We start from the raw sequence: 55,331 nt of genomic DNA on the forward strand, positions 1-55,331 counted from the left end.
CGCTGGCGCTGGCGACGCAGCCGGCTGCGTTGCGGCCGGACGTTCCGGCGCCTGAGGCGATGGCGATGCGTCCTCGTCGGAAGCACCACTGCTATCTGACTGTGGGGACGGCGCATCGCCGCCCGGGATACGAACCGACACCGGCGCACGTGCCGAACTGTCCTTCTCGCTCACCAGCTTGGGCGCGGGCTTGGTTTCCGGTTCAGACGCTGAGCCGCCGCTGGCCATAAGCTTGGCCAGTTCAGCGATCAGGTCATCGGATTTTTCTTGTCCATCAGACATCTGCAGTGTGCCCGCCGCCCTGCCCGGCAGCGCCCTCTAAGTGGTCACGGTGACTCGCAACGACCCCCGCCGAGCGTTGTCGGCCACTCTTCACACCAATACGCCCGAATTATGAAAGCTCATCAGGGGCTGACACTCCCAGCAATCCCAAACCATTGGCAAGAACTTGCTGAACTGCATCGACAAGTACGAGACGCGCGATTGTCAGCTTTGTCTGATCCGCGTTAACAAAGCGTAAGGCAACATCCTGGTTACCCTTCGCCCAGAAGCCGTGGAACGCTGCCGCCAACTCATAAAGGTAAAAGGCGATCCGGTGCGGTTCGTGCGCGACAGCGGCCGACGCGACTATCCGCGGCCATTGCGCAGCGGCCCGAATAAGCTCCAGATCAGCCTCGCTGTCGAGCAGCGAAATATCGGCACTAGCCAAGGCACCCGCACTTATTTCGAGCTCAGGCATCTCGGAGGCAACCTTGCGGAACACCGACCAGGTGCGGGCGTGGGCGTACTGGACGTAAAAGACCGGATTATCCCGGGTCTGCTCCTTGACCGCCGCGAAGTCGAAATCCATCGCCGCATCGTTCCGCCGATAGAGCAGCATGAACCGGACGGCATCCTTGCCCACCTCATCGACGACATCCGCCAGCGTCACCATTTCGCCTGAGCGCTTGCTCATCTTGAATGGCTCGCCGTTCCGCATGAGCCGCACGAGCTGGCAAATGCGCACGTCGATCTCGGCCTCGCCCTTCGACACAGCCTTCACCGCAGCCTGCAGCCGCTTGACGTAACCCGAGTGGTCAGCCCCGAGCACATTGATCATGTGCTTGAAGCCACGCAGATATTTGTCGCGGTGATAGGCGATGTCGGCGGCGAAATAGGTGTAGCTGCCATCCGACTTGACCAGCGCCCGGTCGACGTCGTCGCCCCAGTCGGTGGCGCGGAACAGGGTCTGCTCGCGGTCTTCCCAGTCCTCTGGCGTCTTGCCTTTCGGCGGCTCCAGCCGGCCCTGATAGACCATGCCCTGCTCCCGCAGCCATGCGAGCGTGTTCTCGATCTCCTTGCCCTGCCCGTGCAGCGTGCGCTCGGAGAAGAAGACGTCGTGATGGATATTCAGTTTGGCCAGGTCCGCCTTGATCAGCTCCAGCATGGCGGCCAGCACCCGCTCCTTGACCAGGGGCAGCACCTCGGCCTCGGGCTTGTCCTTCAGACTATCGCCGAATTCCGTGGCCAGCGCCTCGCCGACCGGGATCAGATAGTCGCCGGGGTAGAGACCGGGGGGAATCTCGATCGCCTCGCCCAGCGCCTCGCGGTAGCGCAGCAGCGTTGAGCGGGCCAGGGTATCGATCTGGCTACCGGCGTCGTTCAGATAGTATTCGCGGGTCACGTCGAACCCGGCATAGGCCAGCAGCGAAGCCAGCGCGTCGCCGAAAACCGCGCCGCGCGTATGGCCGACATGCATCGGTCCGGTCGGGTTGGCCGAGACATACTCGACATTGACCCGCTCGTTCTTGCCGATGTCCGCCTTGCCGAACGCATCGCCCTGCTCGGCGATCGAGCGCAGCGCCCGGTGCCAGATGCCGTTCGACAGCCGCAGGTTCAAGAACCCCGGCCCCGCCACTTCGGCGGAAAGAACGTCGGCATCGTCTGCGAAATAGGTCGCCAGCGCCGTCGCGACGTCGCGCGGCTTCTGGCCCAGCGGCTTGGCGACCACCATCGCAGCGTTGGTCGACAGATCGCCATGCGCAGCATCTCGCGGCGGCTCGACCACGATACGCTCGAGGACATCCTCGGCAATAGCGGGGAACAACGAGGCGAGTGCGTCGGAGACGCGGGTCTGGAACAGCGCGAAGACGTTCATTTCAATCCTGCGAGGTCTTGGGTCTAAGCCACATGGCCCGGGCCACTCGGGGCGCCGCAGGCCCTAACCCAACTGGCCCCCACCGTCAAACAGCTGAGCATGCTGCTCGAGTGCATAAGGGTCGGTCATGCCAGCAATGAAGTCGGCGACAATGCGGGCCCTGGCCGCGCCATCCACGCTCCTTGCCGCGACGCCCCAGTCGTTCGGCAGCGCGCCGATCGCCTGGTAGTGGTCGAAGAGTTCGGCGACGATGGCCTCGCTGCGCCGCACCGGCGCCATCACCGTTTCATGGCGATAGACCCGGGCGAAAAGGAAACGCTTCAGTTCCCTTTCGTCCCGCGCCACCTGTGGGGAGAAGCGGATCAGCGTTTCTCCGGCGGCCCGCACATCCTCCACCGAGCGCACGCCTGCGGTGGCAATTGCCGCTGCGCTTTCGCTGATTACATCCTCGATGCTCACCGTGATCAGCCGCCGCTGCACCTCATGCGCCTGTCGGCTTTGCGCAATATCGGGCCACCGCTCTTTCACCTCACGCACCAGCGGACCGACCAGCGGCACGTCGAGGAGATCGTCGAGGGCAATAAGCCCGGCCCTCAGGGCGTCGTCGATATCGTGCGCGTTGTAGGCAATGTCGTCGGCAATCGCCGCGACCTGCGCTTCGAGGCTCGCGTGGGTGGAGGCCATCAGGCCGGCCGCAGCGGGGATGTCATCGAGCCCCGCGGGAAGGCCTTCTTCGCGGTATTTTCCGACCGGTTCTCCGGCTGCGTCGATCAACGGACCGTTGTGCTTCAGAATGCCTTCGAGGGCTTCCCAGCTCAGGTTCAGCCCATCGTGCTCCGCATAGCGGTTCTCGAGCCGGGTGACGACGCGGATCGCCTGCATATTGTGGTCGAAGCCGCCCCAGGCACGCATCTTCTCGTTCAACGCACGCTCCCCGGCGTGGCCGAAGGGCGTATGCCCGAGATCATGCGCCAGTGCTACCGCCTCGGCCAGATCCTCGTCGAGCCTCAGCGCCCGCGCAATCGAGCGCGCCATCTGACTCACTTCCAGCGTGTGGGTCAGCCGCGTGCGAAAATGCTGACCTTCGTGCAGCAGGAACACCTGGGTCTTGTACTGCAACCGGCGGAATGCGGTGGAATGGATGATACGGTCCCGGTCCCGCTGGAATTCGGACCGTGTCGGGCTCGATTGTGTAGTGTACAGTCGCCCGCGGCTCGCTGCGGGATCGGACGCATAGCTTGCGCGTTCACTCATCGTTGCGGGGTCGCACCCTTTTCATCGTCACCAGACGATATTAGATAGTGGTGAAGCGCCACGTATTGAGGCGCATCGAAAGGCCGGAAATCATGTCTGAAGCTGCTGTAGCATCCAATAGTGTCAGTTTGACAGACCGGGCGGCCAAACGCATTGGCCGCATTCTCAGCAAGCAGGGCGAAGGCACGGTATTGCGCATCGCGGTGTCCGGTGGTGGCTGCTCGGGCTTCCAGTACGAGTACAATCTGGTCCAGGAGCAGCCCAAGGCCGACGACCTCGTGCTCGCCAAGGACGATGCGACAGTGCTGATCGATTCGCTCAGTCTCGAATTCATGGGCGGCGCGGAAATCGACTATGTCGACGACCTGATCGGACAGAGCTTCCAGATCCGCAATCCCAACGCCGTTGCCGGCTGCGGTTGCGGCACGAGCTTTGCGGTCGCCTGACGTCTGAGCCTTTCGGCGACTTGCCTTAGCCGCCAGCACACAGGTAGCGTCCTCCGCATAATGGGAGGAAGTTCAATGAGTTTGCAGAGCAATCTGGACGCGGCAATTAATGCCGCACTGGTCGATCGCATCGTCGGCTGCGTGGTTCTGGTCAACCAGAATGGCAAGGAAATCTATGCCCGGACGGCCGGATTCGCCGATCGGGAAGCCGGCCGCAAGCTCGAACGCAACGCCATCTGGCGACTGGCCTCGGTCACCAAGCCGGTGGTGGCCACCGCGGCGCTCAGGATGATGGACGAGGGCCTGCTGCAGCTCGATGATCCGGTGACGAAGTACCTGCCCTACTTTACCCCACCGAGCCCGGATGGCGAGGTGCGCCCGATTACCCTCCGCCAGCTGTTCGCGCACAGTTCGGGCCTGTCCTATGACGCGGTGCCGGATGACGTTTCGCCGGGCATGCGCGGCCCCTTCATTTCGCTGGAGGAGAACCTGCGGCGGCTGGCCAAAGCGCCGCTGGTGTTCGCACCGGGCACCGGCTGGGCCTATGGCACCAGCATCGACGTGCTTGGCGGCGTGATCGCTGCCATCAACGGATCCACCCTCGAAGCCGCAGTGAACAAATATGCGGCCGGCCCCCTGGGCATGGTCGACTGGCGCTTCACGCCCACCGACGCCAGCCGCGTCACCGCCAACTACTTCAACGGCGAGCTGCCGACACCCGCCATTGTGCCCCCGGCGCGCATTACCGCGGACAATGATCAGACCACCACATGGGACGTGGACCGGATTTTCCGTGCTGACGCCACGCAGTCGGGCGGCGGTGGCTCCTGCGGCACGGCCGATGACGTGATGAAGATGCTCGAAGTCTACAACGGCAACAGCGGCCATCTGAAACCCGAGACGGTTGCCGAGACGTTCAAGAACCAGATTGGCGACCTGCCACGACGCGAGAGTGACACCGGCAAGCGCTTCTCACTGCTTGGCGCCCTGCTTGACGATCCCGCGGCCGCCAATAACCCCGCCCCGGCCGGTACACTGGACTGGGGTGGTGCTTGGGGCCACAACTGGGTCATCGATCCCACCAACAAGCTGACCATTCTGGTCTGCACCAACGTTGCCCCCGAGGGCGTCAACGGGCCGTTCCGTGATGACATTCTCAGAGCCGTCTACAACTGACCGGGTAACTCGTGATGGATCTGACAGCCCGGCTAGATGCCACGATCGCCAATACTCTGGCCGACAACAGGCTTGTCGGTTGCGTCGTACTGGTCGCCCGCAAAGGTGAAATCATCTATCGCGGCGCCCATGGCCTGGCGGATCGCGAGGCCAATCGCGCCATGACGGAGGACGCCATCTTCCGGCTGTCTTCCGTCACCAAGCCCCTGATCGCGGCGACGATACTGGCGCTGGTGGACGCAGGCAGGATCGGGTTGACCGACCCGGTCACGGACCACCTGCCAGGCTTCCGGCCCCGGCTGGCGGACGGATCTGCACCGCCGATCACCATCCATCACCTGCTGACTCACACCTCGGGGCTGCCGACAACTTCGATCCTCACCGACGCGGAACAGGCGGCGGGGATCAACCGCTGGCGGCTGGGTGACGACGCGATCATGGAACGGCTGAGCGCTCTGCCCCTGCTGTTCGCGCCGGGCACCGGCTGGGCCTATGGTCCCTCTATCGACGTCCTCGGGCATATTGCGGGCCGCCTGGTCGGCGGCCGTCCCGAAGACGCGCTCAAGCGCTACGTCACGGGGCCGCTCGGCATGGCCGACACAGGCTTCGTCCTTGCTGATGACAGCCGCCTGGCGGCTGCCTATGCAGACGGCGTCGATGGGCCGGAGCTGATGGGAGATCCCCACACCATCCCGAACTATTGGGGTGGGACCACAACCTATGACCCTGGTCGGATTTTCGATCCCGAGACTTTTCAGTCCGGCGGTGGTGGCGCGGCCGGAACGGCTGACGACATTCTGTGGCTGCTCGAGGCCCTAAGGAACGGCGACGGTGTGCTGCGCCCGGAGACGGCGGCGCTCGCGATGAAGAACCAGACCCCGCAACTCACCGATGCGAGCGGCCCCGGCTGGCAGTTCAGCTATCTCGGCGCCTGGCTCAAAGACCCGGCGCGCGCCCAGTCTCCCGCAGCGATCGGAACCAACCGCTGGGCCGGCATATATGGCCACAACTGGTTCATCGATCCGGATCGCGAGCTGACCGTCGTGTCGATGAGCAACACCGGCCTCGAAGGCTCGGACGGACAATTCCGCACCGATGTCCGCGATGCCATTTACGCCAGTCTGGACTAATCTGCCGAAGCTGAGGTTTCGCGAAGAAGGAGAACACCCATGGATCTCGTCAGCAGGGTCGACCGCGTCGTCGACGACGCCATCGAGAACGAGCGCATCGTCGGCTCGGTAACGCTGGTCGCCGACCACGGCGAGATTGTCTACGCCAGGGCCGCCGGCTGGTTTGACCGCGAAGCCGAAACGCCCATGCGCCGCGATGCGATCTTTCGCCTGGCGTCCGTTACCAAGCCACTGGTCGCGGCGACTGCACTGGCGATGGTCGACCGCCGCCTGATCGGGCTCGACAATGCCGTCAGCGACCACCTGCCCTATTTCCGGCCCAAGCTGCCGGACGGTAGCGAAGCCCGCATCCTGGTGCGGCACCTGCTCAGCCACACTTCCGGCCTCGGCTACGCATACCGAAATCCGGAGATCACGGTCGGTCTGCAACAGACCGACCTGGATCATGAGGCCAATTTGACGCTGATCGCGGAAGAGCCGCTGCTGTTTGAACCCGGGACCGCGTGGGAATACGGCGCCAGCATCGACGTCCTCGGCGCAATTATCGCCACCATCCATGGCGGGACCCTCGACGACGCGCTGCACCACTATGTCACCGATCCTCTCGAGATGGCCGACACCGGATTTGCAGTTACCGATGAGTCGCGTCTCGCGATCCCCTATGCCGACGGCCCGCCCGGCTTGCGCCGCATGGCCGATCCGGACGTGATCATCGCGCCCGATGGCGGCGAAACACAGTTCGCGCCGTCCCGGATATTCAATGAAAAGGCATTCCAGTCTGGCGGGGCCGGTGCGGTGGGGACGCCCGACGATCTGTTGCACTTCTTTGAGACCATCCGACAGGGCGGCAGCCCGATCTTGCGGCATGAAACGGTCGCCATCGCCGGCCAAAATCAGGTCGGGTCCGTGCCGCTGCGACCGCAGGATGCGGGACAGCGCTTCGGTTTTCTCGGTGCCATCGTGGACGACCCCGAAGCCGCCAATAGTCCGCAGGCAGTGGGCACAATTCGCTGGGGCGGTGTTTATGGCCATGACTGGTCGATCGACCCGGCAAACGGCATCACCATCGTGTCCATGACCAACACGCCTTACGAAGGCTGCATCGGCAACTACCCGAAGCAGATCCGCAACGCGGTTTACGACTATACGCCGCGCGTCTAGGGTCGCGCAGCTTCGGAGTCTGCCATGCGCATAGCCACCTGGAACATCAATGGCATAAAGGCCCGGCTGGGCCTTGTGCTGGCCTGGCTGGAACAGAACCAGCCGGATATCGTCTGTCTTCAGGAAATCAAATCCGTCGACGAAGGCTTTCCGCGCTCGGAGTTCGAGGCGCTGGGCTATAATGTCGAGACCCACGGTCAGAAGAGCTGGAACGGCGTCGCCATCCTGTCGAAACTCCCCTTTGACGAAGTCACCCGCGGCTTGCCCGGCGATGACGGTGACGAGCAGTCCCGGTTGATCGAAGCTGTGTTTTCCGTCGAAACCGGAGTGGTGCGCGTCTGCTGCATCTACCTGCCCAACGGCAACCCTGTGGACAGCGAGAAATTCCCCTACAAATTGGGGTGGATGGACCGGCTGAACGCCTATGTCGAAGCGCGGCTGAAGCTCGAAGAAAATTTCGTGCTGCTGGGCGATTTCAACATCATTCCGGCAGCCATCGACGCCAAGCATCCGGAAAAATGGGTCGGCGACGCCCTGTTCCGACCCGAGAGCCTTGAGCGGTTCCGGACACTCGCCAATCTCGGCATGACCGACGCGCTGCGCACCCTGAATGATGGCCCCGCTTATACATTCTGGGATTTTCAGGCCGGAGCCTGGCGCCGCGACGACGGCATCCGCATCGACCATCTCATGCTTTCCCCCCAGGCAGCGGACCGTCTGCAAAATGTGGTCATCCACAAGGACACGCGCGGCATGGAAAAGCCCAGCGACCACGTGCCCGTGGAAGGCAATTTCGCGTTCTGAAAAACAGATAGCCCCGCTGCCCAGCGTGAACGCCGGTGCATTACAGCATCTGCAGAATTGATGCCGCTAGGGTTGGAGCTCGGCGACGCGCGTCGGCTCGTCTCTCACGAACAGACCTGTAACGGTCGCCGTAGCGGTCTGCATATAGCCGCCGACATCGTCGGCAAGTCCCTGCACATCCTTGGGCAGCAGCAGAACGACAAGCAGGGCGAGTATGATCGGGATACGCATGACACACCAATGAATTTGATGGTCATCAGGTTGCCACCACGCAGCTGAACTGCGCGTGAACGATCTGGATCGATCAGGATCAGGCTTAAGCGACCGTCACCGCGCGCCTAGCGAAAGATGCGCAGCGAGCACTGGAGAGATTAAAGACCACCAAAACGTGAGCCGAGCGAGTCGGCTGCGAGCGTCGCCTGCTGACGCTGCTCGGGCGTCGCGAGGGACACGGCATTGTTCAGCAGTTCGTTGATCCAAACGGCCTCCGGCGTGCCGACCGACCGGCGCGACGCGACCGTCAGCCACATCAGCCCCTCGACCTGATCGGCGCCAACCCCCTGCCCGTTGAACAGCATGTTGCCCAACCGCGCCTGCGCGGCAGCGTGCCCCTTGCGAGCCGCGAGGTTGAGCCAGCGCGCGCTCTGCAACGGGTTGTCGCCCAGTTCCTCGTCGTCGCGATACAGCTGGCCGACCATGTACTGAGCATCCGCGTCGCCGAAGTAAGACGCAGCATGCAGGATCAGCTTGTTGGAATAGTCTTCGTTCTTGGGGATCCCCGCCTCGGGCAGGCCCGTCCGATAATACTCGCCGACCTTGACGAAGGACTGTGCGACAATATCGGCTTCGACGCCGCGCGGCAGCGCGTCGGCATGCTCGTCAGCGATCTGACTGAAATAGCCGAACGCCTTGACCGGGTCCTTCTGGACGCCCTCACCGCTTTCATACATCAGGCCAAGCTGGAACAGCGCCATCGGCTGGCCGGCAAGGGCCGCATCTTCCAGCGCATCCACGAAATCCCGGCTCGAGATACCACCGCCCGCGCCGTCGAGCGAATTGGCCATCGCCAGCGCCGCATCGGCAGCCGTAGCCGGCGCTTCAGACGGGAGAACACCGTTCATTTGCGCCGCGACAGGGGCCGCCATGCCCGCAACTGCGAGCATGGCGAAACACGCGACGGAGATTCGGGACGAAGCCCTAAATGTCCGCATACTGCTCCTTTTCGCCCGAAGCGCCGGGATTGGTCAGCGCGCCATAGCGGGCTGGCCCGACGAGTTGGGCATACTTCCAGATCGCACCAGACCCATACTCGGTCTCGCGTGGCGCCCAGCCGGTCTTGCGCCGGGCAAACTCTTCTTCACTGACATCGACCGAGATCTCGCCGGTCGTGGCATCGAGCGTAATCATGTCGCCGTCCTGAACGAGCGCGATGGGTCCGCAGACCGCCGCCTCCGGGCCGACATGGCCAATGCAGAACCCGCGCGTCGCGCCCGAGAAGCGTCCGTCGGTGATGAGCGCCACCTTGTCGCCCATGCCCTGGCCATAAAGCGCTGCCGTTGTCGACAGCATCTCACGCATGCCCGGGCCACCCTTGGGGCCTTCATAGCGGATGACGAGAACCTCGCCTTCTTTGTACTGGCGCTTGTCGACGCAGGCGAAGCACTCTTCTTCGTTGTCGAAAACGCGCGCCGGACCGACGAACCGCAGGTTCTTGAGGCCGGCAACCTTCACGATGGCCCCGTCAGGCGCCAGATTGCCCTTCAGCGAGACCACGCCGCCGGTCTGCGAGATGGCGTTGTCGGTCGAGCGCACCACATCCTGATGCGTGTTGAACTTCACGTTGGCGAGGTTCTCGGCAACGGTCTTGCCGGTCACGGTCATGCAGTCGCCGTGCAGATAGCCGCCATCGAGCAGCGCCTTCATCACCAGCGGAATGCCACCGGCCTCGAACAGGTCCTTGGCGACATATTTGCCGCCCGGCTTGAGGTCGCCGATATACGGGGTCTTCTTGAAAATCTCGCCGACGTCGAACAGATCGAATTCGATGCCCGCTTCATGCGCCATGGCTGGCAGATGCAGCGCGGCATTGGTCGACCCGCCCGTGGCGGCCACCGTCATCGCGGCATTCTCGAACGCCTTGCGGGTGACGATATCGCGCGGCCGGATGTTCTGGCGCAGCAGGTCCATGACCTGTTCGCCGGCCTTCGCACAGAATGCATCGCGGATCTCGTAAGGCGCCGGCGCACCGCAGCTGTAGGGCAGCGCAAGGCCGATTGCCTCGGCGACCATGGCCATGGTGTTGGCAGTATACTGACCGCCACACGAGCCGGCGGAGGGGCATGCGACCCGCTCCAGCTCGTCGAGCGTCTCGTCGTCCATCTGGCCGACCGAATGCAGTCCGACGGCCTCGAACAGATCCTGCACGACGACGTCGCGGCCGCGGAACCGGCCCGGGAGGATCGAACCGCCATAAATGAAGATCGAGGGCACGTTGAGCCGGATCATCGACATCATCATGCCGGGCAGCGACTTGTCACAGCCGGCCATGGCGACCAGCGCGTCATAGGAATGACCGCGCATCGTCAGCTCGACCGAGTCGGCGATCACGTCACGGCTGGCGAGCGAGGACTTCATGCCCGCATGGCCCATGGCGATGCCATCGGTCACGGTAATGGTGGTGAACTCGCGCGGCGTGCCGTGATTGGCAGCAACGCCCTTCTTCACGGCCTGCGCCTGACGCTGCAGCGAGATATTGCACGGCGCAGCCTCGTTCCAGGCCGTCGCCACGCCGATCAACGGCTGGTGGATCTGCTCGGAGGTCAGTCCCATGGCATACAGGTAGGAGCGGTGCGGTGCCCTCTCCGGTCCCTCGGTCACATGCCGGCTGGGAAGTCGCGATTTGTCGACGTAATTGCTATCCATGATCTCGTCCTGCTCGTCAGGCCGGTACTTCCGGCGCCCCAATAATCAGGGGCCGTTATGGTCGCCGGTCTGGCGCGCTACAAGTCCGGAAGACGCTCGATCAGTTCACCGCAAAGCATCTGCCTCGCGCCGTGAACGCCCGCCGTTGCCCCGTCCTCTTCCTCGTTTGGGGTTACAATGTGGCGAGGTTCCTCAGCAAAACGTTGACGCCTGACTGCAGTCGCGGGATTCAAATTCGCTGTTGCAGAAAAGCGTCACGGAGCTGTGCCGGAGGGGCGCGATGCCCGTCTGCCACGTCCAGACTCGGCTGAGGCGCAAACGAAAACCGGCGGCCCAAAGGACCGCCGGTTATGACACCAGTCGAATATGACCTGGCCTAGCTGAGACGCTCGAGCGCCTCGGCAAGCCTGGCGCGTCGCTCCAGCGCCTCATCCCGGCGCTGCCGCTGCTCGTCGATCACCTCTTCGGGCGCCTTGGAAACGAACTGCGGGTTGTTGAGTTTGCGCTCGATCTTTTCAACGTCGCCGTCGATCTTTGCCATGTCCTTGCCGAGACGTGCCCGTTCGGCATCGAGATCGATCATGCCGCCGAGCGGCAAGGCAAAGATCGCCTCACCAAGAACGATCTGAGCCGATTCACTTGGCACTTCATCGGCATAGTCGACGCTGTCGAGCCGCGCGAGACGCGTCAGCGCCGCTAGATGCGCTTCGACCCGAGTGCCCGTTTCGGCACCTGCACCGACAACCAGCAGCTTCGCCTTGGCGCCTGCCGGCACATTCATTTCCTGACGCACCGAACGGATGCCGGAGACGAGGCTGACGAGCCAGTCGAGCTCGGCCGTCGCCTTCTCATCCACCAGTTCCGCAATATCGGGCCAGCTCGAAATGACCAGTTGCCGATCGCGCGCCGGGCCGGTCTTGCCGGTCTGCTCCCACAGCTCTTCCGTGACGAACGGCATGAACGGGTGCAGCAGCTTGAGAATCTGGTCGAGCACATAGGCTGCTGTCGCCTGGGTCTCTGCCTTGTCGGCGGGCTCGCCCTCGGAGAACACCGGCTTGGCGAGCTCGACATACCAGTCGCAGAACGTGCCCCACACGAAGTCATAGGCGGCGTTGGCAGCTTCGTTGAACCGGTAGTCGGTCAGCGCTGCGGTCACGGCGTCAACGGCCTTGGTCGTGGCACTGACGATCCAGCGATTGACGGCAAGCAGATTGGCCTTGGGCTCATAGCCCTCGACCCGCACGCAGTCGTTCATCTCCAGAAAACGCGCAGCGTTCCAAAGCTTCGTGACGAAGTTCCGATAGCCCTCCACACGGCTCATCGCCAGCCGCAGGTCACGCCCCTGGGCGGCCATGGCGGCAAGTGTGAACCTCGTGGCATCGGCACCGTACTCATCGACCAGGTTCAGTGGGTCGATCACGTTTCCCTTGGTCTTGCTCATCTTCTGGCCGTGCTCGTCACGCACCAGCGCATGGACATAGACCGTGTGGAACGGCTCCTCCTCGAGGAACTCGAGCCCCATCATCATCATCCGGGCAACCCAGAAGAAGATGATGTCGAAGCCGGTGACCAGCACGTCGGTCTGGTAGTAGCGCTTGAGTTCTTCGGTATTCTCGGGCCAACCCAGCGTCGAGAAGGGCCACAGCGCCGACGAGAACCAGGTGTCGAGCACATCTTCGTCACGCTGCAGCGGCACCTTGGAGTCGCTGAGCTCGGCGAAGGGGTCCTTTTCCTTGCGCATCGCCCAGGTCGTCGGATTGCGCCGGTCGCGCTGGGTGGTATCGAAACCCTGATAGGCTTTGACATAGTCGGGCGACGTCATGCCGCCGGTGAACACCTCGATCTTGCGCTTGCCGTAATAGGCCTCGGCCTGAGCGATCGCCTCGGCTTCAGTCGCGGCGACGAACACCTTCGGACCGGCCGAACCGTTGCTGAAATCAGGATCGGTGTTCAGCCGTGGACCGTACCAGGCCGGAATCTGGTGACCCCACCACAGCTGGCGCGAGATGCACCACGGCTTGATGTTCTCCATCCAGGCGAAATAGGTGTTCTCCCAGTTCTGCGGCACGAACTTGGTGCGCCCCGAGCGCACCGACTCCGTGGCCGGCCCGGCCAGCACCTCTGCGTTCACGAACCACTGGTCGGTGAGATAGGGCTCGATCACGACCTGCTTGGTCTTTTCATCGAACGGCACCATGATCTTCTTCTCGTCGATCCAGACGAGGACGCCCATGGCCTCCAGCTCGGTGATCAGGCGCTCGCGCGCTTCGAACCGGTCCAGACCGCGATATTCGGCCGGCACATTGCCGTTCAGCTTTGCCGTGGTGGTGAAGATGTTGATCGGCTTGAGACCGTGCCGCTGGCCGACCTCGAAGTCGTTGAAGTCGTGCGCCGGCGTGATCTTCACTGCACCGGAGCCCAGTTCCGGGTCGGCATAAGCGTCGGCGATGATCGGGATCTTCCGGCCGACGATGGGCAGGATGACATTCTTGCCGATCAGATGCTGATAGCGCTCGTCGTCCGGATGAACCGCCACCGCCAGATCGCCCAGCATGGTCTCGGGGCGGGTCGTCGCGACAGTGATGGTCTCCGTCGATCCCTCGATGGGATAGCGCAGATGCCACATCTTGCCGTTGGTCTCGATATTCTCGACCTCGAGATCCGAGATCGCCGTTTCGAGGCCGGGGTGCCAGTTCACCAGCCGCTTGGCACGATAGATCAGCCCTTTTTCGTAAAGCCCGACGAACACCTTGCGCACGGCCTCGCTGAGGCCGTCGTCCATGGTAAAGCGCTCGCGCGACCAGTCGGCCGATGCACCCAGGCGCTTCAGCTGATTGAGGATGGTGCCCCCGCTCTCGGCTTTCCACTCCCACACCCGGCGCAGGAACTCCTCGCGACCCATTTCACGGCGCGAAGGCTGCTGCTGCTCCATCAGCTTGCGCTCGACGATCATCTGGGTGGCAATGCCGGCGTGGTCCATGCCCGGCTGCCACAGCACATCCTTGCCGCGCATCCGCTCGAAGCGAACCAGGATGTCCTGGATCGTGTTGTTGAGCGCGTGCCCGATATGCAGCGAGCCCGTCACATTCGGCGGCGGGATGACGATGGAGAAGGTTTCGGCGCCCGGCTTGGCGCCAGCGCCTGCCTTGAACGCCCCGGCGTCCAGCCAGGCCTGGTAGATGCGCGCCTCAACGGCAGCCGGTTCGTAGGTCTTCTCAAGCATGCAGGATTCCAACGCCGTAAGCCCGCCTCGAAAGCCGATCGGCGGGCAGGTCTGTAGATATGATCTGGATAAGGTCTAAAGCAAAGGGAGGGGACCCAAGTCAACACAAAGGCTTGCCCGCCCATGTGCCACGCAGAACAGTCCTCCGGGAAACGGGCTCTAGCGGCCGCCGCGGGCGGCTCGCGCGATTTCCTTTTCGACCATGCGTTCGACAACCGTCGGCAGATTCTCGTCGAGCCATTCCTTGAGCATAGGCCGCAGCATTTCACGCATCATCTGCTCGATGGTGACATTGGTGCCGACAGCCGACATGCCGTTGAGCCGGGCGAATGTACTCTGCACCGCCGACTCCGTCGCCGGTTCCAAAAGTTCATCGGCGAGATCTTCGCTCAGCTGCGGATCGGGCATCGGCGCCGCGTCCGCCATCCGGGCAGCCGGTTTTGCCGCCGCCGCGGGTTCTGGCGCCGCCTCCACCTCCGTAGACGGAAACTCGGGCAGATCTTCTTCGCTGTCCTGATCGGCAGCGAAGGCAATATCATCCGGATCGACCAATCCCGCCATACCTGGCGCATCGTCCTGTGCGCCCAGGATTTCATCGAAGCTTGAACCGGAAGCTGCCGCCTCGTCGTCTGCATCTGTCCCGTCATGCAGGATCTGCTCGGCTGAAAGCGCCAAGGCCTCGCTGTCGGCATCGCCTTCAGCCGCCTCTGGCGGCGAGTCGATCGGTTCTTCTTTGGTGGCAGCGGGTGGGCGAGCGGGCGGCCCACCTGCGTCATCATCGGCAATAATCTGCCGGATGGACGACAGAATTTCGTCCATTGATGGCTCTTTGGGCGCAGGCTTGTTCATAGTGGCCTCATCTTACCCGCCATAACGCGGCGACTACTTCACGAGCGGCAAAGACCGAATCGTGTGACCAATGTAATCCAACCCGTCGGGGTTTGTGAAACTGCGCGACGACACAGCGCCGCGCTTGCCCACGATTTTGTAGTTTTTCAAACGCAAACAGGCCCGCGCTGACGCGAAGGGCCTGTCTTGCAGCGATCGCAAAGCGATTTAGTCGTTGATGGCACGCAGTTCGGCCCAGACGTCCTCAACCGAGGCAATATAGCCGTCCGCCGAATGGACCGTCACATCGAGCTGCAGATCCTCTGCCGACAGCCGGCCGGAGGCGGCGAGCAGCGAGAAGGCGGCAATCATCTTGGACGCCCGCGCTGAGATCAGCCCTTCCTGAGCAGTTGTGAGCTCCGCCTGCGCGTTCAGCACATCGAGCGTCGTCTTCTGGCCGACATCGCGCTCCGAAACGGTCCCCTCGACCACGAGCCGGCCGGATTCAACGGCCGACTGCGCCGAGGTGATCTGCGCGGAGGCATTCTGCAGGCTCGACCAGGCTGAGATCACCGACTCACGAATCTGGTCCCGCGCGGACAGCGCGTCCACTTCGCTCTTGATCTGGTTGAGGTTGGCCTTGCGGATATTGGCGCCGAGGGCACCACCGGCATAGATCGGGATCGACAACTGCAAACTGACCGACCCACTCATGCCGCCCTTGGGCTCACCTGCCAAGTTGGTAAAGCATCCAACGCCGCACAATGAACCGATCAGATTCAGCGTAGGGCCGAACGCAGCAGATGCCTGATCGGACCCGGCCTGGGCCGCGCGGATGGCCGCACGCGCCGACAGCAGTGCCGGGTGACTTGTCTCGGCCAGCTCAATGGCGGCATCGATCGAGCTCGGCAGCAACCGCCCGAAGTTGAAATCGCTGGTAAGGTTGGACGGCTTGTGGCCGACCCAGCGCTGAAAGCTCGCCTGACTGGTCTGCAGCGATGCAACAGCAGCCCGGTAGGACGCGACGGCCTGGGCCTGGCGCGCCTTCGCCTGGGACACATCGATACGCGTCCCTTCGCCTAGCCGCAGGCGATCATCCGCAGAATTAACCTGGGCATCAAAGAACCGCATGTTCTCGGCACGCATCTGGACGAGTTGCGTATCCCGGATCACGGCGTAATAGGCCTGCACCACCGACAGCAGCACATTCTGTTCGGAATTGCGCAGCGAGTACTTGCTGACTTCGGTCAGAGCACGCGCCTGCTCAATGGCAGCATCCGTCTGAAAATTGTCGAACAAGGTCTGGTTGTAGCTTGCCCCCAGCTGATAACCGTAGCCCGTAGAAAAATCTTTGCCCTGCTCCGCTGCGAAGCGGCCGCTGATATTCCCGGAAAGACCGATCGTCGGGCGCTGCCCGGCTTTCGCAACGGCAATCCCTTCCGCGGTCGCCTTCACGCTCAACAGAGCCGACATGATATCCGGATTGTTCAGATAGGCGCTGGCAAGCGCCTGCCTCAGCGACTCGGCCTGTGCCGTGGCCGGCACAACGGCAATCGTCAACGCAAGCGCAATGGCTCGCACTGTTCCAGAAAAACGCATCTAGCTACCCCTTAGACAATCACGCAACGTTACGCCCCGTCGAGCACACCCGACAACACACATAAAATGCCTGAACACACCTTACAGTTCGGTAAGCCTGCGACCGTGATTCGGGCGCAACAGTGCGGTCACCAGGGTCATCAGGCGTAACGCTCAGAAAACAAAGGCGTCTGGCGCCTTGGCGCTCTCGAGCGCCGGCATCGACGCATTGAAGGCAACACGCTCGGCGATGTCGTCGCCGGAACGCACGAACAGATGCGCCGACGGCGCGCCGCCCGCAGCCACCACCACGACCAGACGGCCGCCATCTTTCAGCAAGTCGAAAAAGTCATCTGGCGCCGTCGCCACCGCCCCTTCGAACACGATCACATCATATTTGGCGCCATCCTGGGCCTTGGGCAGAACCTCGACATTCGAGACCCCCAGCTCATCGAGTGTTTCGCGCGCCGCGGCAGCAAGTGTTTCATCGCTCTCTAGCGCCGTCACGTCGGCGCCGATGTGCGCCAAGACCGCAGCCGAGTAGCCCGTACCCGTGCCCACATCGAGAATTGTCTCGTCATGTTCAATTTCGGCAAGCTGCACCAGCCGGGCGAACTGCGCCGGCGACGCCATCGAACGCCTGGTGCTGAGCGTATGGGCGACGTCGGCATAAGCGATCATGCGGCGCGCCTCAGGCACGAAGCGTTCGCGCGGAACAGAACCCATTGCCGCCAGAAGCCGCCGATCGGAGACGGCGCTGGTGCGCAGCTGATTGTCCACCATAACCTGTCGCGCAGTGCTGAAATCGACCATGTCATCCATTCCGCCAGAAATCTCTGCCGCTTCCATAGCCCCGCGCGCTGAGCACAGCAAGAAAGGCATTGGTGCGCGAAAGTCGCAGTCAGATGCGACAGCCGCTTGCAGAATGCTCCGCCCTGCCCTAATAACCCGCTCCGGTGAGGCCACGTGGCGGAGTGGTTACGCAGCGGATTGCAAATCCGTGTATTCCGGTTCGATTCCGGACGTGGCCTCCAAACTTCAGTGATGCGGGATTAATGCAGCAACACAGCGTCAACACGGCTGGTGTGGACGCCTTGCAGCCCGTATTTGCCGGCCTGCTGGCCGCTCTGGTGGGTTACGCCAGCACCTTCGCACTCGTCCTCTGGGGGTTGAGCGCCGGTCTTGTTCCGCTGGCCATGCTTCGCTGGCGTGGTACCCGGTGAATCGCGTCGCCGCAGTCATTCTGGCAGGCGGCGCGGCGCGGCGCCTGGACGGCGCTCGCAAAGCCGAAGTCATCGTCGGCGGCAAGCGGCTTATCGATCGCGTCGCCACGGGCCTGCATATGTGCAGCCCCTTGCTGGTATCTGTCGGACCGCGAGGCGCGCAAATTCCGGAAGGTTTCGCCAAGGCACAGGCCGTCCATGATTCCTCTGAGGAGCATGAAGGTCCCCTCGCCGGCCTTGCCGCTGCTGCAGCTTTCCTCGGGGCGCAGACCACGCCACCGGAGCTGCTGGTCAGCGTCGCTGTCGACACGCCCTTTCTTCCACGCGACTACGTGGCCCGGATGGTCGCCGGGCTCGGTGACGCAAGCGCGGCTGTCGCCAAGGCTGATGGGCAGGATTATCCCACCAATGCCATCTGGCGCCTCGCCGCATTGCGGGAGCTGCTGAATGCGCTTGGCAAGGACAGCAAGCTTGGACCGCGCGCCATCGCCACGCGACTCGGCGCTCGTGCCGTCACTTTCGACGCGGGTACCCGCGGCAACCCGTTTGCCAATGTGAACACCCCTGCCGACCTCGCTGCGCTCGAGCTGCGGGCCGACAATTTTCCCGAGGAATAAGGAAAGCCAACTTTCGGGCTTGGCAAACAAAATCAAACCCGCTAAACGGGCGCTGCCTTCCGAGGCGCTCCGTGTTCCGCGATAGCTCAGTTGGTAGAGCAAGCGGCTGTTAACCGCTGGGTCGTAGGTTCGAGTCCTACTCGCGGAGCCAATTCTCCCTATCAGATCATAGTGATAGACAAGCCCCTTCGGGGACTTCTGTTGTCGCAATGTCATGGAGCGAGCCAGTTTTTCTCGCTTCCCCGACGAAAGCGCCAACGGCACATGCAATACGAAAAGTATCCCTCCGCGTAGCACCTGCTGCGCGCGACGAACTGCCACCGTGGCAAGTCACCACGCGGCCATCGACCGCACAAACCCCAGTCGCGCATCGCGGGCGAAGCCGCTATTCTGGCCATCCATTTTTGGAGGCCGCGCCATGGACTTTGGACAGACTGCAGAGCTGCTGGCCCGCTTCCAGTTTGCCTTTACCGTATCGTTCCATTTTATCTTTCCAGCGTTGTCCATCGGCCTGGCGAGTTATCTCGCAGTCCTGAACGCGATGTGGCTGATCCGGCGCGACAGCGCCTATCTGAATCTGTTCGACTATTGGAAGACCATCTTCGCCATCACCTTCGGTATGGGTGTGGTTTCAGGTATCGTGATGAGCTACCAGTTCGGCACCAACTGGGCGGCCTTCTCCGACAAGGTCGGACCGGTGATCGGCCCGCTCATGGGCTACGAAGTGCTCACCGCCTTCTTCCTCGAGGCCGGGTTTCTCGGCATTGCGCTGTTCGGCCGCCGCCGGGTCGGCGACAAGCTGCATATGTTCGCGGTGCTGATGGTCGCGATCGGTACGCTCGTTTCGGCCACCTGGATTCTCGCCGCCAACAGCTGGATGCAGACCCCGGCCGGCTATGCGATCGCCGAAAACGGCCAGTTCGTCCCGGAGGACTGGTGGGCGATCATTTTCAACCCCTCCTTCCCCTACCGGCTGGTGCACACGGTTCTCGCGGCCTTCCTGACGACAGCTTTCGCCGTTGGCGCCACCGGCGCCTATCACTTGCTGAAGAATCGGGGCAACCGTCAGGCCAGAATCATGTTCTCGATGGCCATGTGGATGGCAGCGATCGTGACCCCGATTCAGATCGTCGCCGGCGACATGCACGGCTTGAACACGCTTGAACATCAGCCGGCCAAGGTCGCCGCCATGGAGGGGCACTACGAAACCCAGAAGGGTGCGCCGCTGATCCTGTTCGGCATACCCGACGACGAGGCCGAAACGACACATTTTGCAATCGGCATTCCCTATCTCGGCTCGCTGATCCTGACCCACAAGCTCGACGGCGAGATCAAGGGCCTGACAGCCTTCCCCAAGGACGAACGCCCCAAGGCGCTCATCCCCTTCATCACCTTCCGCGTCATGGTGGGCTTGGGCTTCCTGATGCTGGGAGTCGGGGCCTGGTCCCTGTGGAGCCGGTACCGGCGAACCCTGTATACCAACAAATGGCTGCACCGTGCCGCCCTGGCCATGGGGCCATCCGGCTTCATTGCCGTGCTGGCTGGCTGGTACACGACTGAAGTCGGCCGCCAGCCGTTTACGGTCTACGGCCTGCTGCGCACGTCGGAGAGCCTGTCGAACGTCGATGCCGAGGCAATCGGCGCGTCACTGATTGCTTTCATAATAGTCTACTTCCTCGTCTTCGGCGCTGGCACCTTCTACATCCTGCGCCGCATGTCGATGCCGCCACTTGGCGACGATGGCGAGTTGCAGCGCGGTCCCAACCGGGCGGCGGGCACCACGCCGGCAATCCAGCTCGAAGCCAATGGAGGCGGTCATGGCGCTTGATCTCAGCTTTATCTGGGCCGGCCTGATCGCTTTCGCGGTCCTCGCTTATGTGGTTCTGGACGGTTTCGACCTCGGCATCGGCATCCTGTTCCCGTTCTTTCCGCATGAACGCGACCGCAACGTCATGACCAATTCGATCGCGCCCGTCTGGGACGGGAACGAGACGTGGCTGGTGCTCGGCGGCGGCGGGCTCATGGCGGTGTTTCCACTGGCCTACGCCACCGTGCTGCCAGCGCTCTACATGCCGATCATCCTCATGCTACTTGGCCTCGTCTTCCGTGGTGTCGCCTTCGAATTTCGCTTCCGCACCAATCGCTGGCGCGGCCTGTGGGACTGGGGCTTCGCCATCGGCTCACTGGTCGCGACGGCAATGCAGGGTATCGCCCTCGGTGCACTGGTGCAGGGCATCAGGATCGAGAACCGGGAATATGCCGGCGGCTGGTGGGACTGGCTGACGCCATTCAGCCTGACGACAGCCCTGGGACTCGTCGTCGGCTATGCCCTGCTTGGAGCGACCTGGCTCAATCTCAAGACAAGCGGCGAACTGCAGCACAAGGCGCGTCGCATCGCCATCGTGGCTGCCGCCGGAACCATGGCGATGATCGGCGTCGTCAGCCTGTGGACGCCGTTTCTCGAACCGATCTATTTCGAACGCTGGTTCGGCTGGCCGACGGCGTTCTTTTCGGCGCTGGTACCACTCCTGCTGGCCATAAGCGCCTTCGGGCTTTGGCACGGCCTGACCAAGGACCGACACCTGCAGCCCTTCATCGCTGCGCTCGGGCTGTTTGTTCTCAGCTTCATCGGCATCGGCATCAGCTTCTACCCCTACATCGTTCCGGGCGCCCTGACGATTGCGGAAGCAGCTGCACCCGACGCCTCACTGTCGTTCCTGCTGGTTGGCGCCTTGTTTCTGATACCGATCATCCTTGCCTATACTGGTTACGCCTACTGGGTGTTCAGAGGAAAGATCGACCCTGAAGAAGGCTATCATTGATGAAGACTGGCACTTCCCGCGCCCTTTGGTTTTTCGGGATTTGGCTGGCCGGCGTGCTACTGGTCACGATTATCGGCTTGATTGTGAAGGCAATACTGGGATCTTAACCATTCCCATAATGGGACAGTTATGGAGATTGATACACATTCGAGTTAGTGTTTTATTTACCTCACCTGCTTTGCGGCGGACCGACACCATGGGCGAAATCAACGCCCGCACTTTTGTGGAGTTAGTCCTATGCGTATCAACATTCCTGCATTGCAGCTGGCCGGTGCCGCCGCCTTGGCAATCACGATCATCGCCGCGCCCACTGCGACATTGGCTGGCGGCTTCTTTGGTGATTGGCACAAGAACGTGACAATCCCCGGCATCGATTACTATGTAAACTCGGACGGCGCGACCAAGACAAGCCTGCCCGGCGGCGAGACCTGCCCGACCAACATCGCAATGGATGCGTCTTGCCTCAAGTGGAAGCAGAACTACGGCGCAATCACGCGCAAGGCAGGCCCAAAGCTTGTTGAGGTGGAAGATACATACGAATGTGAGCACCACCACTACGAGCGGTCGCGGCGAGGCGGCCACTGGAATGTCTTTACAACCGAAGGCAAGTGCTGGTCACGGTAACAGTATTCGTATATCAAAAGTAAATAAAATATAATATTGGCGGCGCGAACGCGCTGCCAATATTATATAGCACAATAATCTCTCCACCACCTTCAGTCGACTCGCGTCTCCATCGAGAGCCATCCCCCGCTCACTTGCGGTCGTTGCAGTGTGCCTCAGTTCCGGCTCCTCGCACTCGAAGACACAATTGTCAGATCGAGTACCCCTTAGCCTCGAAGAGACGCGCGTAGAGCGTATCGGTCATTCGCACCGGATCGTCGACGCCGCCCTGCAGGACCAGGTCGGCCTTCTCTGGCGCTTCATAGGGACTCGAGATACCGGTAAAATTCTTGATCTCACCGCGGCGTGCCCGGGCGTAAAGCCCCTTGGGGTCCCGCGCTTCACACACCTCCAGTGGCGTGTTCACCCAGACTTCCGTGAACGGGATATCGCCCGCGATCTCGCGTGCCAGGCGGCGTTCGTTTCGGAATGGCGAAATGAACGAGACGAGGACGATCAGCCCGGCATCCGCCATCAGCCGCGCCACCTCGGCCACGCGGCGAATGTTCTCGACCCGCGCCTCCTCGGTAAACCCAAGGTCCTTATTCAGCCCGTGGCGCACATTGTCGCCGTCGAGAATATAGGCGTGCCGCCCTTCGGCCGTCAGGCGCTTCTCGACGAGGTTGGCAACGGTCGACTTGCCTGAACCGGATAGGCCGGTAAACCAGACGATCCCTGGTGTCTGGCCCTTCATCTGGCTGCGCACCTGGCGGTTCACATCGAAGGACTGGTAGCTGAGGTTCTGCGCCCGCTGCAGCCCATATTCGATCGTGCCAGCGCCCAAAGTATCGTTGGTCATCCGGTCGATGAGGATGAAACTGCCGGTCAGCGGATTATCGGCATAGGAGTCGAAGGCGATGGGCTTGTCGGTGGCGATGGTCAGCGTACCGACCTCATTGAGCTCCAGTGTCGTCGCCGCCGTCTGCTCGAGCGTATTGACGTTGGTGCGGTATTTGAGCGCCGTGATCGACGCCGGCACGGCCTGCGCGCCCAGCTTGAGCAGATAGGACCGGCCGGGCATGGCCTGTTCCTCGGCCATCCAGACGACGCGCGCCTGGAACTGGTTCGAATAGTCGGGTGTCTCCCCCGAATGCACCAGCACATCGCCGCGCGACACGTCGACCTCGCGGTCGAGGGTCAGCGTGACCGCTTCGCCGGCGATCGCCTCGGTGTGCTCACCATCCATGGTGACGATCGATTTGATCTTTGCAGGCTTGCGTGATGCAGCGACCAGCACTTCGTCGCCGACCCGGATGATGCCGGAGGCGACCGTGCCGGAAAATCCGCGGAAATCGAGATTGGGCCGGTTCACCCACTGAACCGGAAAGCGCATCGGCCGCACCGTGCGATCGGTCTGCACTTCGATCTGCTCGAGATAGGGTACCAGCTGCGGCCCCGTGTACCAGGGCGTCGCAGCGCTCGGCGTCAGAATGTTGTCGCCCTTCAGCGCCGAAACCGGAATCGCCGCGATGGTCTCGAACCCCAGATCCTTGGAGAACGCGCGATACTCGGCCTCGATCTCGCGGAACACCTCGGCGTCATAGCCGACGAGATCGATCTTGTTGACCGCCAGGACGACGTGGCGCACGCCGATCAGCGACAGGATGAAACTGTGCCGCCGGGTCTGCGTGAGCATGCCCTTGCGCGCGTCGATGAGGACGATGGCGAGATCCGCATTCGAGGCGCCCGTCGCCATGTTGCGGGTATATTGTTCGTGGCCGGGCGTATCGGCGACGATGAACTTGCGCTTGTCGGTCGAAAAGAAGCGGTAGGCGACGTCGATGGTAATGCCCTGCTCCCGCTCGGCCGTGAGGCCATCGACCAGCAGCGAAAAATCGATCCCCTCGTCGCCGACCATGCGGTTGCGGCTGTCCTTGCGCAGGGTGGCCAACTGGTCATCGAGCACCAGCTGGCTGTCATAGAGCAGCCGGCCAATCAGCGTCGACTTGCCGTCGTCAACCGATCCACAGGTCAGAAAGCGCAGCAGCCCCTTGTCGGTCTGCTCGGTAAGCCAGGTTTCGAGCGAAGCCTGGGCGGCCCCTGCCGCAGCGGACACGTCGCCCATCAGAAGTACCCTTCCTGCTTCTTCTTCTCCATCGAGCCAGACTGATCCGAGTCGATCAGCCTGCCCTCGCGTTCAGAGGTGCGCGATGCCTGCATCTCCATGATGATCGATGGCAAATCGGCAGCATCGGACTTGATGGCCCCGGTCAGCGGGTAGCAGCCGAGCGTGCGGAAGCGCACGATCTCCTCGCGCGGGCTTTCACCGGCCTCCAGCGGAATGCGGTCGTCGTCGACCATGATCAGTGTGCCGGATCGCTCGACCACCGGGCGCGGACGGGCGAAGTAGAGCGGCACGATGTCGATCTGCTCCGAATAGATGTAGGTCCAGATATCGAGCTCGGTCCAGTTGCTGAGCGGGAAGACGCGCATGCTCTCGCCCGGTGCAAGCCGCGTGTTGTAGACGCGCCAGAGCTCCGGCCGCTGGCGCTTCGGGTCCCAGGCGTGCTGGGCATTGCGATGCGAGAAGATCCGCTCCTTGGCGCGCGACTTTTCCTCGTCGCGACGGGCCCCGCCGATGGCCGCGTCATACTGGCCGGCATTGAGCGCCTGACGCAGCGCCTGGGTCTTCATGATATCGGTGTAGCGCGCCGACCCGTGGGTGAACGGTGTCACGCCTGCCGCGACGCCCTCGGGGTTGGTGTGCACCTTGAGCTCGAACCCATATTGTTCGGCCGTCCGGTCGCGGAACGCGATCATCTCGCGAAATTTCCAGGTCGTATCGATATGCAGCAAGGGAAACGGAATGCGGCTTGGAAAGAAGGCCTTGCGCGCCAGATGCAGCAGCACCGAGGAGTCCTTGCCGATGGAGTACATCATCACCGGCCGTTCGAAACTTGCGGCCACCTCGCGGAAAATCTCGATACTCTCCGACTCGAGCGACTTGAGGTGACTGAGATGGCGCGGCGAGGTGACGTTCATGGGTGACCAAAGCTGACTGACGCGTGTTGGGGCGAAGGAATACGCGGTGCAAAGCCCCCTCGCAAGCATCAGGCCCGGCACCAAAGCGCTGACGCAACGGGGCTTTGCGCGCTTTGAGCCGATCGGCGTTCGCAACTTTTTCGAGGCGTGCTGAAGCAGAATGGGATGCTTGCGCGTTGCTGCCGGGGGGAAAAGAATTTCATGACACAGAACGCGATCATTTGGCTGCGCAACGACCTGCGCGTGACGGACAACCCGGCGCTGCGGGCGGCAGTGGCACACGGGCCGACGACGGCGATCTATATCGAAGAGACCGACGCATCGCTGCGCCAGCGCGGCGCGGCCTCGCGCTGGTGGCTGCACCAGAGCCTCAAGGTACTCGCCAGGGATCTCGCTGAACGCGGCGTTGCGCTCGAAACCCTGCGCGGCCCTGCCGAGCAAACAGTGCTGGACGCGGTCGACCGCCATGACGCGGCTGCGGTCTTCTGGAACCGGCGCTACGCGCCTGCAGAGCGCGCGCTCGATGCCCGGATCAAGACAGCGCTGCACGATGCCGGTGTGACGGCCGAAAGCTACCCCGGCAACGTGCTGGTCGAACCCTTCGACATCGAGACCGGCGGCGGCAAACCCTATTCGGTCTACTCGCCGTTCTGGAAAGCCCTGAAAGGGCGCGACATCCCTACCCCACAACGCCGTCCTGATCGCCATGAGGCGATCGACGCGCCATCGGTGGATACGGACTATACGGCGCCGAGTTGGTCGGCGAAGCTCGCGGACCATTGGCAGATCGGCGAGGCGGCTGCGCAGGACCGGCTGGATCACTTTCTTGAAGAGCTCGTCGCCGACTATCCCGATGGCCGCGACATCCCGGCCAAGGACGTGACCTCGCGCCTGTCACCGCACCTGGCCTTCGGCGAGATCAGCGCCCGCCAGATCTGGCACACCGCGCAAACAGTGGCGCAGGCGCATCCCGAAAAGGCCTCGGCGATCGACAAGTTCCTGTCCGAGCTGGCCTGGCGCGACTTCAACCACGTGCAGCTTTACCATCGCGAGGATATCGCCACCGTGCCGATGGTCGACAAATATGCCGCGATGGAGTGGCGCGACGACCCGGACGGGCTCGAGGCCTGGCAGAAAGGCAGGACCGGCCTGCCCATCGTCGACGCCGGGATGCGCGAGCTGTGGGAAACCGGCGTGATGCACAATCGCGTCCGCATGCTCGCCGCCTCGCTGCTCGTCAAGAACATGATGATCGACTGGCGGCTGGGCGAACGCTGGTTCTGGGATACGCTGGTCGATGCCGACGCGGCGAGCAACCCAGGCAATTGGCAATGGGTCGCGGGAAGCGGCCTCGATGCGGCGCCCTATTTCCGCATCTTCAACCCCGTCGTGCAGGGCGAGCGCTTCGACCCCGCCGGCGACTATGTCCGGCGCTGGGTGCCCGAGGTGAAGGATCTGCCGGACAAGTGGGTCCACAAGCCAGCCGAAGCGCCGGAAGACGTGAAACGGAAGATCGCCGGCGACTACCCTGCCCCCATTGTCGATCTGAAGGCGTCCCGAGAACGGGCGCTGGCGGCCATGAAGGCGCTGTGACGGCAACTTTGCCGCGGAACGGAATGCCCGACATCTGCACTGATGTGGCGCAAACTTGCGCAGGGAACGAAAGCGACGGAACGCCTTACCATTCTGGTCCGCCGCGCTTGGCAGCGGACCCGACGCACCATAAGTTCCGGCGTAATTCCAATCATATAGTGACAGCCCCATGGCACATCACCCCGACGTCATCTCCCTCATCGGCAATACGCCCCTGATCCGCCTCAACCGGGTCTCCGACGAGACCGGCTGCGAAATTCTCGGCAAGGCCGAGTTTCTGAACCCCGGGCAGTCGGTGAAGGATCGCGCCGCACTCTATATCGTGCGCGACGCCGAAAAGCGCGGATTGCTGAAGCCGGGTGGAACGATCGTCGAGGGCACGGCAGGCAATACCGGGATCGGCCTGAGTATGGTCGCCAATGCGCTCGGCTATCGCTCGGTCATCGTAATTCCCGAAACGCAGAGCCAGGAGAAAAAGGACGCCCTGACCCTGCTGGGCGCCGAACTGATCCAGGTACCGGCCAAGCCCTATCGCAACCCCAACAATTTCGTCCGGCTCTCCGGCCGTCTGGCTGAAAAGCTGGCCAAGGAATTGCCCGGCGGCGCTATCTGGGCCAACCAGTTCGACAATGTCGCGAACCGCCAGGCGCATATCGAAACCACCGGTCCCGAGATCTGGGACCAGACTGACGGCAAGCTGGATGGCTTCATCTGCGCCGTGGGCTCGGGCGGCACGCTGGGCGGCATTTCGATGGCGCTTAAGGACCGCAACCCGGATGTGCAGATCGGTCTCGCCGATCCGGAAGGTGCGGCGCTGTTCAGCTATTACACAACGGGCGAGCTGAAATCGTCAGGCAGCTCGATCAGCGAGGGCATCGGCCAGGGGCGGATCACCGCCAACCTCGAAGACGTCGTCGTCGACCGCGCCTACCAGATCTCGGACTCCGAGGCCCTGCCCTATGTGTTCGATCTGCTCGAGCACGAAGGCCTGTGCCTCGGCGGCTCGTCCGGTATCAACATCGCCGGCGCCGTGCGCATGGCGCGTGAACTCGGGCCCGGCCATACGATCGTGACGGTGCTGTGCGACTACGGCAATCGCTACCAGAGCAAGCTGTACAATCCCGAATTCCTGCGCTCGAAATCGCTGCCGGTGCCGCATTGGCTCGAAGCGGCACCGCAGATCGACTGGCAGTCGGTGCTCGAGGACGATCCTGCAGCATGACCGAGTTTGTCTTTCGCGATGACGCCTATCTCACGGAGCTGGCGGCAACCGTTCTCGAGCTGACGCCCGAGGGCGGCATCGCGCTCGACCGCAGCATTTTCTACGCCACCTCCGGCGGCCAGCCCGGCGACACCGGAACGCTGGTGAGGAGCGACGGCAGCGAGATCGCCATCGCGACAACCGTGCATCCCGACGGCGACAAGACCCGCATCGTGCTGGTTCCCGCCGAGGGCCAGACCCTGCCCGAGGCCGGCGAGGTCGTGACGCAACGGCTCGATTGGGACCGCCGACTGAAGCTGATGCGGATGCATACGGCTCTGCACCTGCTGTCGGTCGTCTTTCCCTTCCCGGTCACCGGCGGCTCCATTGGCGCCGAAAAAGGCCGGCTCGACTTCGATATGCCGAACGTCCCTGCTGACCTCGACGGGCTCGAATCCCAGCTCAACGCCTGGATCAGCGATGATCACCCGGTGACGGCCGAGTGGATAACGGACGCAGAGATGGCCGCCAACGAGAACCTCATCAAGACGATGAAGGTAAAGCCGCCCATGGGACAGGGCCGCGTCCGTCTAATCCGCATAGGCGATATCGACCTGCAGCCCTGCGGCGGCACGCATGTGCGCTCTACCGCCGAGATCGGCCTTGTGCGTCTGGGCAAGATCGAAAAGAAGGGCGCGCAAAACCGGCGCGTTAATCTGCTGTTCGCCTGAGCTTTCGGCGCGCCGCTATTCGATCGGCGGCGCGTAAAGCAGCCCACCGTTGAGCCACAGCGCGTTCTGGCCCCGCACCACCGCCGCGCCGGTGCCGGCGCCGAAATTGCGCTCGAAGATCTCGCCGTAATTGCCGACGGCCTTGATGACGTTCGAGATGAACTTGGGGTCGAGTCCCATGCCCGGACCGAACTCGCCCTCGAGACCGAGCAGCCGCCGGATACGGTGGGTCTTGGCTGCCGCCAGCGAGTCGATATTGAGCGAGGTGACCCCCGCCTCCTCGGCATCGATCAGCGCGAACAGGGTCCAGCGCACGATATCGGCCCATTGCCCGTCGCCGCTGCGCACCACGGGTCCGAAGACGCCCTTGGAGATGCGCTCGGGCAGAATGCGGTGGGTGGCCGGTTCTGGCAGGCTGCGCCGCATGGCGTTGAGCCAGCTCGCCGGCGCCGAGACCGCATCGCAGAGCCCCGCCCGATAGGCGACCGCAAGGTCTTCGCGGTCTTCGTACAGGACCTCCTCGTAGGGCGCCTGCGTGGTGAAGAACAGGTCCTTGATATTGGTCAGCTGCTCCGGCTCGTCGACGAGGCAGATATTGACGTCTTCAAGTTCATAGGCCGACACGAACCCCAGCGACTGCGGCACCATGATCGCCTGACCGTCGAAGAACGAGGTCGCCAGATAGATCGCGCCATAGCTGGTGTCGCGCCGCATGGTCCATGGTGCATTGCGCGCGATGACGTCGATCGCCCCGGTCTGCAGAAGCGCAAACCGGCTCTCGCCGGTCAGTGGCACGAATTCCATACGGCTGGGATCGTTGAACACGGCCACGGCGATGGCCCGGCAGAAATCGATGTCGAAGCCGGTCCAGCGGCCGGCCTCGCCGGTCTGCGCAAACCCCGGGAGCGGATCGACGCTGGCACAGATCACATGGCCGCGGTCGCGGATCGCCGCAAGCGTCGGACCGGCGGGCGCAATGGTCTGCTGCGCGCTGGCGGCGCCCGTGAGCGCCACCATGCCGATCGATAGCAGCACGGCCAGACGCCGCACCAAAGCGGTGATTCTGAAGGTCAAAAGGCAACTCCACTCGCGCGGAGCGCAATATCCCGGCGGCGCATCGCCGGGTCAAGCGAGGAAGTCAGTGCAGGATCTGGCTGAGGAACAACTTCGTGCGATCATGCTGCGGGTTGGAGAAGAACGCATCGGGATCGTTCTGCTCGATGATCTGCCCCTGATCCATGAAGATCACGCGGTTGGCGACCTGGCGGGCAAAGCCCATCTCGTGGGTCACGCAGATCATGGTCATACCTTCCTCGGCGAGCGAGATCATGACGTCGAGCACTTCCTTGACCATTTCCGGATCGAGGGCCGAGGTCGGCTCGTCGAACAGCATGATGCGCGGGTTCATGCACAGCGAGCGGGCGATCGCCACACGCTGCTGCTGCCCGCCGGAGAGCTGGCCGGGGAACTTGTCGGCCTGCTCTGGGATCTTCACCCGCGTCAGGTACTTCATCGCGGTTTCCTCGGCTTCCGCCTTGGGAATGCCGCGCACCCACATCGGCGCCAGCGTCAGGTTCTGCAGGATGGTGAGATGCGGAAACAGGTTGAAGTGCTGGAACACCATGCCGACCTCGCGCCGAATCTCGTCGATCCGCTTGAGGTCATTGGTCAGTTCGGTCCCGTTGACGATGATCTGCCCGGCCTGATGCTCTTCGAGCCGGTTGACGCAGCGGATCAGCGTCGACTTGCCCGACCCCGACGGCCCGGCGATGACGATACGCTCGCCTTTCATGACCTTGAGATCGATGTCGCGCAGCACGTGGAACTCGCTGAACCACTTGTTCATGCCGATGATTTCGATCGCGACGTCGGTCGTGGAGACCGTCATGCCGCCGGTCTGTGCCGGCTCTGAAGAAACGGTGGAATCCGTCATGATTACCTCTTGTGACCGGTATGCAGCCGCCGCTCGACCCACATGGAATAGCGAGACATGGCGAAGCAGAAAACCCAGAAGACCATCGCCGCGAAGGCATAGCCGGTAATGGCACGCGTCGGCGCCGCCCAGGCATTGTCGGATGCGGCCGACTGCACCGTGTTGAGCAGATCGAAGATGCCGACGATCGAGACCAGCGACGTGTCCTTGAACAGGGAGATGAAGTTGTTGACGATGCCGGGAATGGCATTCTTCAGCGCCTGGGGCAGGATGATGAAGGTCATCGATTTCCAGTAGCCGAGCCCGAGCGCCGAAGCCGCTTCATACTGCCCGCGCGGAATGGCGTTGAGACCACCACGCACCACCTCGGCCAGATAGGCCGCGGTGAACAGCGTCACACCCACCAGCGCGCGCAGCAGTTTGTCGACCGACACGCCCTGCGGCATGAACAGCGGCAGCATCACCGAGGCCATGAACAGCACGGTGATCAGCGGCACGGCACGCCACAGCTCGATGAAGGCGATACACAGCCATTTGACGATCGGCAGCTGGGACCGCCGGCCGAGCGCCAGCACGATGCCGAGCGGCAGCGAGCAGATGATGCCGACCAGCGAGATCACCAGCGTCACCATGAGGCCGCCCCAGGTCTCGGTCGGCACCTCTTCGAGCCCGAACACCCCGCCATGCAGCAGGATGAAGGCGACGACGGGGAAGACGACGAAGAACAGCACCGCGTTCGTGCGCTTGAACGGCACCTTGGGGATCAGCAACGGGATCAGCAGCAGCGCCAGCAACGCGAACACGATGTTGACGCGCCAATAGAGCTCCGAGGGGTAGAAGCCGTAGATGAAGAAGGTGATGCGGGATTCGATATAAATCCAGCATGCACCCACATTTTCGACCCGGCAGTCCTCGACCGTGCCCGAGAACACGGCATTGCCGATGAAGAAGTTGAACAGCAGCGGCACAAGCCAGAGCAGGAACAGCGCGCCGAGGATGGTCATCAGCGCGTCGCCGGGCGTGGCGAACAGATTGGTACGCATCCACAGCACGATACCGGAGGTCCGCTCGGGGGCGGGCCGGCTTTCGACCATGTTGTCGCGCACGTAGCTTTGAGTAGCGGCCATGGCGATTACCTCTCCACCAGCGCGACGCGCGAATTGTACCAGTTCATGAGCGCCGAGGTGCTCAGCGACAGGGTGAGATAGACGAGCATGGTAATGCCGACGATCTCGATGGCCCGGCCGGACTGGTTCAACGAAGTGCCCATGAACACCGCCACGAACTCGGGATAGCCGATGGCGGCACCCAGCGAGGAGTTCTTGGTGGTGTTGAGATACTGGCTGGTGAGCGGCGGAATGATCACCCGCATGGCCTGCGGAATGATCACCAGCCGCAACCGCAGGCTGTCCTTGAGCCCGAGCGACTGCGCCGCCTCGGTCTGGCCATGGCTGATGGACTGGATGCCGCCACGAACCGTCTCGCCGATGAACGCGGCGTGATAGATCGACAGGCCGACGACGAGCGCCACCAGTTCAGGCGGCAGCTGCGCCCCGCCCTTGAAGTTGAACCCCTGCAGCACCGGCATGTCGAACAGCACATTCGTGCCCGACAGCGGCAGGGCCAGCAGTGTGACGACCACAATGATGCCGAGCCCCGCGAGGAAACTGGGGAACTGCTGCCCTGTCGTTTCGAGCCGATGCCTTGCCCACCGGGCCAGCACGATTGCCCCAACGATCGACAGCACCAGCGCCACGATGACGAAGATGAAGCGCTCGTCGAAAATCGGACTGGGGATATAGAGGCCACGCTGATTCAGCACCGTGCCGCCGAAGAACTCGAAGCTCTGCTTGACGCCTGGCATGGCCTTGAGAACGGCGAAGTACCAAACGAACAGCTGCAGCAGCAGCGGGATGTTGCGCACGATCTCGACATAGACTGCGGCCAGGCGCGACACGATCCAGTTATTGGACAGGCGCGCGATGCCGAGAATGAAGCCGACGACGGTCGCGAAAAAGATGGAGATGGCCGATACCAGCACCGTGTTGATGAAGCCGGTCACGAACGCATCGAGATAAAGCGACGTCCGGTTGAACCCGGTCAGCGAGAAGCTGACCTCGAAACCGGCCGTACCCCACAGGAAGTCGAGTCCCGTGGTCTTGTTCTGGGCGCGCAGATTGGCGCCGGTATTCACAGCGACCCAACCGACGAAAAGCACAAGCGCCACGACGGTCACAACCTGATAGATCAGGCCGCGGATTTTGGGGTCATTCAGAAAAAAGGGTTTTTCCTCAGGCGTTTGCCCGAGCTCTACGCTGGCCACGTGTCTCTCCTGCCCGAACAGTCACGCCGACCTGTCATCAGGTCGGAAAGGAACGACCGGCGCCCGAGGGCGCCGGTCGTAGCCGGTCAGCGGATCGGCGGAGCGTACTGCAGACCACCGTCGGTCCACAGGGCGTTCAGGCCGCGCGGCAGGTTCAGCGGCGAATCGGCGCCAACATTGCGCTCGTAGATTTCGCCGTAGTTGCCGGTTGCCTTGATGGCCTGGTAAGCCCAGTCCTTGGTCAGACCAAGCGGCGTACCGAAGTCACCTTCAACGCCGAGAATACGACGCACGGCCGGATTGTCCGAACCGAGCATGTCGTCGACGTTGTCCTGGGTGATGCCGTACTCCTCGGCCTCGAGCAGCGCGTGGTAGACCCAGCGGGTGATCTCGAACCAGGTGTCATCGCCCTGACGGACGGTGATGGCCAGCGGCTCCTTGGAGATGATTTCCGGCAGCAGCTCGTAGGCCGACGGATCGGCGAACTCGGTGATGTTACCGGCAAGCTGCGAGGAGTCGGAAGTGATCACGTCACAACGACCATCTTCGAAGGCCTTCAGCACTTCGTCCTGGCCGGTGAAGGTCACCGGATTGAACTCCATGCCATTGGACGAGAAGTAGTCAGCGGCATTCAGCTCGGTGGTCGTGCCCTGCTCGATACACACGGCAGCGCCGCCAAGATCGAGGGCCGACTTGATGCCATCGGCCTTGCGCACAACAAAACCCTGACCATCGTAGAACATCGTGCCAGCGAACATCAGACCGAGCTGCGTGTCGCGCGTCATCGTCCAGGTGGTGGTGCGGGACAGCAGGTCGACTTCACCCGAGCTCAGCACCGTGAAGCGATCAGCAGACGTGGTCGGCGTAAACCGAACAGCCGTCGGATCGTTGAAGATAGCCGCGGCGAGTGCACGGCAATAATCGACGTCCAGACCGGTCCAGTTGTTGTTTTCGTCGGGCTGGCTGAAGCCAGTCACGCCTTCAGTCACGCCGCACTGTACGAAACCGGCATCCATCACGTCTTCCAGGGTGGCGGCATTGGCAACGCCACCGAAGACGCCGAGCGACGCGGTAGCCGCAAGCATCAGTACGTGTTTCTTCATGATTATCCCTTTGTTTCCTGACCTTTTTCTTGCCGGGGTGCGATCATACCACTTATTCCCGGCAGCACCTCCGTATTGGACAAGTGGAGGTATGCTGATAACCATCGAAGCTGCAATTGCCGGGCACGTCAAGCGCTATGGCCAGATTGGGGCAGCTTTGCTGTCTGTTTTTTGTTCAGATTTGATGTCTGGCACGATTTTATGCAGGACCACCAATGAGTGACACGACCCGCGACGCCAAGCCTGGCTACGCAACTGAGACCATCCTCACCCACTCCGGAAGAAGACCACCTGACCAGTTCGGCTTCGTCAACACGCCGGTCTATCGTGGTTCGACCGTGCTGTTCGAAAGCCTCGACGCCATCGAGAACCAGACCGCCCCCTATGGCTATGGCCGCGTCGGCAACCCGACGAGTCGCTCGGTCGAAACACTGATCTCCGAACTCGAAGGCGCCGAAGGGACCGTGCTGGCACCGTCGGGGCTGGCCGCCATCACCACCGCCATGCTCGCCGTGCTGTCGACCGGCGATGACGTTCTCGTGACCGACACGGTCTATGACCCCACCCGTCGCTTCTGCGACGGGTTGCTGGCCCGCATGGGCATCACCACGCGCTACTACGACCCGCGAATCGGGGCGGGAATCGAAGAGTTGATGACCGACAAGACCCGGCTGATCTTCTGCGAAAGCCCCGGGTCGCTGACGTTCGAGATCCAGGACCTGCCCGCGATCAGCGAAGTGGCGAAGCGCCACGGTGCTCTGGTGATGGTCGACAATTCCTGGGCCTCCCCCCTGTTCTACCGTCCGCTGGCGCTGGGCGCCGATATCGTCGTCCACGCCGGCACCAAGATGTTCGTCGGGCATTCGGACGCGATGTTCGGCACCGCTTCGGCCAATGCCGCGGCATGGAAGCAATTGTACGACGGCCACCGGCAGCAGGGGATGTTCACTTCCCCGGACGACGTCTTCCTCGCCGCCAGAGGCCTGCGCACGCTGGCGATCCGCATGAAAGAACATCAGGCGCGCGCGCTCGAACTGGCGCGCTGGCTCGAGCAGCATCCGCTGGTCGAGCAGGTCCTGCACCCCGCCCTCGAAAGCCACCCGGACAATGCGCTGTTCAAGCGCGACTTCAGCGGTTCGGGAAGCCTGTTCTCGATCGTTCTGGAAAACCGCCCGCGTGCTGCCGTCGCCGCGCTGGTGGACGGCCTCGAACTCTTCGGCATGGGCTATTCCTGGGGCGGCTATGAGAGCTTGTTCCTGCCGATCCGCCCGCATCGCGCCCGCACGGTGACGAGCTGGCCGGAAGACGTGTGCATGTTCCGCATCCACGTCGGGCTGGAAGACATCGAGGATCTCAAGGCCGATCTGTCCGCCGGCCTCGACCGCTACGCAGCGATCACCGGCTGAGGAGACCCCGGATGGCGGTGAACGGCTTGCGCACGATCCCGCCATCCGCATTGCGCGCAAACAGCCAGCCACGCGCAACGAACAGGTTGCGGATCGCATAGGCGCCGAAGGTGCCGAGCACGGCGCCCGCCAGGATATCGGTCGGGTAATGCGCGCCGACGAACACGCGGGACATGGCAATCAGTGTCCCGATGATCAGCGCCGGCCAGGTGAGCCGCGGCCACAGCATGGCAATCACCAGGCTGAAGGCAAACGCCGTGGTGGCGTGGCCCGAAGGAAAGCTCTGATAGTCGTAAGCCGACCAGTTGGTCCGGAACGCGAGCCCCACCTGCTCGGTCCAGGTCTCAGGCCGTCCGCGCCCGATCAGCCGCTTCAACAGCGTCGCGGTGATGCCGGGCACGCCGACGCCGAGGAAGACAAACCCTGACACGGCCACGATCTCTCGCGCCGCAAGCCTGAGCCGATCGCGGGTGACAATAGATATCGCCCAGCTAATGAGCACGGCGACCAGCGACGGAATCAGGATCCAGTCGCTGAGCCCCCAGCGCGTCAGCCATCGGAAGAAACCACGCACCGCATCCGGCGCGTTCCGCGCCGCCATGGACAGCGTGTGATCGAACGGATGCAGCGCGACGATGACCAGCGCAAGACCGACCAGAAACAGCGCAATACCGCGCCGGCCAAGGCCGAACGGCCAGCTGGAGGACAAATCATTCATCTGGCAAGTGTCCCAATCGCGCCTGTCGCGTCAATCAGCGCGCGCATGATCTTGCTCTTTGTCCAAACCCGGGATAGGGGATGCGCAATGACGGGGTATAGCTCAGCCTGGTAGAGCACCGGTTTTGGGAACCGGGGGTCGAGTGTTCGAATCATTCTGCCCCGACCATTTAACGAGGACATCATGACGGCACGCATTTACCGGCCTGCTCCCAACGCCATGCAGTCCGGACGCGGCAAGTCCAAGGAGTGGGTTCTGATCCACGAGCAGGCGGCGCCGCGCTCCATCGAACCGCTGATGGGCTACACGTCCACGACGGACACCCGCGCGCAGATCAAGCTGACCTTCGATACGCTCGAGGAAGCCGAATCCTATGCGCAGCGCAACGGCATTCCCTATCAGGTGATGCCCGAGCATCGTCCGAGCGTGAAGCGCGCCAGCTATGCGGACAATTTCCGCTCCGACCGCAAATCCTCCTGGACCCACTGAGGCTGGCGGCATGCGCCTTCTGCGCTGGTGCGCCGCGCCACTGCTGATCGCAGCCCTGAGCGCCCCTGCCCTCGCTGACCCGGCGCTGTGGAAGGTGTCGGACGCAGACAGCGACATTTATCTGTTCGGCTCAGTGCATGTGTTCACGCGCGAGATGGATTGGCGCACGCCGACCTTCGACCGCGTTCTGGCGGACGCCGATCAGGTCTATTTCGAGATCGTGCTCGACGCCGAGGCGGTGGCCCAGACCACCTATATCACGCTCACGCGCGGCCGCTTTCATGATGGCGAAAGCCTGCCCGACGTGCTGACCGATGCGGACTGGGCGCGGGTCGTCGCTGCGGCGGAAGCGAACCAGCTGCCCGCCGACGTCATCGCCGGAATGCAGCCATGGTTTGCAGCCTTGGCCCTGTCGGAGACCGCGATGACAGGCGCCAGCGTGGGTGTGGAACAGCAGCTCGTGGCGGAACTGCCACCGGCGCGCATGGAAGAACTCGAAACCGTCGCCGAGCAGATGGGCTATCTCGCCGACGTACCGCTCGACGAGCAGATCGACAATCTGATGAGCGTCGTCGAATCGATCGAGGACGGCTCGATCGACAGTCTCGACGCATTGCTCGACGCCTGGGAAGCCGGCGACACCGACGCAATGCTGGAGATTTTCGAGGGCCAGCTGACGCCGCGCGACGCCGCGACCTACGAGCGGCTGATCACCGATCGCAACGAACGCTGGCTCGAGCCGATCGAACAGATGCTGGCGGAGAATTCAGACGCGCTCGTGGTCGTCGGTGCCGGCCACCTGATCGGCGATGCCGGCGTGCCGGCCCTCTTGGCCGACAAGGGCTATACCGTCACCCGCATCGACGCCCCGTAAGAACCGCGCCGCCCCTGGGTGACCTCGAGGCGACGCGGCAGATCGTTCAGACGTCGCTGAGCCTGGTCCACTTGCCATCGGCCTTCGACGAGGCGACGGCGGCCATGATGAACTCCAGACCCTCGATACCATCGGCCAGGCTGGGCAGCAGCGGCGCGACATCGTCGCCCTCGCCGCGGATGACCTGCGCGAACTGGCTGTAGAGCGTCGCGAAGGCTTCGAGATAGCCCTCGGGATGACCGGCGGGAATGCGCACGTTCATCGATGCGGCCGGCGGCGCCGAGATCGAGCCGCCGCGCGTCAGCAGCTGCTTGGGCTTACCGAACTCGGTGAACCACATGTAGTTCGGATTGTCCTGGCGCCACTCGAGCCCGCCCTTGTCGCCGTAAACGCGCAGCTGCAGCCCGTTCTCGTTGCCCACTGCGACCTGGCTGGCCCACAGCATGCCACGGGCCCCGCCTTCGAAACGCAGCAGGATATGCACATTGTCGTCGAGCTCGCGGCCCGGCACGAAGCTTTGCAGATCCGCGCTGACCGCCTCGGTGGTGAGACCGGTGACGAAGCGGGCGAGATTATAGGCATGGGTGCCGATATCGCCGATCGCCCCACCGGCGCCCGAGCGCTTCGGATCGGTGCGCCACGCGGCCTGCTTGTTGTCGGGATCGGTGGCCTCGGTCAGCCATTCCTGCGGATATTCGACCTGCACCACCCGCAGCTTGCCCAATGCGCCGGAGGCAACGAGCTCGCGCGCCTGCCGCACCAGCGGGAAGCCGGTGTAATTGTGGGTGAGGAGGAACTTCGCGCCGTTCTTGGGCTGAACCTCCGCGAGGGCCCGCGCATCCTCGAGCGTCGAGGTGACCGGCTTGTCGCAGATCACATGGATACCGGCCTCGAGGAAGGTCTTGGCCGGGCCGAAATGCACGTGATTGGGGGTGACGATGGCCACCGCCTCGATCCCGTCGGGACGGGCGGATTCCTTGGCCGCCATGTCCTCGTAGCTCGTATAGATCCGGTCCTCGGCGAGACGGAGGTTCTTGCCGGATTCCATTGCGGTCTCGGGATTGGAGGACAGCGCCCCCGCCACGAGTTCGTAATCTCCGTCGATCCGGGCTGCGATGCGGTGCACGGCGCCGATAAAGGCTCCCGTGCCGCCGCCAACCATACCCAGACGAATGCGCCGTGCGCCGTTCTCTGCCATTTTCGTGTCCCTCTTAGTCCAGACCGAGCATCTTGCGATTGGCGGCCGTATCGGCGCCGGAGGACGCGAAATCGTCGAACGCCTTCTCGGTCACCTCGATGATGTGGCTGGCGATGAACGGCGCGCCTTCCGCTGCACCCTGCTCCGCCGACTTGATGGCGCATTCCCATTCGAGCACGGCCCAGCCGTCAAAGCCGTACTGGCTGAGCTTCGAAAAGATGCTGGCGAAATCGACCTGGCCATCGCCCAAGGAGCGGAAGCGGCCGGCACGGTTGATCCAGCTCTGGAAGCCGCCGTAAACGCCCTGCTTGCCGCTGGGGTTGAACTCGGCGTCCTTGACGTGGAAGGCGCGGATCCGGTCGTGATAGAAATCGATGTACTGCAGATAGTCGAGCTGCTGCAGCACGAAATGGCTCGGATCGTAGAGCAGGTTCGCCCGGGCGTGGTTGTTCACGCGCTCTAGGAACATTTCGTAGCTGACGCCGTCGTGCAGGTCCTCGCCGGGGTGGATTTCGTAGCAGACATCGACGCCGCTGGCATCGAAGGCATCGAGGATCGGCAACCAGCGCCGGGCCAGCTCGTCGAAAGCCTCTTCCACCAGCCCCTCGGGGCGCTGCGGCCAGGGGTAGAGATAGGGCCAGGCCAGCGCGCCGGAGAAGGTCGCGTGGCCGGTGAGCCCGAGATGTTCCGACGCCTTTGCCGCCCACTTGAGCTGCTGCACCGCCCACTCTGCCCGCGCCTTGGGATTGCCGCGCACTTCGGGCGCCGCAAAGCCGTCGAAGGCATGGTCATAGGCGGGATGCACCGCCACCAGCTGCCCCTGCAGATGGGTCGACAGCTCGGTGATCTCGAGCCCGTGCTGCGCCACCCGGCCCTTCAGCTCGTCGGCATAGGTCTTTGACGTTGCTGCCTTTTCGAGATCGATGAAGCTCGGAACCCAGGTCGGGATCTGCACACCCTTGTAGCCGAGCCCGGCCGCCCATTCGCAGATGTTGTCGAGCGTATCGAACGGGGCGCTGTCGCCCGCGAACTGGGCGAGGAAGATCGCCGGTCCCTTGATGGTGCGCATTCTTGTGTCCCTCCCTGCGCGGCTTCAGTCGCCGCCTGATTGTGTACGTACCTCGGTGTCAGCGGTGAGCGGAGGCGCGCAAGGCGCAGAGCCGGTCAAAACTGCCACTGACATGTCAGCGGTTACCTTGACCGCGCCGCCCAAACTGTCAAGGCAGCAGCGGCTGGCGACGTGCCGCAGGGGGACAAAATCCGCACCGTGCACCGGAGTGAACGGACGCGCCAGTTTCGTTCACTTTGCTGATTTCACTGCGCGACGCACCCCCTGCTTTGTGTTCCGGTTCAAGTGTAACCAGCGCGTGACCTATGGGGACAGGTTTCGGATGTTCTTTTGAATTCAGTGGCTTGTAGCGGTACGCGGATTCTACGCCTGTATCGCGTGCGACCGAGGGGCAGAAGTTCGCCGCCAAATCGCCACGCTTTCGACGCCCCGATGAACGGACACCAACAGTCGGGAAGCGTCATGGCGCCTTCGGATCGGAGCGCCCTGCCCCTACTTCCAGCGCCCGTAGCGCCAGGGCTGGTACCATTTGCCCTCTGTGGGCACGGCGTCAGGCACCGGGTCGTAGCCATGGGTGCCATTTGGGCGGCAGCGATAGATGCGGGCGAGGCCCATCCAGCCGCCGGGCCAGAAGCCGTGCTGCCAGATGGCGTCACGGGTGAATTCCGAGCAGCTGGGCGCGTGCCGGCAATTGCGCCCCATGAACATCGACAGCGAATAGCGATAGCCCTGGATCAGCCCGTAGGAGACGACCCGGAACGGGAAATCGACGACGGTCCAGAAACCGCGGACAAGGGTCTGCATCAGCCGGCCGCCGGAATCTGGTCGAGCGCCGCGGCGACGGCGTCGAAGACCAGCAGCGTCGAGGCATGGCGCGGACGGTAGTCGCGCACCGGCTCGAGATATTTGAGGTCGTCCCAGCGCGCGCCGGACGGCGGCGGCCCGTTGGACGTGAGCATGGCGGTCATTTCGGCGTGGACGCGGCGGAATTCGGCAACCTGCGTGCCGACCAGATGCGTCGCGACAATGGCCGCCGAGGTCTGGCCCAGCGCGCAGGCGGAGATCGTGTGTCCATAGCCGGAGATCGTGCCGTCCGCGACCGTGACATCGACCTCGATGGACGAACCGCAGACGCGGCTGACCTTGCGCGCCGAGGCGTCGGGCGCATCCAGCCGGCCGGGGATCGGCTGATTGCCGGCGATCTCCAGAATGCGGTCAGAATAGAGGTCGGTCAGGTCCACGAAAGAGCACACGAAACTGTTTATTGGGGCTTCACTTCCCACCTATATAGTTCCTCGGCGCGCCCGCACCAATGGGCCCTTGCAACCTCCGGCACTCCCGGAACAGGAAGACCAGCATGGACGCAAAAATTCCCGGCCACCCGGCCGAAAAGCCGACCGGGGCCGCGCCGCGTCGCCCGACGCAGGCCGAGGCCGAAGAGGCCGTGCGCACGCTGATCGCCTGGGCCGGCGACGACCCGGCGCGCGAAGGCCTGCTGGAGACGCCACACCGGGTGACCGAGGCCTACAAGGAATTCTTCGGCGGCTATGGCGCCGACGTCGGCGCCGTGCTGAACCGCACCTTCCGCGAGGTCGGCGGCTATGACGATATCGTTCTGGTCAAGGACATCCCCTTCGCCGCCCATTGCGAGCACCACATGGTGCCGTTCTTCGGCAAGGCGCATATCGCCTATCTGCCGCATGACGGCGTCGTCGGCATTTCCAAGCTCGCCCGCCTGGTCGAGCTCTATGCCCGGCGCCTGCAGGTGCAGGAGAATATGACGGCGCAGATCATCGACGCGGTGAACGAGCATCTCAACCCGCGCGGCGCCGCCGTGATGGTCGAGGCCGAGCACATGTGCATGACCATTCGCGGCGTCCGCGCCCACGGCACCTCGACGGTGACCCAGCGCTTCACCGGCGTTTTTGCCGAGGACCGCGAGCAGCAGGACAGGTTCTTCGCCCTCGTCGGCAAGCGCGGCTGAGGACGCCGATTCGCCGCAACAGCGATCAAGTGGCGCGCTGTAATATCCGGCATAGAATGGTGGCTTCGTCAGGGAAACCGCCATGTCCGTCATCGACAAGACCATCTGGCTGATCGAATCGCACCTCGGTGCGCCGCTCGATCTCGACACCATGGCCGAGCATGCGGGCGTCTCGCGCTCACATCTCAGCCGGGTGTTTTCCTTCGCCACCGGCATCTCGCTCTCCGGCTATCTGCGTGGCCGCCGCCTCTCGATGGCGGCCAGGGCGCTTGCCGCGGGCGCGCCTGACATTCTCGAGGTCGCGCTCGATGTCGGCTACGGGTCCCACGAGGCATTCACCCGCGCTTTTCGCGACCAGTTCGGCGTGACGCCGGAACAGGTGCGGCGACAGCGCTCCGTCCAAACGCTCACGCTTGTGGAGCCTCTCGACATGACAACCGATACCGATTTCAGCCTCGCCGACCCGACGATCGAAACCCGCCCGCCGATGCGCGTTGCCGGACTGCTCGAACATCACGACATGAGCGACGGCAACGCCTTCCCCGCCCACTGGCAGCGGTTTGGCCCCTTTATCGGCAATGTCCCCGGCGCGATCCCGGGCCCCGCCTATGGGGTCTGCACCGCCATGGAAGGCGAAATCTGCAGCTATGCCGCGGCGATGGAGATCACCGAGCGCGCCGAACTGCCACCGGAGTTCACGGTGATCGAAATACCCGGCGGACGCTGGGCGCGGTTCCCGCATACGAGCCATATCTCGATGATCCGCTCGACCGTCAGCGCCATCTTCACCCGCTGGATGCCCGAGGCACATGAGCAGCAGGCCGAGGACATCAGCTTCGTCGAGTATTACGGCGCCGATTTCGATCCCCGCCGCGGGACCGGCACGGTGGAAATCTGGATCCGGCTGGTCGACTGACCCTCTGGCCTAAGCTCAGGGCGGGCGCTATATCCCGCCCATGAGCACTGATACCGGCAGCACCGCAGCATTCACCGATCCCGCGACCCTCGACCATGACGCGCTGGAGGAAGGCACTGCCTTCGCGCCGCGCTTCGACGACAAGGGGCTGGTGACCGCCATCGCACAGGATGCCGGGAGCGGCCGCGTGCTGATGGTGGCGCATATGAATGCCGAGGCCCTGTCGCTGACCATCGAGACTGGCGTCGTGCACTACTGGTCGCGCTCGCGTGGCGCGCTGTGGAAGAAGGGCGAAACCTCGGGCGAGGTGCAGGAGCTGGTCAGCCTGGCGACCGACTGCGACCAGGACGTGCTGCTCTTGAAGGTCAACCAGACCGGGCGCGGCGCCGCCTGCCACACCGGACGGGTCAGCTGCTTTTACCGCGAACTCGACGAAACTGGCGCGCTAAGGGACACGGGCGAAGCCCGGCTGTTCGACCCCAAGGCGGTCTACAAGGCCTAGTAATGCGGCGGCGGGGGTTCCTGCGCCGGTGAGAGCGCCGGATTGGCCTCGACCTCGGCCAGTTGCGCCCCGAGCTGCTGCAGCTCGCGCTTCAGCTTGTCGACCAGCCGGAACTGGTCGGCCAGCGCCTGGCTGAGATCCTCGATCGTGCGATCCTGAAAAGTCATCGCGGTTTCAAGCGCTTCGACGCGCGCTTCGAGATCGGTGATTTGGGTCATGATGGATGCCGCTCGAACAATGGGGTGACAAACAGGCCGGCGAGAAAGCCGCCGAGATGCGCCTGCCAGGCAATGCCGATCGTCTGACCGAAAAGCAAAGGCAGGAAGGGCACGGCGGCGTTCAGCACCACCCAGATGATGATGAAAAACCGGGCCCGGCGATCGCGTGACAGCTCATCCAGCGTCGCCATCCGCCGGCCCAGCGCGATGCGTTCGCCGGTGTCGGGATGGGTGGTGAACAGCACCGGCTGGAAGATGAAACGGCAGGCGGCACCCGTGAGCGCCGCGATGCCGCCGGAAGCGCCGACCAGCACGGCGACTTCCGGCAGTGTGGTGACGGCGAAAGCCAGCGCACCGACGGCGGCGCCGCCGAAAAACAGGATCAGCGTCGGCCCTACCCCATAGCGCCGCGCCACCGGCGTACCGAAGATCGCCAGCCAGGCGGCGTTGAGCAGAAAGTGCTCCCAGCCGGCATGCAGCAGGGCATGGGTGAAGGGCGTCCAGACCAGTGGCAGCAACCCGCCCGGCAAGCTCGATTCGTCAAGCACCCGCACCGGGATGAAGGCGAACCACACGATTAAGGTTTCGGCCGCAGCGCCGTTCAGAACGAAAGCCTGCACCAGCTGCACGACGAACAGCACGCCGAGCAGAATGGTGATGACGAGCGGCAGCAGGATGGCCGGCTCGCGCGGCGGAATATCCTGATTTTGCTGGGGGTGCGGAAGGTCGGTCATGGGCTCTCGCGCGCTGGATGCGGCCCACCTTCTATCCAACCCGGGCTCACTTATCCACACGACGTCGCCCACGTTAACCCTAACAATTGTTTAAGGGCGATTTTGCGAATGCCTTTTGCGAGTGTGCCTTCGCGGCGGTTGAGTCTCTCAAAAACGACTCGGTCTCAGTCTCTGAACACGGATATCGGCATGCAAAAAGCGAGCAGCAAAACGCTCTTCGAATACTGGAATGGGCTTCGCGGTTCGCGCAGTGCCCCGGATCGCCGAGACATCGATCCGACCCGGATTCGTTCGGCGCTCGCCAATACGTTCATCCTGGAACTGAACGACGCCAACGAGTTCGATTTCCGCCTCGCCGGGTCGCATCTGTGCTCCACCTACTCGCGTGAGCTGAAGGGCCGCTCCTTCACCGGCCTGTGGCATCATCGCGACCGTGACGCGATGGATACGCTGATCCGTGCCGTGACCGAAGATCATGCCGCGGCGCTGATCACCTTTCAGGGGACGACCGCAGTCCAGAGCAGCCTGACGGTCGAAACCATCCTGCTGCCCCTGCGCCACAACGGCACCACCAACCAGCGCATCCTGGGTGCGATGACGGTGGTCGACGAGCCCTACTGGTTCGGCGTGCAGCCGATCCTCGAACAGCGCATCACCGGCCTGCGCCTGATCTGGCCCGACGACGTGTCGCTGTCGGATCGCGCCCGCGACGTCGCCGCGTCGGTTCCGCAGGACGATGATTTTGCAAGTGCATTGGCCGCTGTACCGCACCCGATGAGCGCCACGATTTTCGGTCGTTCGGCCCGTCGTTATGCTCATCTGGCGGTCATCGACGGTGGACGTAACTGAAATTCGCTAGGTTTCTGACAAGCTTATACTGTCCGATCACTTTCAGTTAACCAAAGCAGTCTAGTGTGGCACCGTTCATGGAACTGTCCCGGCGCCGCACTCAATGCTCAACGACGATCCGCTCACCCAGCGCACAACGCGCCCCCTTCGCGTCTATCAACAGATGCCGCGCTTTCAGCGCGTCAAGGTTTCGGTGCTCGGACGATACATGCTGGCGGATCGGCGTGAGTTTCCCTGTCAGGTTCTCGAGATGTCTCCGGGCGATGCTGTGATGATCGCCCCGGTCGCCGGGCAGGTCGGTGAACGGGTGATTGCCTATCTCGACAGCCTTGGCCGGGTGGAAGGCGAAATCATCGAACTGATCGACGGCGGCTTCAAGGCCTCGCTCAGTGCTTCACCGCGCAAGCGCGACAAGCTGGCGGCGCAGCTGACCTGGCTGGCCAACAAGGATCTGCTCGGTCTGCCCGAGGATCGGCGGCACGAGCGCGTGGTGCCGGACAACCGGCATTCGACGGTCGTTCTCGACGATGGCCGGCGCTACAATTGCAAGATCATCGATATTTCGCTCTCGGGTGCAGCGGTCGAGCTGGCCGTGCGGCCGACCATCGGCACGCCCTGCACACTGGGCCGCATGCGCGCCAAGATCGTTCGACATTTCCAGGACGGCGTCGGCGTCGAGTTCACCTCGGCCCAGGAAATGATCAACGTCGTGCAGCAGAACCTGCGCGTCAACTAGGCGGTCGCGCCGGCCTGAGCGCCGGTCTCGGGCGGCAGGGAAATGCTGCCTGTGAGCACATAGTGCAACCCGTCCTCGGCGAACCGGGTCTCCCCCACACCACTGAAATAGCTCGGCACGATCCGCCTCATCAGCTGCGAACCGAAGCCATTGCGTGTTGGCGGCGCCACTGGCGGACCACCCTGCTCGCGCCATTCCATGGTGAAACCGCTGTCGGCATCGACCGCCCAGCTCAACCTCACCCGGCCGGTGTCATTGGACAATGCGCCATATTTCGTCGCATTGGTCGCCAGCTCGTGGATGGCCAGCGCCACCCCGAGCGCATTCTGCGACGGGATCATCGTCTCCGGTCCCTCGACGGTGATGCGTCCATTCTCCTGGTGCGGTTTCAACGCCTGCGAGACCATGGCGCGCAGCCCGGTGGAAGAGGAACGCACATTGGTCAGCACGTCCTGTGCATTCGCCAGGGCGCTGATCCGCTGCGAAACCGTCTCATTGGCCTCGGCGAGACTGTCGGCATGCCGAAGCGTCTGTGAGACCACTGCCTTGGTCATCGAGAAGATGTTCTTCATCCGATGCATCATCTCGCGATGAATGACGCGGTGCTGCTCATCGAGCTTATGCTGCAGCTCAAGCTGCCGCCTGGCCTCTTCGGCACTGCGGGTCAGTTCATGCCGCGCCTCGACAGCGGCCGTCGTCTCGGTAGCGATGTCGATCAGCCCGGCAACTTTGCCCGCGTCATCATACAGCGGACTATAGGAATAGGACCAATAGGTCTGCTCCTCGACACCGTTGCGGGTCATGACGAGCGGCATATCCTCGACCCAGGTGCCTTTGCCTGACAGCGCCTCGATGACGACCGGCGCGACATCGTCCCACACATCGCTCCAGATCTGCTCGAAGGGCTGGCCGAGCGCGCCAGCCTCCTTCTTGCCAAGGAACGGCGCGTAGTCATCATTGTATATGAGATTGAGATCGCGCCCCCAGAACAGGCAGATCGGCTGGCGTGACAGCAGCGCCATCTGCACCACCGAGCGCAGCGCCGCGGGCCAGTCTGCCAGCTGCCCGATCGATGTCCTGGACCAGTCATAGTCGGTGATTTCGCGCGCCATGCGCCCGCCCTCGGCAAGGAAGTCAGGCGGCTGCAGCGCGCCAACATGGGTCCAGATGTCGTGAGTGTTCATTGCCGTGGGGGTCCGGAAAAGAGGCGAACCCTACATAGCCTCGACTCTGCCGCCGCGTCGACTGGCAAGGTGACCGCCGCGTGCGGCGCAGCACCGCGCCCCTCGCTCGGCGCCTTAAGAGAACCAGAATAAGCAGCCTTAGCAGGCACTTAACGCCGCGGCCTGATGGCTAACGAGGTGTCACCACACTCGTTCAAACTCGTCTAAAAACTAGCTTGCAGTTTTTCGTTCGGGGCAATTCGGCACCGTCATCGTGGTTTCCGTCAGGGGACCACACGAATGTCGAACGCCAAGACCAAAATCGCGACTGCCATCTTCGCCCTGCTGTTCGGGCTGGGAGTGATCCAGACCGCCGCGGCGGGTCAGGTCAACTTCGCCGATCCGGCCTTTGCCCGCACCGGCAACATCACCAGCATCCCGGTTGGCCATTCGGAATTCTGCAAGAGCCATCGCAGCGAATGCGGCCCCAACCGCGATCCAGTCGCCGCCATGGTGCTGACCGATCAGCGCTGGCAGGAACTGCAGCAGATCAACTCGGTGATCAACATGGCCGTGATCCCAGTGACCGACCTCGACTATTATAAGGTCTCGGAATACTGGGCTTACCCACAGGGCTATGGCGACTGCGAGGATTTCGTGCTGGCCAAGCGTCAGGCGCTGATCGCCGCGGGCTGGAACCCCTCCACCCTGCTGATCACCGTGGTGCGCGAGCGCAATGGCAACGGCCACGCGGTCCTGATGGTGCGCACCGACCGCGGCGACCTGGTGCTCGACAATCAGGATGGCCGGGTGCTGCTGTGGAACCAGACGCCCTACGAATATCTCAAGCGCCAGTCACAGGCGAGCGCCGGCCAGTGGGTCGACATTCTGGCCGACAACCAGGTCTATGTCGCCGCTGCGCAGTAAGCAGCGCCTAGAGGAACGAGACGTAGGTGCCGACGATCATCAGGCCGGTGATGAAGCTCCAGCCGAAGGCGACGAAAGCGGCGACCAGACCCATGCTGATGGACATCGTCTCGCCCTGCTGACGCCAGCCCATCTGCAGCATGATGTAGGGCCCGCAGAAAAAGCTCATCACCAGATTGCCCAGGCCATGCCAGATGGTCTTGCCATCATAGCGCAACATCGCCTGTTGCCGCGCGATCATCTGGTACAGATGCGTCCCTGCCCCTGCGATACACAGTCCTACGCACATGATGAAACCGGCCAGTATCAGTTCGCGCGACATGCAATACTCCCGACGGCGATATCACGCGAACCCGCGTGACTATTAACCCTTCGTTAAGCATATGCGGCGCTGAATGATCTGTCACTCCAGCCCGGCCAGACTGGTTAATGCCGATGGCAACATCCACCGATTCATCTCCTGCACGCGCCGCGAGCCCGGTGGCATTCAACCTGGCGACGCTGGCGCTGACGATGGTCGCCCTGGGTCTGGGCCTTGCCTATCTCATTGATTCCGCTGGCCGTGCGGCGCGCGCGCCGACCGTCTCGGACATTACGGTGGTGACCCGTACGCTCAGCGGCACCGACCTGAAGATTCCGCTCGGCTGGTTTCGCTATGAAGAGATCGAGGGCGAAGGGCTGACCAAGCAGATCGACCTGAAATTCGACCTGCCCCTTGGCGCCAATGGCGAAAGCCGCGAGGTCGATGCCACGCTGGTACCGCGCAGTCGCGTGCGCCCGAGCGCCGCGCTGCTCGACGGCGTCTATCTGCACCAGTTCGGCCCCGAGCAGCTCAGCGGCCCGCCGGGTCTGGTCGGCAAGCCGCTGCGCGCGGGCGATGGCTTTGACGGGGAGACGGTGTGGTATGACCCGCTGTCGGTGTCACCCTTCGTCGCCAAGTGCAGCGCACCATTGGCGGAAGGGACGGCCGGGCGCTGCGTGCGGACGGTTTATCTGGGGGCGGGCATCGCGGCAGTCTATGCCTTCGACGATGACGCCCTGCCCGGCTGGCGCCGTTTCGATGAGGCGCTCAATGTCCGTTTCACGACAATCGGCGCTCTCTAGCGAGCGCCGATCCGAAGCGGCTTATTCGACCTCGTCGAGGTCCACGTCCAGAATGGCCATCTGGAAATTATAGGACCGGTCACCGTCCTCGTCGTCGACGTAGATCAGGCCCATGAACTCCTCGCCGAGATAGACCTCGACGCTGTCGCTCTGCTTGTTGCGCGGCCGGACGTCGAGATTCCGGTTGTTGAACTTCTGCTGCAGATATTTCTGCAGCTTGATGATTTCCGGATGGTTCACGGTACGGCTCCTGAAGGGGGGCTGGAAAGCTCGCCACAATAGGCATTGAGGCGAAGCGAACAATCCCCGCTTTGGGGTTTTTTCCCGCTGTTCTGCCGTGAAATCGCCGCGGATCAGATGTTCGCGTCGGTCTCGCAGACATGCTCCATCACCGAGGCGGGATGCGCAACGCCGGGCTGGCCGATGATCTTGGCGGGCACGCCGGCGACCGTGACACGCGGCGGAACCGGCTTGGTGACGACCGAACCGGCGCCGACCCGGGAGCACTCGCCCACCGTGATATTGCCCAGAACGATGGCGCCAGCGCCGATCAGGACGCCATTGCCGATCTTGGGGTGCCGGTCTTCTTCGGACTTGCCGGTACCGCCGAGGGTAACGCCCTGGAGGATCGAAACATTGTCACCAACGACGGCGGTCTCGCCGACGACGAAGCCCGTGGCGTGATCGAGCATGATGCCACGCCCGAACTTGGCGGCAGGGTTGATGTCGACCTGGAACACCGAGCTGGCGCGGCTTTGCAGATAGAGCGCGAACTCGCGCCGGCCCGCCGTCCACAGCGCATGGGTGAAGCGGTGCGTCTGGATGGCGTGGTAGCCCTTGAAGTAGAGGAAGCAATCGACCGCCTTGTGCAGCGCCGGGTCGCGTTCGAGCGTCGCGGCGAGATCGGCGCGCGCGGCATTGCCGATATCGGGGTCGTATTCCAGCGCATCCTCGAAGGCCTGCCGGATGAGATCGGCGGAGACATCGCGATGATCGAGCCGCTCGGCGAGCCGATGCGCCAGCGCCTCTTCGAAACTGTCGTGGTTGAGCACGTTGGCGTAGATCAGATTGCCCAGCGACGGCTCGGCGGCGACGACGTTGCGCGCCCCGGCCAGCACGGCATCCCACACCGGATCGATGGAGGTCACATTGGCCGGTTGGGTCTTCGCAGTCATTCGAACGTCTCCATCGTCATGTGACGATATAAGATGGCAGCATGTCTGGACACAAGCTATTGCGCATCCAGAGGTTCAATTTCCAGTTCTTGCGGGCTGAATGGTTACTTGTGCTGCTCAAGGAAGGCGAGGGCTGCCCGCTTGAACTGCGGGTCGCCGGTGGCCCGCATGTGATCGCGGCGCGGGATGGTGAACGCCTCGCCATTGGGTAAGAGATCCGCCAGCGCGTCGGCCGGACCGGCCATTTCATCTTCCTCGCCAACGGCGACCAGCACCGGGACGGTGATGCGCGACACGTCCTCAGCCGGCATGGGTTCGCGCGAGGTGACCATGCAGGCGGCGAGCGCCGCGCGATCGGCGCCATTGTGATCGGCGAAGATGCGGAACATCCGCCCGATCTTGCTTTTCACCTGATCGAGCGAGTCTGCGGTGAGCGCCGAGATGATCTCTTCGCTGTCTTCGAGCCCCGACATCAGATTGCCGCCCATGCCGCCCATGATGGCGCAGCTGACGCGATCGGGATGATTGAGGGCGAGGAAGGCCGTGATGCGCGCGCCCATAGAATAGCCCATGACCGCAGCCTCGCTCAGTCCCAGATGGTCGAGCAGGTTCAGCGCGTCCCTGGCCATCTGATGGGCGAAATAGAGCTTGGTGTCATACAGCTTGCGCGAGTCGCCATGGCCGCGATTGTCCATGGTGATCGCCTGATACCCGGCGTCGGTGAGGGTTTTGACCCAGCCGGTATCGACCCAGTTCACCTTGCCAGTTGAGCCGAACCCGTGAATCAGCAGGATCGGGCGGCCTTCGCCATGCACGTCATAGGCAATCGAGATGCCATCGGAGAGGAACTGAGCCAAGCAAAACACCTTGTTATCAGCCGCGGTTCTAGCAAAGCGCACCGGCGAGGTGAACCCGCGCAGTTCGGCTTTCCAAGCTGCCGCTTCATCGCTATGTTCCGCCCCAATCGGAAAGGACGACCCATGGCGCACGAGAGCATTCCGCATTTCCACAACACCCAGGGCCTGGCACGGATTGCCATCGGCTCCAAGGAATTCCAGTGTATCGGTGCGCTGCCGCCGTTCGACCACCCGCATGTCTATCTGGACATGGGTAAGGACGCCGAGATCGTCTGCCCCTATTGCTCGACGCTCTATGTGTTCGACGCCAGCCTGGCAGCCGGCACCTCGGAGCCGCTGTCGGCTGTCTATCAGTTCGAACCCGCCTGAGTTCCCCGCCATGTCCGGGAACGGACGCACCATATACATAGCCGGAGCCGGCATTGCCGGCATGACCCTGGCGCTCGCCCTTGCCAAGTTCGGCGCCACCGTGGTGGTGATCGAGCGTCAGCCGCATGTGCAGGAGGTCGGCGCCGGGCTGCAGATCAGCCCCAATGCGCGCCGCATTCTCAATCGGCTCGGGCTCGACAAGGCCCTCAACGAGGTCGCCTTCGAGCCCAGTGGCATCGACATCTATCCCTATGGCGCCAAGCGCCCGCTGACGACGCTGGAACTGGGCCCGGTGATGCGCGAGCGCTTCGGCGCGTCCTATACGGTGATGCATCGCGCCGACCTGGCACAGGTGCTCTACCGGGCCTGCAAACGCTTCGCCAACATCGACCTGCTGTTCGGGGTGCGCGGCTATGACGTCGTCAGCCACGCCCGCGGCGTATCGGTGACCGTCGATGAGTCGGATGGCAAGTCGCGCAGCGCCCGCGCCTTCGCCTTCATCGGCGCCGACGGAGTGCATTCGCGCACCCGCACCGACGTGTTGATGGGCAAGGACGCGCAGTACTCGGGCACGGTCGCCTGGCGCATCGCGCTCGGCAAATCGGCACTGGCAAACATGCTGCCGGCCGACCGCACCACCATGCTGTGGGGCCCCGGCTACCATGCCGTCGTCTATCCGCTGCCGCAGCGCCGCCAGACCAATGTGGTGATGGTCGCCAAGCTGAAGGAAGACGCAGCCTTCAGCGCCAAGCCGCCCAAACGCCCCACCCTGCCCTGGTCGATGTTCCCCGATCCGCGCTTCAAGGCACTGCTCGAAGCCGCTGGCGACGACTGGGGCTTTTGGCCGATCAACACGGTGGAAACCGACACGCTGAGCGAGGGCAGTGTCGGGCTGGTCGGTGACGCCGCTCATGCCATGGTGCCGTTCCAGGCCCAGGGCGCGGCCATGGCAATCGAGGACGCGGCCATTCTTGCGCCGCTGCTGATGACCGAACCCGACGCGGCCTCCGCCCTGACCCGCTATGCGGGCTTGCGCAAGCCGCGGCTCGAACAGGTGCGCAAGGTCTCGCTGAGCAATGCGCTCGCCTTTCATCTCGAATGGCCCTTCACCATCGCCCGCGATTCCGTGGTGCGCATGCAGGGGCCTCAGGGACACCTCAAGCGTCTCGCCTGGCTCTATGGCTATGACCCGGCGCCGGATCCGGATCTTCCTGCTGCGCCGCAACGTTCCTCACAGGGACACAGCTAATCTGCCGAACCGCTTGCCTTGTCGGCGAGCGTTGTGTCATCTGCGCCCATCAGCAATGGACCCCAGTTCCGTATGCCCGTATCACCACAATCGCGTCTCACCCTTGCCTGCATCCTGCTGACCATTCTGCTGGACATGCTGGGCTATGGCATCGTGCTGCCGGTTCTGCCGGAGCTGATCGAGAGCCTGACGGGCGGCAGCGTGGCCCAGGCCGCAGTGATCGGCGGCTGGCTGGTCTTCTCCTACTCGCTGATGCAGTTCATCTTCGGCCCGGTGCTCGGCAATCTGTCGGACCGCTTCGGACGCCGCCCGATCATCCTGATTTCGCTCATCGGATTGACGCTCGACTATCTGATCATGGGCTTTGCGCCGGTGCTGGCCTTCCTGTTTATCGGCCGGATCCTCGCGGGTATCTCCGGCGCCGCGGTGGCGACGGCAACCGCCTATATCGCCGACATTACCCCGCCAGAAAAACGTGCCCAGCGCTTCGGCCTGATCGGTGCCGCTTTCGGCCTCGGCTTCATTATCGGCCCGGTGATCGGCGGCCTGCTGGGCGAACTCGGTCCGCGCTGGCCGTTCTATGCTGCAGCCTTCCTCGCCTTTTCGAACTTCGTGTTCGGCCTGATCGTCCTGCCGGAAAGCCTCGCCAAGGAAAAGCGCCGCCCCTTCCGCTGGCGCCGCGCCAATCCGTTCGGCGCCCTTTTGGCGCTGAGCCACAATCCGGTGGTGCTGTGGCTGCTGGCGGCGCTGGGCCTGTTCACGCTGGCGAGCCAGGCCTTCCCCACGGTGTGGAACTTCTTCACGATCGAAGTGCTCGACTTCTCGTCCGGCCAGATCGGCCTCGCGCTCGGCGCCTTCGGCCTCGGCTTTGCGATCAGCCAGGCCCTGTTGATCGGTCCGGTGATCAAGCGCGTCGGCGAATGGGCAACGGTGCTGATCGGCATGCTCGCGGCCTCGATCGCCATGCTGGGCACGGCCTTCATCCATACCCAGTTCGGGCTCTATGGCTTCCTGATGGTGGGCTCGCTTGCCGGTCTCGCCGGTCCCGCGATCAACTCGCTGATGTCGCGCCAGGTCGCCGACGACGCGCAGGGCGAGTTGCAGGGCGCAATCAACGCCACAAATTCGCTGACCGCGATCATTGGCCCGCTGCTGGCGACACAGCTGTTCAACGCCTTCACCCAGGCGCCCAAGGATAGCGCGGGCTATTTCCCAGGCGCGCCCTTCCTCGGTGCGGGCATTCTGGTGGCGGTCGCTGCTGTGCTCTTCGTTTATGCCGCCAAGCGCTTCGATCTGATGCACCGGCCCCGCATCTCGAAGAAGGAGCATCACCACGATATTGGCCAGCCCGGCCAGCAGGTGACGCCGCCGCACGAGAGCAATACCGACGAGGATGACACCCGCGGCCCCTATATGGGCGGCACCTGAGGCGGGTGAACTGAGGCTCCGGAGCGCCTAGAGCGCGCGGAGGCGCGCCAGGCCTTTGGGCGAAATCTCTGCCAGGGCGTCGAGCGGATGCCAGCGGGCGCCATGCACTTCCTCGAGCTGCGCCGTGAGCGGCGCCTGAGGATCGGCGACAAACAGATATTGCAGATCGTGGTGCACATGCACCGGCTCGTTGCGCGCCGGCTTGCCCGGCACGTCATGACTGTCGATGACGAAGGGCAGGTCCCCGCCCTGGTGCCAGGGATGCAACTGCAGCCCGGCAATCCCCGTCTCTTCGACCACTTCCCTTGCGGCCGAGTCGGCAAAGCACTCGGCCGGCTCGTAATGCCCGCCCGGCTGCAGCCAGCGGCCGATGGTGACGTGGTCGATCAACAGGATCTGGCTGTGATCGGCCGAAACGACGAAGGCGCTGGTGGTCAGATGCCCCGGCAGCGTCTCGCGGCTGTCGAGCGGATGCCGTTCTGCCATCTGCCAGCGCAGCAGCGACAGATGCTCGTGCGGCCCGGCCACCTCCGTGAGGTAGCGCCGGACCGCCGTATCGAGTGCGGCCGTGAAATCGGGCGTCACCGCCCGATCAATGCTCGAGCGTCGACGGCCAGTCGTGGTGCTGCTCGCCCTCGCGGTCGGTGAGGATGAAGCCGTGGGCGCCGAAGAAGTCGCGCTGGCCCTGCGTCAGGTTGGTCGTGCCCAGCGCCTGGCGGTAGCTATCGAAATAGGCCAGCGAGGCAGAAAGGCAGATCATCGGCAGCTCGGCAGTCGCCGCGACGGCGACGATCTTGCGCAGCGAGCCGTTGGCCGTCTTCATGATCTCGACGAAGTCCGGCACCATCAGCAGGTTGGTGTTTTCGCCCTGCGCATAGGCGGCCGACATCTGGTCGAGGAAGCGGGAGCGGATGATGCAGCCGGCGCGCCAGATCTTGGCGATTGTGGCAAGCGGCAGGTTCCAGCCGAACTCTTCCGACGCCTTGGCCATCACGACGAAACCCTGGGCATAGGACACGATCTTGCCGGCGAGCAGCGCCTGCTCGAGATCGCCCAGATCGACATGCGCGCCACCGAGCCCAGCCGGCTTGCCGTAGACGGCCTCGGCGGCGACGCGCTCGTCCTTGCGCGAGGAGATCGAGCGGGCCGCGACGGCGCCCTCGATGGCGGTGGCGGGCACGCCGAGCTGCTGAGCGGCGATGGCCGACCAGATGCCGGTGCCCTTCTGGCCCGCCTTGTCGAGGATCAGTTCGACCAACGGCGTGCCGGTTTTTGGCTCCACCGCGTCGAGCACATGCCCGGTGATCTCGATCAGGTAGGAATTGAGCGGCCCCTTGTTCCACTCGCGAAACACTTCGGCGGCCTCGCCCGGTGCCATGTGCAGCCCGTCGCGCATGATGCCGTAGACCTCGGCGATCATCTGCATGTCGCCATATTCGATGCCGTTGTGGATGGTCTTGACGAAATGGCCTGCGCCACCTTCGCCCAGATAGGCGCAGCACGGCTCGCCATCGAA

The 55,331-nt window shown here is 63.3% G+C and carries 56 protein-coding genes and 3 tRNA genes (2 of these 59 running past the window's edge); 28 read left to right on the top strand and 31 right to left on the bottom strand.

The window, feature by feature from the left end:
* From ACN0TK_RS06465 to ACN0TK_RS06475, 3 genes are all read right to left on the bottom strand, one after another.
* On the bottom strand, positions 1-282 hold the start of the coding sequence (locus ACN0TK_RS06465) for an SPOR domain-containing protein (RefSeq protein ID WP_417308649.1). 2,187 nt of this gene lie to the left of the window's left edge; 282 of the gene's 2,469 nt are visible here — the first part of the coding sequence; the start codon lies at positions 280-282; the stop codon falls past the left edge of the window.
* 109 nt (positions 283-391) lie between these two features.
* Positions 392-2,137, bottom strand: a complete 1,746-nt coding sequence (gene argS, locus ACN0TK_RS06470) for an arginine--tRNA ligase (protein ID WP_417308650.1) — start codon at positions 2,135-2,137, stop codon at positions 392-394.
* A 63-nt stretch (positions 2,138-2,200) separates the two neighbouring features.
* The gene (locus ACN0TK_RS06475) at positions 2,201-3,391 is read right to left on the bottom strand and encodes a deoxyguanosinetriphosphate triphosphohydrolase (RefSeq protein WP_417308652.1); all 1,191 of its coding nucleotides are present in this window, start codon (positions 3,389-3,391) and stop codon (positions 2,201-2,203) included.
* 92 nt (positions 3,392-3,483) lie between these two features.
* Here ACN0TK_RS06475 and ACN0TK_RS06480 point away from each other — a divergent pair, with 92 nt between their 5' ends.
* The 5 genes from ACN0TK_RS06480 (at position 3,484) to xth (ending at position 8,108) form a co-directional block, all read left to right on the top strand.
* The gene (locus tag ACN0TK_RS06480; RefSeq protein ID WP_417308653.1) at positions 3,484-3,837 is read left to right on the top strand and encodes a HesB/IscA family protein; all 354 of its coding nucleotides are present in this window, start codon (positions 3,484-3,486) and stop codon (positions 3,835-3,837) included.
* A 75-nt stretch (positions 3,838-3,912) separates the two neighbouring features.
* Positions 3,913-5,013: a serine hydrolase domain-containing protein gene (locus ACN0TK_RS06485; RefSeq protein WP_417308654.1), complete on the top strand. Its 1,101-nt coding sequence runs from the start codon at positions 3,913-3,915 to the stop codon at positions 5,011-5,013.
* 14 nt (positions 5,014-5,027) lie between these two features.
* The gene (locus tag ACN0TK_RS06490; RefSeq protein WP_417308655.1) at positions 5,028-6,143 is read left to right on the top strand and encodes a serine hydrolase domain-containing protein; all 1,116 of its coding nucleotides are present in this window, start codon (positions 5,028-5,030) and stop codon (positions 6,141-6,143) included.
* Between the two features lie 39 nt (positions 6,144-6,182).
* Positions 6,183-7,304, top strand: a complete 1,122-nt coding sequence (locus tag ACN0TK_RS06495) for a serine hydrolase domain-containing protein (protein ID WP_417308656.1) — start codon at positions 6,183-6,185, stop codon at positions 7,302-7,304.
* A 24-nt stretch (positions 7,305-7,328) separates the two neighbouring features.
* The gene (xth, locus tag ACN0TK_RS06500) at positions 7,329-8,108 is read left to right on the top strand and encodes an exodeoxyribonuclease III (protein ID WP_417308657.1); all 780 of its coding nucleotides are present in this window, start codon (positions 7,329-7,331) and stop codon (positions 8,106-8,108) included.
* 66 nt (positions 8,109-8,174) lie between these two features.
* Here xth and ACN0TK_RS06505 read toward each other — a convergent pair whose 3' ends face one another.
* The 7 genes from ACN0TK_RS06505 to ACN0TK_RS06535 form a co-directional block, all read right to left on the bottom strand.
* Positions 8,175-8,339 (bottom strand): hypothetical protein, encoded by a 165-nt coding sequence (locus ACN0TK_RS06505; RefSeq protein ID WP_417308658.1) that lies wholly within the window; start codon positions 8,337-8,339, stop codon positions 8,175-8,177.
* A 140-nt stretch (positions 8,340-8,479) separates the two neighbouring features.
* Positions 8,480-9,229 (bottom strand): tetratricopeptide repeat protein, encoded by a 750-nt coding sequence (locus ACN0TK_RS06510; RefSeq protein ID WP_417308659.1) that lies wholly within the window; start codon positions 9,227-9,229, stop codon positions 8,480-8,482.
* Between the two features lie 76 nt (positions 9,230-9,305).
* Positions 9,306-11,030, bottom strand: a complete 1,725-nt coding sequence (gene ilvD, locus ACN0TK_RS06515; RefSeq protein WP_417308660.1) for a dihydroxy-acid dehydratase — start codon at positions 11,028-11,030, stop codon at positions 9,306-9,308.
* A gap of 376 nt (positions 11,031-11,406) precedes the next feature.
* Positions 11,407-14,253 (bottom strand): valine--tRNA ligase, encoded by a 2,847-nt coding sequence (locus ACN0TK_RS06520; protein ID WP_417308661.1) that lies wholly within the window; start codon positions 14,251-14,253, stop codon positions 11,407-11,409.
* A 159-nt stretch (positions 14,254-14,412) separates the two neighbouring features.
* On the bottom strand, positions 14,413-15,072 hold the full coding sequence (locus tag ACN0TK_RS06525) for a DUF2497 domain-containing protein (protein ID WP_417308662.1): 660 nt from the start codon (positions 15,070-15,072) through the stop codon (positions 14,413-14,415).
* Positions 15,073-15,309: 237 nt separating this feature from the next.
* Positions 15,310-16,680 (bottom strand): TolC family outer membrane protein, encoded by a 1,371-nt coding sequence (locus ACN0TK_RS06530; RefSeq protein ID WP_417308663.1) that lies wholly within the window; start codon positions 16,678-16,680, stop codon positions 15,310-15,312.
* 153 nt (positions 16,681-16,833) lie between these two features.
* Entirely contained in the window at positions 16,834-17,472 is a 639-nt protein-coding gene (locus ACN0TK_RS06535) for a protein-L-isoaspartate O-methyltransferase family protein (protein WP_417308664.1), read from the bottom strand.
* 147 nt (positions 17,473-17,619) lie between these two features.
* On the opposite strand from ACN0TK_RS06535, the gene ACN0TK_RS06540 reads away from it, so the two are divergent.
* The 6 genes from ACN0TK_RS06540 (at position 17,620) to ACN0TK_RS06565 (ending at position 21,945) form a co-directional block, all read left to right on the top strand.
* A tRNA-Cys gene (locus tag ACN0TK_RS06540) sits at positions 17,620-17,693 on the top strand.
* 185 nt (positions 17,694-17,878) lie between these two features.
* Positions 17,879-18,499, top strand: coding sequence for a molybdenum cofactor guanylyltransferase (mobA, locus tag ACN0TK_RS06545; RefSeq protein WP_417308665.1), 621 nt, complete (start codon positions 17,879-17,881; stop codon positions 18,497-18,499).
* A 75-nt stretch (positions 18,500-18,574) separates the two neighbouring features.
* Positions 18,575-18,650: transfer RNA gene (locus ACN0TK_RS06550), tRNA-Asn, on the top strand.
* Between the two features lie 267 nt (positions 18,651-18,917).
* Complete coding sequence (locus tag ACN0TK_RS06555) at positions 18,918-20,327, top strand: cytochrome ubiquinol oxidase subunit I (protein ID WP_417308666.1); 1,410 nt, start codon at positions 18,918-18,920, stop codon at positions 20,325-20,327.
* A complete protein-coding gene (cydB, locus tag ACN0TK_RS06560; RefSeq protein WP_417308667.1) occupies positions 20,317-21,321 on the top strand; it encodes a cytochrome d ubiquinol oxidase subunit II in 1,005 nt (334 codons plus the stop codon). The genes ACN0TK_RS06555 and cydB overlap by 11 nt, the downstream gene beginning before the upstream one ends.
* A gap of 237 nt (positions 21,322-21,558) precedes the next feature.
* Complete coding sequence (locus ACN0TK_RS06565) at positions 21,559-21,945, top strand: hypothetical protein (protein ID WP_417308668.1); 387 nt, start codon at positions 21,559-21,561, stop codon at positions 21,943-21,945.
* A gap of 190 nt (positions 21,946-22,135) precedes the next feature.
* Here ACN0TK_RS06565 and cysN read toward each other — a convergent pair whose 3' ends face one another.
* A complete protein-coding gene (gene cysN / locus ACN0TK_RS06570) occupies positions 22,136-24,049 on the bottom strand; it encodes a sulfate adenylyltransferase subunit CysN (protein ID WP_417308669.1) in 1,914 nt (637 codons plus the stop codon).
* Positions 24,049-24,966 (bottom strand): sulfate adenylyltransferase subunit CysD, encoded by a 918-nt coding sequence (cysD, locus tag ACN0TK_RS06575; RefSeq protein WP_417308670.1) that lies wholly within the window; start codon positions 24,964-24,966, stop codon positions 24,049-24,051. The genes cysN and cysD overlap by 1 nt, the downstream gene beginning before the upstream one ends.
* A gap of 201 nt (positions 24,967-25,167) precedes the next feature.
* On the opposite strand from cysD, the gene ACN0TK_RS06580 reads away from it, so the two are divergent.
* The 3 genes from ACN0TK_RS06580 to ACN0TK_RS06590 all read left to right on the top strand — a co-directional run bounded on the left by ACN0TK_RS06580 (position 25,168) and on the right by ACN0TK_RS06590 (position 28,491).
* A complete protein-coding gene (locus ACN0TK_RS06580; protein WP_417308671.1) occupies positions 25,168-26,559 on the top strand; it encodes a cryptochrome/photolyase family protein in 1,392 nt (463 codons plus the stop codon).
* A gap of 169 nt (positions 26,560-26,728) precedes the next feature.
* Complete coding sequence (locus ACN0TK_RS06585; protein ID WP_417308672.1) at positions 26,729-27,781, top strand: cysteine synthase A; 1,053 nt, start codon at positions 26,729-26,731, stop codon at positions 27,779-27,781.
* The gene (locus tag ACN0TK_RS06590; protein ID WP_417308673.1) at positions 27,778-28,491 is read left to right on the top strand and encodes an alanyl-tRNA editing protein; all 714 of its coding nucleotides are present in this window, start codon (positions 27,778-27,780) and stop codon (positions 28,489-28,491) included. The genes ACN0TK_RS06585 and ACN0TK_RS06590 overlap by 4 nt, the downstream gene beginning before the upstream one ends.
* Before the next feature lie 15 nt (positions 28,492-28,506).
* On the opposite strand, the gene ACN0TK_RS06595 is transcribed toward ACN0TK_RS06590, so the two are convergent.
* The 5 genes from ACN0TK_RS06595 to ACN0TK_RS06615 form a co-directional block, all read right to left on the bottom strand.
* A complete protein-coding gene (locus ACN0TK_RS06595; RefSeq protein WP_417308674.1) occupies positions 28,507-29,565 on the bottom strand; it encodes a transporter substrate-binding domain-containing protein in 1,059 nt (352 codons plus the stop codon).
* A 64-nt stretch (positions 29,566-29,629) separates the two neighbouring features.
* Positions 29,630-30,379, bottom strand: coding sequence for an amino acid ABC transporter ATP-binding protein (locus ACN0TK_RS06600; protein WP_417308738.1), 750 nt, complete (start codon positions 30,377-30,379; stop codon positions 29,630-29,632).
* Between the two features lie 47 nt (positions 30,380-30,426).
* Entirely contained in the window at positions 30,427-31,551 is a 1,125-nt protein-coding gene (locus ACN0TK_RS06605) for an amino acid ABC transporter permease (RefSeq protein WP_417308675.1), read from the bottom strand.
* 5 nt (positions 31,552-31,556) lie between these two features.
* Entirely contained in the window at positions 31,557-32,747 is a 1,191-nt protein-coding gene (locus ACN0TK_RS06610; protein WP_417308676.1) for an amino acid ABC transporter permease, read from the bottom strand.
* Between the two features lie 86 nt (positions 32,748-32,833).
* On the bottom strand, positions 32,834-33,850 hold the full coding sequence (locus tag ACN0TK_RS06615; RefSeq protein WP_417308677.1) for an amino acid ABC transporter substrate-binding protein: 1,017 nt from the start codon (positions 33,848-33,850) through the stop codon (positions 32,834-32,836).
* Between the two features lie 215 nt (positions 33,851-34,065).
* On the opposite strand from ACN0TK_RS06615, the gene metC reads away from it, so the two are divergent.
* Positions 34,066-35,256: a cystathionine beta-lyase gene (gene metC, locus ACN0TK_RS06620; protein ID WP_417308678.1), complete on the top strand. Its 1,191-nt coding sequence runs from the start codon at positions 34,066-34,068 to the stop codon at positions 35,254-35,256.
* Here metC and ACN0TK_RS06625 read toward each other — a convergent pair.
* Positions 35,246-35,974 (bottom strand): phosphatase PAP2 family protein, encoded by a 729-nt coding sequence (locus ACN0TK_RS06625; RefSeq protein WP_417308679.1) that lies wholly within the window; start codon positions 35,972-35,974, stop codon positions 35,246-35,248. The two genes, metC and ACN0TK_RS06625, sit on opposite strands and share 11 nt — an antisense overlap.
* A gap of 91 nt (positions 35,975-36,065) precedes the next feature.
* On the opposite strand from ACN0TK_RS06625, the gene ACN0TK_RS06630 reads away from it, so the two are divergent.
* From ACN0TK_RS06630 to ACN0TK_RS06640, 3 genes are all read left to right on the top strand, one after another.
* Positions 36,066-36,142, top strand: a tRNA-Pro gene (locus ACN0TK_RS06630).
* A 15-nt stretch (positions 36,143-36,157) separates the two neighbouring features.
* Positions 36,158-36,463 (top strand): ETC complex I subunit, encoded by a 306-nt coding sequence (locus ACN0TK_RS06635; RefSeq protein ID WP_417308680.1) that lies wholly within the window; start codon positions 36,158-36,160, stop codon positions 36,461-36,463.
* A gap of 10 nt (positions 36,464-36,473) precedes the next feature.
* Positions 36,474-37,337, top strand: coding sequence for a TraB/GumN family protein (locus ACN0TK_RS06640; RefSeq protein ID WP_417308681.1), 864 nt, complete (start codon positions 36,474-36,476; stop codon positions 37,335-37,337).
* 46 nt (positions 37,338-37,383) lie between these two features.
* Here the strand turns inward: ACN0TK_RS06640 and ACN0TK_RS06645 are convergent, their stop codons facing one another.
* The 4 genes from ACN0TK_RS06645 to ACN0TK_RS06660 all read right to left on the bottom strand — a co-directional run bounded on the left by ACN0TK_RS06645 (position 37,384) and on the right by ACN0TK_RS06660 (position 40,845).
* Positions 37,384-38,535: a Gfo/Idh/MocA family protein gene (locus ACN0TK_RS06645; RefSeq protein WP_417308682.1), complete on the bottom strand. Its 1,152-nt coding sequence runs from the start codon at positions 38,533-38,535 to the stop codon at positions 37,384-37,386.
* A gap of 13 nt (positions 38,536-38,548) precedes the next feature.
* Complete coding sequence (locus ACN0TK_RS06650; RefSeq protein ID WP_417308683.1) at positions 38,549-39,604, bottom strand: sugar phosphate isomerase/epimerase family protein; 1,056 nt, start codon at positions 39,602-39,604, stop codon at positions 38,549-38,551.
* A gap of 492 nt (positions 39,605-40,096) precedes the next feature.
* Positions 40,097-40,408, bottom strand: coding sequence for a membrane protein insertion efficiency factor YidD (gene yidD / locus ACN0TK_RS06655; RefSeq protein WP_417308684.1), 312 nt, complete (start codon positions 40,406-40,408; stop codon positions 40,097-40,099).
* Positions 40,408-40,845 carry an iron-sulfur cluster assembly scaffold protein gene (locus ACN0TK_RS06660; RefSeq protein ID WP_417308685.1) on the bottom strand — a complete coding sequence of 146 codons (438 nt, stop codon included), beginning with the start codon at positions 40,843-40,845 and terminating at the stop codon, positions 40,408-40,410. The genes yidD and ACN0TK_RS06660 overlap by 1 nt, the downstream gene beginning before the upstream one ends.
* Positions 40,846-40,961: 116 nt before the next feature.
* On the opposite strand from ACN0TK_RS06660, the gene folE reads away from it, so the two are divergent.
* From folE to hisI, 3 genes are all read left to right on the top strand, one after another.
* The gene (gene folE, locus ACN0TK_RS06665) at positions 40,962-41,588 is read left to right on the top strand and encodes a GTP cyclohydrolase I FolE (protein WP_417308686.1); all 627 of its coding nucleotides are present in this window, start codon (positions 40,962-40,964) and stop codon (positions 41,586-41,588) included.
* Positions 41,589-41,670: 82 nt separating this feature from the next.
* Positions 41,671-42,504, top strand: a complete 834-nt coding sequence (locus ACN0TK_RS06670) for an AraC family transcriptional regulator (RefSeq protein WP_417308687.1) — start codon at positions 41,671-41,673, stop codon at positions 42,502-42,504.
* A 40-nt stretch (positions 42,505-42,544) separates the two neighbouring features.
* Entirely contained in the window at positions 42,545-43,006 is a 462-nt protein-coding gene (gene hisI, locus ACN0TK_RS06675) for a phosphoribosyl-AMP cyclohydrolase (RefSeq protein ID WP_417308688.1), read from the top strand.
* On the opposite strand, the gene ACN0TK_RS06680 is transcribed toward hisI, so the two are convergent.
* Positions 43,003-43,224, bottom strand: a complete 222-nt coding sequence (locus ACN0TK_RS06680; RefSeq protein ID WP_417308689.1) for a SlyX family protein — start codon at positions 43,222-43,224, stop codon at positions 43,003-43,005. The genes hisI and ACN0TK_RS06680 overlap by 4 nt on opposite strands.
* Positions 43,221-43,958 carry a rhomboid family intramembrane serine protease gene (locus ACN0TK_RS06685; protein ID WP_417308690.1) on the bottom strand — a complete coding sequence of 246 codons (738 nt, stop codon included), beginning with the start codon at positions 43,956-43,958 and terminating at the stop codon, positions 43,221-43,223. The genes ACN0TK_RS06680 and ACN0TK_RS06685 overlap by 4 nt, the downstream gene beginning before the upstream one ends.
* Positions 43,959-44,147: 189 nt before the next feature.
* On the opposite strand from ACN0TK_RS06685, the gene ACN0TK_RS06690 reads away from it, so the two are divergent.
* Both ACN0TK_RS06690 and ACN0TK_RS06695 read left to right on the top strand, forming a co-directional pair.
* Entirely contained in the window at positions 44,148-44,807 is a 660-nt protein-coding gene (locus ACN0TK_RS06690; protein ID WP_417308691.1) for a PAS domain-containing protein, read from the top strand.
* A 103-nt stretch (positions 44,808-44,910) separates the two neighbouring features.
* The gene (locus ACN0TK_RS06695; RefSeq protein WP_417308692.1) at positions 44,911-45,543 is read left to right on the top strand and encodes a PilZ domain-containing protein; all 633 of its coding nucleotides are present in this window, start codon (positions 44,911-44,913) and stop codon (positions 45,541-45,543) included.
* Here the strand turns inward: ACN0TK_RS06695 and ACN0TK_RS06700 are convergent.
* A complete protein-coding gene (locus ACN0TK_RS06700) occupies positions 45,540-46,727 on the bottom strand; it encodes a sensor histidine kinase (RefSeq protein ID WP_417308693.1) in 1,188 nt (395 codons plus the stop codon). The genes ACN0TK_RS06695 and ACN0TK_RS06700 overlap by 4 nt on opposite strands.
* 279 nt (positions 46,728-47,006) lie before the next feature.
* Between ACN0TK_RS06700 and ACN0TK_RS06705 the strand changes: the two genes are divergently transcribed.
* Positions 47,007-47,633, top strand: a complete 627-nt coding sequence (locus tag ACN0TK_RS06705; protein WP_417308694.1) for a transglutaminase-like cysteine peptidase — start codon at positions 47,007-47,009, stop codon at positions 47,631-47,633.
* A gap of 7 nt (positions 47,634-47,640) precedes the next feature.
* On the opposite strand, the gene ACN0TK_RS06710 is transcribed toward ACN0TK_RS06705, so the two are convergent.
* Complete coding sequence (locus tag ACN0TK_RS06710; RefSeq protein WP_417308695.1) at positions 47,641-47,955, bottom strand: DUF6949 family protein; 315 nt, start codon at positions 47,953-47,955, stop codon at positions 47,641-47,643.
* A 113-nt stretch (positions 47,956-48,068) separates the two neighbouring features.
* Between ACN0TK_RS06710 and ACN0TK_RS06715 the strand changes: the two genes are divergently transcribed.
* Complete coding sequence (locus ACN0TK_RS06715) at positions 48,069-48,737, top strand: hypothetical protein (RefSeq protein WP_417308696.1); 669 nt, start codon at positions 48,069-48,071, stop codon at positions 48,735-48,737.
* Positions 48,738-48,758: 21 nt separating this feature from the next.
* Here ACN0TK_RS06715 and ACN0TK_RS06720 read toward each other — a convergent pair whose 3' ends face one another.
* The 3 genes from ACN0TK_RS06720 to ACN0TK_RS06730 all read right to left on the bottom strand — a co-directional run bounded on the left by ACN0TK_RS06720 (position 48,759) and on the right by ACN0TK_RS06730 (position 50,769).
* Complete coding sequence (locus tag ACN0TK_RS06720) at positions 48,759-48,977, bottom strand: DUF3126 family protein (protein WP_417308697.1); 219 nt, start codon at positions 48,975-48,977, stop codon at positions 48,759-48,761.
* 113 nt (positions 48,978-49,090) lie between these two features.
* Positions 49,091-49,912 (bottom strand): serine O-acetyltransferase, encoded by an 822-nt coding sequence (gene cysE / locus ACN0TK_RS06725; protein ID WP_417308698.1) that lies wholly within the window; start codon positions 49,910-49,912, stop codon positions 49,091-49,093.
* A 104-nt stretch (positions 49,913-50,016) separates the two neighbouring features.
* Positions 50,017-50,769 carry an alpha/beta fold hydrolase gene (locus tag ACN0TK_RS06730; protein ID WP_417308699.1) on the bottom strand — a complete coding sequence of 251 codons (753 nt, stop codon included), beginning with the start codon at positions 50,767-50,769 and terminating at the stop codon, positions 50,017-50,019.
* 123 nt (positions 50,770-50,892) lie between these two features.
* Here ACN0TK_RS06730 and ACN0TK_RS06735 point away from each other — a divergent pair, with 123 nt between their 5' ends.
* From ACN0TK_RS06735 to ACN0TK_RS06745, 3 genes are all read left to right on the top strand, one after another.
* The gene (locus tag ACN0TK_RS06735) at positions 50,893-51,138 is read left to right on the top strand and encodes a zinc-finger domain-containing protein (RefSeq protein WP_417308700.1); all 246 of its coding nucleotides are present in this window, start codon (positions 50,893-50,895) and stop codon (positions 51,136-51,138) included.
* Between the two features lie 10 nt (positions 51,139-51,148).
* Entirely contained in the window at positions 51,149-52,387 is a 1,239-nt protein-coding gene (locus tag ACN0TK_RS06740; protein ID WP_417308701.1) for an FAD-dependent monooxygenase, read from the top strand.
* Between the two features lie 72 nt (positions 52,388-52,459).
* Positions 52,460-53,815 carry a TCR/Tet family MFS transporter gene (locus ACN0TK_RS06745; RefSeq protein WP_417308702.1) on the top strand — a complete coding sequence of 452 codons (1,356 nt, stop codon included), beginning with the start codon at positions 52,460-52,462 and terminating at the stop codon, positions 53,813-53,815.
* A gap of 27 nt (positions 53,816-53,842) precedes the next feature.
* On the opposite strand, the gene ACN0TK_RS06750 is transcribed toward ACN0TK_RS06745, so the two are convergent.
* Both ACN0TK_RS06750 and gndA read right to left on the bottom strand, forming a co-directional pair.
* Complete coding sequence (locus ACN0TK_RS06750) at positions 53,843-54,400, bottom strand: NUDIX hydrolase (protein WP_417308703.1); 558 nt, start codon at positions 54,398-54,400, stop codon at positions 53,843-53,845.
* 7 nt (positions 54,401-54,407) lie between these two features.
* Positions 54,408-55,331, bottom strand: the 3' portion of a protein-coding gene (gndA, locus tag ACN0TK_RS06755; RefSeq protein WP_417308704.1) for an NADP-dependent phosphogluconate dehydrogenase. Its footprint extends 498 nt past the window's final position; the window shows 924 of its 1,422 coding nt (coding positions 499-1,422); its start codon lies off the right edge, out of view; the stop codon is at positions 54,408-54,410.

Origin of the sequence: Devosia sp. (genome assembly GCF_048261455.1) — a bacterium.
Lineage (GTDB): Bacteria > Pseudomonadota > Alphaproteobacteria > Rhizobiales > Devosiaceae > Devosia_A.

What these genes read in the sequence shown, in the direction of transcription:
- argS (WP_417308650.1), bottom strand. Translation starts at nt 2,137, where the DNA reads ATGAACGTCTTCGCGCTGTTCCAGACCCGCGTCTCCGACGCACTCGCC.
- ACN0TK_RS06475 (WP_417308652.1), bottom strand. Translation starts at nt 3,391, where the DNA reads ATGAGTGAACGCGCAAGCTATGCGTCCGATCCCGCAGCGAGCCGCGGG.
- ACN0TK_RS06480 (WP_417308653.1), top strand. Translation starts at nt 3,484, where the DNA reads ATGTCTGAAGCTGCTGTAGCATCCAATAGTGTCAGTTTGACAGACCGG.
- ACN0TK_RS06485 (WP_417308654.1), top strand. Translation starts at nt 3,913, where the DNA reads ATGAGTTTGCAGAGCAATCTGGACGCGGCAATTAATGCCGCACTGGTC.
- ACN0TK_RS06490 (WP_417308655.1), top strand. Translation starts at nt 5,028, where the DNA reads ATGGATCTGACAGCCCGGCTAGATGCCACGATCGCCAATACTCTGGCC.
- ACN0TK_RS06495 (WP_417308656.1), top strand. Translation starts at nt 6,183, where the DNA reads ATGGATCTCGTCAGCAGGGTCGACCGCGTCGTCGACGACGCCATCGAG.
- xth (WP_417308657.1), top strand. Translation starts at nt 7,329, where the DNA reads ATGCGCATAGCCACCTGGAACATCAATGGCATAAAGGCCCGGCTGGGC.
- ACN0TK_RS06505 (WP_417308658.1), bottom strand. Translation starts at nt 8,339, where the DNA reads ATGCGTATCCCGATCATACTCGCCCTGCTTGTCGTTCTGCTGCTGCCC.
- ACN0TK_RS06510 (WP_417308659.1), bottom strand. Translation starts at nt 9,229, where the DNA reads ATGAACGGTGTTCTCCCGTCTGAAGCGCCGGCTACGGCTGCCGATGCG.
- ilvD (WP_417308660.1), bottom strand. Translation starts at nt 11,030, where the DNA reads ATGGATAGCAATTACGTCGACAAATCGCGACTTCCCAGCCGGCATGTG.
- ACN0TK_RS06520 (WP_417308661.1), bottom strand. Translation starts at nt 14,253, where the DNA reads ATGCTTGAGAAGACCTACGAACCGGCTGCCGTTGAGGCGCGCATCTAC.
- ACN0TK_RS06525 (WP_417308662.1), bottom strand. Translation starts at nt 15,072, where the DNA reads ATGGACGAAATTCTGTCGTCCATCCGGCAGATTATTGCCGATGATGAC.
- ACN0TK_RS06530 (WP_417308663.1), bottom strand. Translation starts at nt 16,680, where the DNA reads ATGCGTTTTTCTGGAACAGTGCGAGCCATTGCGCTTGCGTTGACGATT.
- ACN0TK_RS06535 (WP_417308664.1), bottom strand. Translation starts at nt 17,472, where the DNA reads ATGGTCGATTTCAGCACTGCGCGACAGGTTATGGTGGACAATCAGCTG.
- ACN0TK_RS06555 (WP_417308666.1), top strand. Translation starts at nt 18,918, where the DNA reads ATGGACTTTGGACAGACTGCAGAGCTGCTGGCCCGCTTCCAGTTTGCC.
- cydB (WP_417308667.1), top strand. Translation starts at nt 20,317, where the DNA reads ATGGCGCTTGATCTCAGCTTTATCTGGGCCGGCCTGATCGCTTTCGCG.
- ACN0TK_RS06565 (WP_417308668.1), top strand. Translation starts at nt 21,559, where the DNA reads ATGCGTATCAACATTCCTGCATTGCAGCTGGCCGGTGCCGCCGCCTTG.
- cysN (WP_417308669.1), bottom strand. Translation starts at nt 24,049, where the DNA reads ATGGGCGACGTGTCCGCTGCGGCAGGGGCCGCCCAGGCTTCGCTCGAA.
- cysD (WP_417308670.1), bottom strand. Translation starts at nt 24,966, where the DNA reads ATGAACGTCACCTCGCCGCGCCATCTCAGTCACCTCAAGTCGCTCGAG.
- ACN0TK_RS06580 (WP_417308671.1), top strand. Translation starts at nt 25,168, where the DNA reads ATGACACAGAACGCGATCATTTGGCTGCGCAACGACCTGCGCGTGACG.
- ACN0TK_RS06585 (WP_417308672.1), top strand. Translation starts at nt 26,729, where the DNA reads ATGGCACATCACCCCGACGTCATCTCCCTCATCGGCAATACGCCCCTG.
- ACN0TK_RS06590 (WP_417308673.1), top strand. Translation starts at nt 27,778, where the DNA reads ATGACCGAGTTTGTCTTTCGCGATGACGCCTATCTCACGGAGCTGGCG.
- ACN0TK_RS06600 (WP_417308738.1), bottom strand. Translation starts at nt 30,379, where the DNA reads ATGACGGTCTCCACGACCGACGTCGCGATCGAAATCATCGGCATGAAC.
- ACN0TK_RS06605 (WP_417308675.1), bottom strand. Translation starts at nt 31,551, where the DNA reads ATGGCCGCTACTCAAAGCTACGTGCGCGACAACATGGTCGAAAGCCGG.
- ACN0TK_RS06615 (WP_417308677.1), bottom strand. Translation starts at nt 33,850, where the DNA reads ATGAAGAAACACGTACTGATGCTTGCGGCTACCGCGTCGCTCGGCGTC.
- metC (WP_417308678.1), top strand. Translation starts at nt 34,066, where the DNA reads ATGAGTGACACGACCCGCGACGCCAAGCCTGGCTACGCAACTGAGACC.
- ACN0TK_RS06625 (WP_417308679.1), bottom strand. Translation starts at nt 35,974, where the DNA reads ATGAATGATTTGTCCTCCAGCTGGCCGTTCGGCCTTGGCCGGCGCGGT.
- ACN0TK_RS06635 (WP_417308680.1), top strand. Translation starts at nt 36,158, where the DNA reads ATGACGGCACGCATTTACCGGCCTGCTCCCAACGCCATGCAGTCCGGA.
- ACN0TK_RS06640 (WP_417308681.1), top strand. Translation starts at nt 36,474, where the DNA reads ATGCGCCTTCTGCGCTGGTGCGCCGCGCCACTGCTGATCGCAGCCCTG.
- ACN0TK_RS06645 (WP_417308682.1), bottom strand. Translation starts at nt 38,535, where the DNA reads ATGGCAGAGAACGGCGCACGGCGCATTCGTCTGGGTATGGTTGGCGGC.
- ACN0TK_RS06650 (WP_417308683.1), bottom strand. Translation starts at nt 39,604, where the DNA reads ATGCGCACCATCAAGGGACCGGCGATCTTCCTCGCCCAGTTCGCGGGC.
- yidD (WP_417308684.1), bottom strand. Translation starts at nt 40,408, where the DNA reads ATGCAGACCCTTGTCCGCGGTTTCTGGACCGTCGTCGATTTCCCGTTC.
- folE (WP_417308686.1), top strand. Translation starts at nt 40,962, where the DNA reads ATGGACGCAAAAATTCCCGGCCACCCGGCCGAAAAGCCGACCGGGGCC.
- ACN0TK_RS06670 (WP_417308687.1), top strand. Translation starts at nt 41,671, where the DNA reads ATGTCCGTCATCGACAAGACCATCTGGCTGATCGAATCGCACCTCGGT.
- hisI (WP_417308688.1), top strand. Translation starts at nt 42,545, where the DNA reads ATGAGCACTGATACCGGCAGCACCGCAGCATTCACCGATCCCGCGACC.
- ACN0TK_RS06680 (WP_417308689.1), bottom strand. Translation starts at nt 43,224, where the DNA reads ATGACCCAAATCACCGATCTCGAAGCGCGCGTCGAAGCGCTTGAAACC.
- ACN0TK_RS06685 (WP_417308690.1), bottom strand. Translation starts at nt 43,958, where the DNA reads ATGACCGACCTTCCGCACCCCCAGCAAAATCAGGATATTCCGCCGCGC.
- ACN0TK_RS06690 (WP_417308691.1), top strand. Translation starts at nt 44,148, where the DNA reads ATGCAAAAAGCGAGCAGCAAAACGCTCTTCGAATACTGGAATGGGCTT.
- ACN0TK_RS06695 (WP_417308692.1), top strand. Translation starts at nt 44,911, where the DNA reads ATGCTCAACGACGATCCGCTCACCCAGCGCACAACGCGCCCCCTTCGC.
- ACN0TK_RS06700 (WP_417308693.1), bottom strand. Translation starts at nt 46,727, where the DNA reads ATGAACACTCACGACATCTGGACCCATGTTGGCGCGCTGCAGCCGCCT.
- ACN0TK_RS06705 (WP_417308694.1), top strand. Translation starts at nt 47,007, where the DNA reads ATGTCGAACGCCAAGACCAAAATCGCGACTGCCATCTTCGCCCTGCTG.
- ACN0TK_RS06710 (WP_417308695.1), bottom strand. Translation starts at nt 47,955, where the DNA reads ATGTCGCGCGAACTGATACTGGCCGGTTTCATCATGTGCGTAGGACTG.
- ACN0TK_RS06715 (WP_417308696.1), top strand. Translation starts at nt 48,069, where the DNA reads ATGGCAACATCCACCGATTCATCTCCTGCACGCGCCGCGAGCCCGGTG.
- cysE (WP_417308698.1), bottom strand. Translation starts at nt 49,912, where the DNA reads ATGACTGCGAAGACCCAACCGGCCAATGTGACCTCCATCGATCCGGTG.
- ACN0TK_RS06735 (WP_417308700.1), top strand. Translation starts at nt 50,893, where the DNA reads ATGGCGCACGAGAGCATTCCGCATTTCCACAACACCCAGGGCCTGGCA.
- ACN0TK_RS06740 (WP_417308701.1), top strand. Translation starts at nt 51,149, where the DNA reads ATGTCCGGGAACGGACGCACCATATACATAGCCGGAGCCGGCATTGCC.
- ACN0TK_RS06745 (WP_417308702.1), top strand. Translation starts at nt 52,460, where the DNA reads ATGCCCGTATCACCACAATCGCGTCTCACCCTTGCCTGCATCCTGCTG.